42 protein-coding genes, 2 tRNA genes and 1 pseudogene are annotated in these 49041 nt (G+C 59.5%); 26 read left to right on the top strand and 19 right to left on the bottom strand.

The window, feature by feature from the left end:
- The coding region (locus AC1EJ1_RS10020) for a hypothetical protein (RefSeq protein ID WP_480295792.1) at nucleotides 1–409 on the bottom strand (409 nt) is incomplete at its 3' end.
- A gap of 2 nt (nucleotides 410–411) precedes the next feature.
- Between AC1EJ1_RS10020 and AC1EJ1_RS10015 the strand changes: the two genes are divergently transcribed.
- Nucleotides 412–1911, top strand: coding sequence for a proline-rich domain-containing protein (locus AC1EJ1_RS10015; protein WP_285014669.1), 1500 nt, complete (start codon nucleotides 412–414; stop codon nucleotides 1909–1911).
- 158 nt (nucleotides 1912–2069) lie between these two features.
- On the opposite strand, the gene rpmB is transcribed toward AC1EJ1_RS10015, so the two are convergent.
- Nucleotides 2070–2264, bottom strand: coding sequence for a 50S ribosomal protein L28 (gene rpmB, locus AC1EJ1_RS10010; protein ID WP_058236488.1), 195 nt, complete (start codon nucleotides 2262–2264; stop codon nucleotides 2070–2072).
- A 216-nt stretch (nucleotides 2265–2480) separates the two neighbouring features.
- Between rpmB and AC1EJ1_RS10005 the strand changes: the two genes are divergently transcribed.
- Nucleotides 2481–4058 carry a hypothetical protein gene (locus AC1EJ1_RS10005; RefSeq protein WP_285014672.1) on the top strand — a complete coding sequence of 526 codons (1578 nt, stop codon included), beginning with the start codon at nucleotides 2481–2483 and terminating at the stop codon, nucleotides 4056–4058.
- Nucleotides 4055–6226, top strand: coding sequence for an ATP-dependent DNA helicase RecG (locus AC1EJ1_RS10000; RefSeq protein ID WP_480295790.1), 2172 nt, complete (start codon nucleotides 4055–4057; stop codon nucleotides 6224–6226). The genes AC1EJ1_RS10005 and AC1EJ1_RS10000 overlap by 4 nt, the downstream gene beginning before the upstream one ends.
- Here the strand turns inward: AC1EJ1_RS10000 and AC1EJ1_RS09995 are convergent.
- Both AC1EJ1_RS09995 and AC1EJ1_RS09990 read right to left on the bottom strand, forming a co-directional pair.
- Nucleotides 6223–6546 carry a branched-chain amino acid transporter permease gene (locus AC1EJ1_RS09995; protein WP_480295788.1) on the bottom strand — a complete coding sequence of 108 codons (324 nt, stop codon included), beginning with the start codon at nucleotides 6544–6546 and terminating at the stop codon, nucleotides 6223–6225. The two genes, AC1EJ1_RS10000 and AC1EJ1_RS09995, sit on opposite strands and share 4 nt — an antisense overlap.
- Nucleotides 6543–6686 carry a hypothetical protein gene (locus AC1EJ1_RS09990; RefSeq protein ID WP_480295787.1) on the bottom strand — a complete coding sequence of 48 codons (144 nt, stop codon included), beginning with the start codon at nucleotides 6684–6686 and terminating at the stop codon, nucleotides 6543–6545. The genes AC1EJ1_RS09995 and AC1EJ1_RS09990 overlap by 4 nt, the downstream gene beginning before the upstream one ends.
- A 71-nt stretch (nucleotides 6687–6757) precedes the next feature.
- On the opposite strand from AC1EJ1_RS09990, the gene rsmD reads away from it, so the two are divergent.
- From rsmD to AC1EJ1_RS09960, 6 genes are all read left to right on the top strand, one after another.
- Nucleotides 6758–7327, top strand: coding sequence for a 16S rRNA (guanine(966)-N(2))-methyltransferase RsmD (gene rsmD, locus AC1EJ1_RS09985; RefSeq protein ID WP_058236493.1), 570 nt, complete (start codon nucleotides 6758–6760; stop codon nucleotides 7325–7327).
- Entirely contained in the window at nucleotides 7324–7839 is a 516-nt protein-coding gene (gene coaD, locus AC1EJ1_RS09980) for a pantetheine-phosphate adenylyltransferase (RefSeq protein ID WP_480295785.1), read from the top strand. The genes rsmD and coaD overlap by 4 nt, the downstream gene beginning before the upstream one ends.
- 20 nt (nucleotides 7840–7859) lie before the next feature.
- Complete coding sequence (locus AC1EJ1_RS09975) at nucleotides 7860–8570, top strand: hypothetical protein (protein WP_480295784.1); 711 nt, start codon at nucleotides 7860–7862, stop codon at nucleotides 8568–8570.
- Nucleotides 8563–9129 (top strand): YceD family protein, encoded by a 567-nt coding sequence (locus AC1EJ1_RS09970; protein ID WP_058236496.1) that lies wholly within the window; start codon nucleotides 8563–8565, stop codon nucleotides 9127–9129. Before AC1EJ1_RS09975 ends, AC1EJ1_RS09970 begins: the two co-directional genes overlap by 8 nt.
- Nucleotides 9122–9862 carry a ribonuclease III gene (rnc, locus tag AC1EJ1_RS09965; RefSeq protein ID WP_480295782.1) on the top strand — a complete coding sequence of 247 codons (741 nt, stop codon included), beginning with the start codon at nucleotides 9122–9124 and terminating at the stop codon, nucleotides 9860–9862. The genes AC1EJ1_RS09970 and rnc overlap by 8 nt, the downstream gene beginning before the upstream one ends.
- Before the next feature lie 73 nt (nucleotides 9863–9935).
- A complete protein-coding gene (locus AC1EJ1_RS09960) occupies nucleotides 9936–10550 on the top strand; it encodes a response regulator (RefSeq protein ID WP_058236871.1) in 615 nt (204 codons plus the stop codon).
- Nucleotide 10551: 1 nt separating this feature from the next.
- On the opposite strand, the gene AC1EJ1_RS09955 is transcribed toward AC1EJ1_RS09960, so the two are convergent.
- The 5 genes from AC1EJ1_RS09955 to AC1EJ1_RS09935 form a co-directional block, all read right to left on the bottom strand.
- Complete coding sequence (locus AC1EJ1_RS09955; protein WP_480295781.1) at nucleotides 10552–12264, bottom strand: sensor histidine kinase; 1713 nt, start codon at nucleotides 12262–12264, stop codon at nucleotides 10552–10554.
- The gene (cydC, locus tag AC1EJ1_RS09950) at nucleotides 12261–14021 is read right to left on the bottom strand and encodes a thiol reductant ABC exporter subunit CydC (protein ID WP_480295780.1); all 1761 of its coding nucleotides are present in this window, start codon (nucleotides 14019–14021) and stop codon (nucleotides 12261–12263) included. The genes AC1EJ1_RS09955 and cydC overlap by 4 nt, the downstream gene beginning before the upstream one ends.
- Entirely contained in the window at nucleotides 14018–15778 is a 1761-nt protein-coding gene (cydD, locus tag AC1EJ1_RS09945) for a thiol reductant ABC exporter subunit CydD (protein ID WP_285014686.1), read from the bottom strand. The genes cydC and cydD overlap by 4 nt, the downstream gene beginning before the upstream one ends.
- Before the next feature lie 114 nt (nucleotides 15779–15892).
- Entirely contained in the window at nucleotides 15893–17023 is a 1131-nt protein-coding gene (gene cydB, locus AC1EJ1_RS09940; protein WP_285014732.1) for a cytochrome d ubiquinol oxidase subunit II, read from the bottom strand.
- An 11-nt stretch (nucleotides 17024–17034) separates the two neighbouring features.
- Nucleotides 17035–18594 (bottom strand): cytochrome ubiquinol oxidase subunit I, encoded by a 1560-nt coding sequence (locus AC1EJ1_RS09935; protein WP_285014688.1) that lies wholly within the window; start codon nucleotides 18592–18594, stop codon nucleotides 17035–17037.
- A 486-nt stretch (nucleotides 18595–19080) separates the two neighbouring features.
- Between AC1EJ1_RS09935 and AC1EJ1_RS09930 the strand changes: the two genes are divergently transcribed.
- The 10 genes from AC1EJ1_RS09930 to AC1EJ1_RS09885 all read left to right on the top strand — a co-directional run bounded on the left by AC1EJ1_RS09930 (nucleotide 19081) and on the right by AC1EJ1_RS09885 (nucleotide 28470).
- Nucleotides 19081–21576 carry an Rne/Rng family ribonuclease gene (locus AC1EJ1_RS09930; RefSeq protein ID WP_480295779.1) on the top strand — a complete coding sequence of 832 codons (2496 nt, stop codon included), beginning with the start codon at nucleotides 19081–19083 and terminating at the stop codon, nucleotides 21574–21576.
- Nucleotides 21577–21746: 170 nt separating this feature from the next.
- Nucleotides 21747–22067 carry a 50S ribosomal protein L21 gene (rplU, locus tag AC1EJ1_RS09925; RefSeq protein ID WP_285014734.1) on the top strand — a complete coding sequence of 107 codons (321 nt, stop codon included), beginning with the start codon at nucleotides 21747–21749 and terminating at the stop codon, nucleotides 22065–22067.
- 58 nt (nucleotides 22068–22125) lie between these two features.
- Entirely contained in the window at nucleotides 22126–22386 is a 261-nt protein-coding gene (gene rpmA / locus AC1EJ1_RS09920) for a 50S ribosomal protein L27 (RefSeq protein WP_058236503.1), read from the top strand.
- A gap of 96 nt (nucleotides 22387–22482) precedes the next feature.
- Nucleotides 22483–24021, top strand: a complete 1539-nt coding sequence (gene obgE / locus AC1EJ1_RS09915; protein WP_480295778.1) for a GTPase ObgE — start codon at nucleotides 22483–22485, stop codon at nucleotides 24019–24021.
- On the top strand, nucleotides 24018–25145 hold the full coding sequence (proB, locus tag AC1EJ1_RS09910; RefSeq protein WP_480295777.1) for a glutamate 5-kinase: 1128 nt from the start codon (nucleotides 24018–24020) through the stop codon (nucleotides 25143–25145). Before obgE ends, proB begins: the two co-directional genes overlap by 4 nt.
- Nucleotides 25146–25149: 4 nt before the next feature.
- Complete coding sequence (locus tag AC1EJ1_RS09905) at nucleotides 25150–26430, top strand: glutamate-5-semialdehyde dehydrogenase (RefSeq protein WP_092648481.1); 1281 nt, start codon at nucleotides 25150–25152, stop codon at nucleotides 26428–26430.
- An 83-nt stretch (nucleotides 26431–26513) separates the two neighbouring features.
- Nucleotides 26514–27146 carry a nicotinate-nucleotide adenylyltransferase gene (gene nadD / locus AC1EJ1_RS09900; protein ID WP_227469192.1) on the top strand — a complete coding sequence of 211 codons (633 nt, stop codon included), beginning with the start codon at nucleotides 26514–26516 and terminating at the stop codon, nucleotides 27144–27146.
- A 51-nt stretch (nucleotides 27147–27197) separates the two neighbouring features.
- Complete coding sequence (gene rsfS, locus AC1EJ1_RS09895; protein WP_285014698.1) at nucleotides 27198–27584, top strand: ribosome silencing factor; 387 nt, start codon at nucleotides 27198–27200, stop codon at nucleotides 27582–27584.
- Nucleotides 27585–27610: 26 nt separating this feature from the next.
- Complete coding sequence (locus AC1EJ1_RS09890; protein WP_285014700.1) at nucleotides 27611–28315, top strand: histidine phosphatase family protein; 705 nt, start codon at nucleotides 27611–27613, stop codon at nucleotides 28313–28315.
- A gap of 79 nt (nucleotides 28316–28394) precedes the next feature.
- Nucleotides 28395–28470 (top strand) — tRNA-Ala (locus tag AC1EJ1_RS09885).
- Nucleotides 28471–28628: 158 nt separating this feature from the next.
- Here AC1EJ1_RS09885 and AC1EJ1_RS09880 read toward each other — a convergent pair.
- The gene (locus AC1EJ1_RS09880) at nucleotides 28629–30092 is read right to left on the bottom strand and encodes a recombinase family protein (protein ID WP_285014701.1); all 1464 of its coding nucleotides are present in this window, start codon (nucleotides 30090–30092) and stop codon (nucleotides 28629–28631) included.
- A gap of 37 nt (nucleotides 30093–30129) precedes the next feature.
- Here AC1EJ1_RS09880 and AC1EJ1_RS09875 point away from each other — a divergent pair, with 37 nt between their 5' ends.
- The 3 genes from AC1EJ1_RS09875 to AC1EJ1_RS09865 all read left to right on the top strand — a co-directional run bounded on the left by AC1EJ1_RS09875 (nucleotide 30130) and on the right by AC1EJ1_RS09865 (nucleotide 35864).
- Nucleotides 30130–30708, top strand: coding sequence for a DUF6363 domain-containing protein (locus AC1EJ1_RS09875; RefSeq protein WP_285014702.1), 579 nt, complete (start codon nucleotides 30130–30132; stop codon nucleotides 30706–30708).
- 135 nt (nucleotides 30709–30843) lie between these two features.
- Nucleotides 30844–33516 (top strand): YhgE/Pip family protein, encoded by a 2673-nt coding sequence (locus AC1EJ1_RS09870; RefSeq protein ID WP_480295776.1) that lies wholly within the window; start codon nucleotides 30844–30846, stop codon nucleotides 33514–33516.
- Nucleotides 33513–35864, top strand: coding sequence for a YhgE/Pip family protein (locus tag AC1EJ1_RS09865; protein WP_480295775.1), 2352 nt, complete (start codon nucleotides 33513–33515; stop codon nucleotides 35862–35864). The genes AC1EJ1_RS09870 and AC1EJ1_RS09865 overlap by 4 nt, the downstream gene beginning before the upstream one ends.
- A gap of 210 nt (nucleotides 35865–36074) precedes the next feature.
- Here AC1EJ1_RS09865 and AC1EJ1_RS09860 read toward each other — a convergent pair whose 3' ends face one another.
- Both AC1EJ1_RS09860 and AC1EJ1_RS09855 read right to left on the bottom strand, forming a co-directional pair.
- On the bottom strand, nucleotides 36075–37112 hold the full coding sequence (locus AC1EJ1_RS09860; protein WP_480295774.1) for a YhgE/Pip family protein: 1038 nt from the start codon (nucleotides 37110–37112) through the stop codon (nucleotides 36075–36077).
- Between the two features lie 17 nt (nucleotides 37113–37129).
- Nucleotides 37130–37492 carry a hypothetical protein gene (locus AC1EJ1_RS09855; protein WP_480295773.1) on the bottom strand — a complete coding sequence of 121 codons (363 nt, stop codon included), beginning with the start codon at nucleotides 37490–37492 and terminating at the stop codon, nucleotides 37130–37132.
- 103 nt (nucleotides 37493–37595) lie between these two features.
- Between AC1EJ1_RS09855 and AC1EJ1_RS09850 the strand changes: the two genes are divergently transcribed.
- On the top strand, nucleotides 37596–38192 hold the full coding sequence (locus tag AC1EJ1_RS09850) for a transposase-like zinc-binding domain-containing protein (RefSeq protein WP_480295772.1): 597 nt from the start codon (nucleotides 37596–37598) through the stop codon (nucleotides 38190–38192).
- Here the strand turns inward: AC1EJ1_RS09850 and AC1EJ1_RS09845 are convergent.
- Nucleotides 38161–39321: pseudogene (locus tag AC1EJ1_RS09845) on the bottom strand (IS3 family transposase). The gene AC1EJ1_RS09850 and the pseudogene AC1EJ1_RS09845 sit on opposite strands and share 32 nt — an antisense overlap.
- A 116-nt stretch (nucleotides 39322–39437) precedes the next feature.
- Here AC1EJ1_RS09845 and AC1EJ1_RS09840 point away from each other — a divergent pair.
- Both AC1EJ1_RS09840 and AC1EJ1_RS09835 read left to right on the top strand, forming a co-directional pair.
- Nucleotides 39438–40037, top strand: a complete 600-nt coding sequence (locus tag AC1EJ1_RS09840; RefSeq protein ID WP_480295771.1) for a hypothetical protein — start codon at nucleotides 39438–39440, stop codon at nucleotides 40035–40037.
- A complete protein-coding gene (locus AC1EJ1_RS09835; protein WP_480295770.1) occupies nucleotides 40037–40543 on the top strand; it encodes a hypothetical protein in 507 nt (168 codons plus the stop codon). The genes AC1EJ1_RS09840 and AC1EJ1_RS09835 overlap by 1 nt, the downstream gene beginning before the upstream one ends.
- A 45-nt stretch (nucleotides 40544–40588) precedes the next feature.
- On the opposite strand, the gene AC1EJ1_RS09830 is transcribed toward AC1EJ1_RS09835, so the two are convergent.
- The 6 genes from AC1EJ1_RS09830 to AC1EJ1_RS09805 form a co-directional block, all read right to left on the bottom strand.
- A complete protein-coding gene (locus AC1EJ1_RS09830; protein ID WP_058236515.1) occupies nucleotides 40589–41269 on the bottom strand; it encodes a response regulator in 681 nt (226 codons plus the stop codon).
- Nucleotides 41266–43830 (bottom strand): DUF4118 domain-containing protein, encoded by a 2565-nt coding sequence (locus AC1EJ1_RS09825; RefSeq protein ID WP_480295769.1) that lies wholly within the window; start codon nucleotides 43828–43830, stop codon nucleotides 41266–41268. The genes AC1EJ1_RS09830 and AC1EJ1_RS09825 overlap by 4 nt, the downstream gene beginning before the upstream one ends.
- Nucleotide 43831: 1 nt before the next feature.
- Complete coding sequence (locus tag AC1EJ1_RS09820) at nucleotides 43832–44419, bottom strand: potassium-transporting ATPase subunit C (protein WP_285016373.1); 588 nt, start codon at nucleotides 44417–44419, stop codon at nucleotides 43832–43834.
- 92 nt (nucleotides 44420–44511) lie between these two features.
- Nucleotides 44512–46599, bottom strand: coding sequence for a potassium-transporting ATPase subunit KdpB (gene kdpB, locus AC1EJ1_RS09815; protein ID WP_480295768.1), 2088 nt, complete (start codon nucleotides 46597–46599; stop codon nucleotides 44512–44514).
- Complete coding sequence (gene kdpA / locus AC1EJ1_RS09810; RefSeq protein WP_480295767.1) at nucleotides 46599–48233, bottom strand: potassium-transporting ATPase subunit KdpA; 1635 nt, start codon at nucleotides 48231–48233, stop codon at nucleotides 46599–46601. Before kdpA ends, kdpB begins: the two co-directional genes overlap by 1 nt.
- A 2-nt stretch (nucleotides 48234–48235) precedes the next feature.
- The gene (locus AC1EJ1_RS09805; RefSeq protein WP_082628504.1) at nucleotides 48236–48361 is read right to left on the bottom strand and encodes a potassium-transporting ATPase subunit F; all 126 of its coding nucleotides are present in this window, start codon (nucleotides 48359–48361) and stop codon (nucleotides 48236–48238) included.
- A 345-nt stretch (nucleotides 48362–48706) separates the two neighbouring features.
- On the opposite strand from AC1EJ1_RS09805, the gene AC1EJ1_RS09800 reads away from it, so the two are divergent.
- Nucleotides 48707–48783: transfer RNA gene (locus AC1EJ1_RS09800), tRNA-Lys, on the top strand.
- Nucleotides 48784–49041: the final 258 nt, after the last annotated feature.

Here is a 49041-nt window from a genome sequence, read left to right as displayed (position 1 = left end):
CAGGGCCAGCAATATGCTCAACAGCCCATGCAACAGCCGCAGTACCAGCAACCGGTTCCGCCGCAGCAACCGCAGTACCAGCAGCCTTATGCTCAGCCCGCTCCTCAGCAACAGAGCCAGCCCTACGCTCAGCAGCCATACGTTCAGCCTCAGGGCCAGCAATATGCTCAACAGCCCATGCAACAGCCGCAGTACCAGCAACCGGTTCCGCCGCAGCAACCGCAGTATCAGCAGCCTTATGCTCAGCCCGCTCCTCAGCAACAGAGCCAGCCATACGCTCAGCAGCCTGCACCGCAGTCGGGCCAGCCCTATGCTCCACAGCCCATGCAACAGCCGCAGTACCAGCAGCCGGGCCAGCCATACGCGCAGCAGCCTGCGCAACCAGCAAAACCAGTGCTCCCGCCAGCATTTATGGGCGAGCTCAAGGCAGGATTTGCCAATGGGCGCGGCCTTGCTGCCCTCGGCGCCGTGCTGGGGGTGCTCGTCGTCGTCTCATTCATCTTTGGCCTGTTCCTCATGCCTCTGGGATCGGCGATGGGCGGCGCGGCCGGCTCAGATGACTCCATACTGTCGGGCCCCTCGCCCCTCGTATTCGCCGGTGTTGTGCTGGGAGGCTACATCTTTGCAGGTGCTCAGGCTATGGGCTTCACAATAGCCGGAGGAACACTCTCAGTGCTGTTCATCCTCGCCTGGGCTGTCATCTGCACGCTGATCTGGGTCGTGCTCAAACGATTCTTCAAAGTCCAGCGCGATGACACTAACCTTGTTGCCCACCTGGTCCGCACGGTACTGGAAGCTCTGGCTATTGGCCTCGTTACCTCGATCCTGTTCGGTTTTTGGAGGCTGCGGCTTGTCGCACCGCTCGACGGCGGTGACCTGTCCTTTGACAACCTCGGCAGCCTGTCAATGGGACCCGGTTTCTTCCACATCTTCCTGAACGTGACATTCTTCGTTGGGATCACGCTTTTCTTTACTCGTAAATTTCTTCCTGCCAGCTGGAAAGACAATAAGTTTGTTGCTGAGCTGCTTACTGGTGCTCGCGAATTCGTTCAGGCACATGCGGTGCTCTTCGCCATCTTCGCTCCCTTCGCTCTGATTCTCGGGATCGTGTTTTTTGCCAAGACAGATGGCGTGTCCGTCACGCTGGTTCTGCCGCTGTTGGCCAACATCATCATCTGGATTACAGGCATGTGCTTCTTCGGTGGATTCTCGGTGGGTGGCTCAATGATGGACATGTTCGGTTCGGGTGGATCCTACGGTGGCAGTGGCACTGCCATGATCTGGAATTTCCACCCCATCGCCGCGGTCATCGGTTTCATCCTCGCCATCGTCGCCATCATCGCAATGGCGATCCACATCGGGGCTCGACGCACGCGCACCGGCTCGATTCAGTGGGCCAGGATCTGGCAGATGCCAGTCATCGGCCTTCTGGCGTGGCTCATTGTTGGCCTGTGGCTTTCCAACGTTACGATGCATATGTTCGGTGAGAGTGCTTCTCTCGGCATGTCATGGTGGACGCCGTTCACGGTCGCCATCCTTGGACTCTTCCTCGCCTCACTGCTGGCCGAGATTCTTCCCGAAGCATTGGTCGACACTCCACTGCTGCCGTTGCTCGCTGGAAAGAAGACGGCGCAAGCCTGGCGTCAGCAGCCTGCTCCGGTTCAAGCTGCTCCTCAGCAGCAGTACGGGTACGGAAATGGGATGCAACAGGGCATGAACGCTCCTCAAGGCCCCCAAAACTCGGCGCAGTACAACCAGTACCCGCAAGGGGCGGCCGCACCTTACCAGCAGGAATTCGGTTCGCAGTACCCGAATCAGGGGTACCAGCCTCCGGCTCAGGACCCGTCAGGATCAGCCGATAACCAGGCAGAACCGCCGTATCCGCCGCAAGACTCCTCACCTCAGCAGTGAAAGTGAGTCGCTGAATCGATCACTGAAATGAAGATGGTCTCCGAACTGACTTCGGTCAGATCGGAGACCATCTCCACTTTTCAGATGCGCCCGGTTCCTGCCGCAGGCGCAAAAAATTCGCCGCCTACACTGTAGACGGCGAATCAGAAAGCAGCGTATCAGCGGGTGTGACGCGCCACTCGTTCAGACTTCAGGCACTTCGTGCACACATTCAGTCGCTTGGGTGTGCCGTCAACCAAGGTACGAACGCGCTGGATATTCGGGTTCCAGCGGCGATTCGTGCGCTTGTGGGAGTGCGAGACACTCTTACCGAAGCCCGGTCCCTTGCCGCAAACGTCGCATACGGAAGCCACGATGATCTCCTCTAAGTAGTCAGTTATCGTCCCAAATGAGACAGTCGATGTGGTGCGAATCCACCACGAGCAACCACAAAATGGTAGCTGATGACAGGCCTATTCTCCAACTCTTTGAACCACATTGCCTGTGTCAGTTCCACCACATCTGCGCGCGGGCGACCAAAAGTGAGACGATAGGATCACCCGTGACTACTCATAGCGAAAGGCCTATCCGTGACCGGTGAACTCTCAGCACACACGCTGGCACTCACGCTGACAACAGCCGCCACGGAACTGGCCAAATTGCGTCCCTTCCTGGATGACCTCGATGGATGGAACTCCCACGACTGCGACACGGGCACCAACGCGCTTCTGACAGTGGAATCCATGAGCCGCCTCGCCCCAACTGACCCGGACATGCCTCTGGCTGATTACCTCGACACGTTGGTCAGCGAGGGGATCCGCACAGGGCACGGACACGTCGGATTGCTCATTACCGCTCTATGGAGTGCCTGGGCACACGCCCTGCGACAAGAATCCGGCGCAGATCTCAATCCGATCATCGTGCGACGGATGCTCACATCCGCCCCCTGGGATGCGCCCGACGCCCACGTGAATGTCGCACCTGCCCTTGCTGCAATGTTTGATGAGGCAACCAGCGAACTCGAGGTTCTGGGAGCAACGGTTCCTGATCAGAGCGACCTCGTCTCCCTGTATTCCAGCCAATTGCAGTATGGGTTGATCAACGCCACTGATGACTATATCGACGCAGGTGCAGCAGCCCTGATCGTCATCGCCGCATCACTGGACTGCACCATGCGTAACGATCCAGCCATCCTGGACTCACTGGCACGTATGATGAGCGACCTGGCTCATTCACATTCGCGCCTGGTTTCGACCGCTGTCCGCCCGCGCGACGCCTTCAATGTGGACATGATTGTGGCAGGCAGTACTGACGATGCCACGAATGCAGGCGACTATCTTGATGCACTGGAAGCTCGGTGGGCGGCAGTGGGAGCCACCGATTTGTTTGCCTATGGCACCTGGCGTTTCCGCATCGACACATCGGCGCCATTGGCAGTTCGACCACCCCACGGCACCGTCACCCGGTTTATGGTCCGTGACGGCCGACCCGACGAACTCATCGGCGTGGACACGCTCAGTGACGGTGTGACGCATCGCGGCGCTCAGCTCCTCGAACGCCGCACCCACCAGCGCATCGAACGCGCCACAGTTATAGCGATGACTCATGCACCCGGCCTTGTCGAAGACCTCGCACAGGCAGGAGCACTGACACTGCTCGACCCGAGTGACCAGGACATTGAGGCCATCACTTGCGCCCTCGCGCATTCGTCAACAGGAGTGTCGCTCATTGCCGCCTGCGACAGTGCCAGCCGCGCACGTGCCGAACGTATTCGTGATGTATCGCCCCACACAGTCATTGTCGCCCCGTGCGAGGACGACCTGACAGCGCTGGAATGCACCCGAGCGTGCGCCAGCGCCTTCGTCCCACAGCCAGGCGGACCCACCGTCGCACCTGTCATGCAGACCATGCTGACTCAGTCAGCAGCGCGCGCAGCTGCAGCCAGCTTCGCCCTGGCCATTACCTATGATGCGGATGAGCAACTTCCTCTTGCCGTGCGGGAAGTCAAGGCGCGCGCCCCCAGACGCGTGCGTCTGTTGATCGGAGCTGCCGACGGTCCGAACCTGACGGCAACGGTTCGTCAGATGCTGGCACCTGACATCAATGAGCTCGAAGTAATTGACGGCGGGCAGGCAGGCCCCAGCATTATTCAGGGACTGACCGTATGAACGGGTTTTCCACCTCCCTCGACGTCCCCCTTGCGCTGCGTCTGCCCGCCTCGACGGCGCGAAAACTTGCCGCACACGATCTGATCTCGGTGGCTGACCTGCTCACGTACGGGCCACGCAGGCTCGACCAGTGGGGCTCGCTCACACCGATCAGTTCGCTGCACGAAGGGGACACGGTGACGATCCTCGCTGAAGTGCTCAGTGCCCAGATGATGCCCAACCGCACGCGCAAAGGGGTACGCTTCGTGGTTGAACTGACCGATGGGTCCGAGACGATCACCGCCACGTTCTTCGCTTCCACGCGCTATCGCCTCGCGCCCCACGAACGACTGCTCGAACCTGGTGCGCGCATGCTGTTTGCCGGCAAGGTCGGTTCCTACAAGGGGAAGGTTCAGCTGACAAATCCGCAGTTTGAAGGCGCGCAGGACGCCACGATTCCGGAGATCGTTGAACGCAGCCAGCGACTCATCCCCATTTACCCGGCCACTGCCTCGCTCAATTCGTGGACCATTGAGCGCGCTGTGTCTTTTCTGCTTCAGTCCATGCACGAGGGCGACCTGGCTGACCCCGTCCCGGAAACGATTCGCCGTGAAGCTGGTCTGCCTGATCTGGTCACCACGTTGCGCGCACTGCACGAGCCGGACAGCCGCGAGGACTGGAAAACTGCCCGCGCGCACATGGCGTGGCGTGAAGCATTCACACTGCAGGCTGGGCTGGCCTGCGTCAGACGCGGTAGTGACATGGAAAGGGCGCCGGTGTGTCCGCGAGGCGATGACGGTGCCGTCCAGGCTTTACGCGACTCCCTGCCTTTCGACTTGACGGGCTCCCAGGAAGCAGCGGTGGAGGCCATTTCACGTGACCTCATGCGCGAACGCCCCATGCAGCGCCTCCTGCAAGGCGACGTGGGATCCGGTAAGACGGTGGTATCGGCACTGGCCATGTGCCAGGCTATGGATTCAGGATTCCAGGCGGCGATGCTGGTACCCACCGAGGTCCTCGCTGAGCAGCACTACCAGTCCCTGCATGCCCTGATCGCGCGGATGACCACCCACGCGCCACGCATCGAACTGCTCACAGCTTCCACTCCGCGCGCCGAGCGCCGCACTCTGGAACGCGACCTTGCTGACGGCCAGCCCATGATCGTGGTCGGTACACACACGTTGCTGCAAGATAGCGTCACATTCGCGCACCTGGGCCTGGTTGTCGTCGACGAGCAGCATCGTTTCGGTGTTGCCCAGCGTGACCACCTGCGCGGCGCGGCCACCGCTGCCACGCTGACGATCCCGCACCAACTGGTCATGACCGCCACGCCCATTCCGCGAACTGTCGCGATGACCGTGTTCGGTGACCTGGACCAGACGTGCATCAATGAGCTTCCACCGGGGCGTCGCCCCGTCAGCACATTCTTAGTCGATGTGGCCAACGCGGCGTGGATGCAGCGTCTATGGGAACGCGCCCGCGAAGAGATCGACCAGGGCGGCCGCATTTTCGTCGTCTGTCCACGTATTGACGAGGGAGACGACGTCGAAGACACGGATGCAGCTGACCACCGTCCACCGCTCGCATCCGTCCACGCGGTGGCGGCCGCACTGCGCACCCAGACAGCGTTACGGGGTATCGGGATCGAGGAACTGCACGGACGAATCGGCAGTGCTGACAAGACCCGCATCATGGATGACTTCATTGCGGGTCGCGCCCCTGTCCTCGTGTCCACCACAGTGATCGAAGTGGGAGTGGATGTGCCCGAAGCGACCATGATGGTCATCATTGACGCCCAGCAATTTGGCCTCTCACAGCTGCACCAGTTGCGCGGCCGTGTCGGACGCTCGGATTCAGACAGCGTGTGCATGGCGGTACACCGCCACGACCTGTCGGCACCAGCCCGCGAACGGCTCGAGGCCTTCGCGCGCACGACAGACGGATTCGAGCTGGCGCGCGTGGATCTGACGCTACGTCGAGAAGGCGACGTGGTCGGCGCCCAACAGTCAGGGCGCACCTCGGGACTGCGTTTCCTGTCGGTCTCACGAGATGGCGACATTATCGAGCAGGCGCGTGACGCTGCGCGACGCACCATCAGCGCAGACCCCACACTGGCCGATCACAGCGAACTTGAACGAGTCATCAGAGCGCGACTGTCCTCACAGGTCGCGTGGATGGAGCGTTCCTAGCCGACCACTGCTGACAGTGCGATACACACGACTGTTCCGCTGAGAATCGAAATCATGAGGTTGTGTTTCCACAGGTGCAGTCCGACCGTCACGACGAGGGCGACCAGTGTCGGCACTGTTGCCTGCAGGTCGCTCCACGCAACATCCATCATCGTGTAGACGCTCAAGATGGCCATGATGCCCACAGCCATGCGCCTGCCCAGCCACTTGATGAGGCGAGATTCGCGGATCGGGGCGAGCAACGCGAACGGCACGGCGCGCAGCAACACGGTGACAAGACCGGCTACCGCAAGGATCGCAATCAGATACATCGTATTCATCGCCTCTCCTTCGCGGCGAACATGACAACCAGAACCAGCACGTAGGCCGACATGGCGATGACCAGCATTGATCCGGGCACAACAATCGCGGCCGCCACGCCCAGGCGCCCCGCATATGCCACGTCGTGTCCGATGCTCACCGAAATTATGGTGGCACGAGGGCCAGTGGCCGCGATGTATGTCCACGCTGCGAACCAGTAGAGTAGGTCCCATGACACGGATTGTGGCCGGAGAGGCAAAAGGGCGCGTACTGAAGGTGCCTGCACGCGGAACGCGGCCCACATCGGAACGCGTGCGCGAAGCACTGTTCTCACGCCTGGATGCCATGAATATGTGCGATGGGGTAGCGGTACTGGACCTGTACGCAGGGTCGGGAGCGCTGGCCTTCGAGGCCCTCTCACGCGGAGCAGCCCGGGCTGACATGGTGGACAGTTCACGTCAGGCTGCCCGCGCCATGAGTACGAACGCAGCGATGATGGGCTACGAAGATCGCACGCGCATCCACACCCTCGACGCGCTGGCGTTTGTGCAGTCAGGCCGCGTGAGCAGCCCGGTTGACCTGGTGTTCGTGGACCCTCCCTATGATTTGGCACAAAATGCGCTCGCGGCCGTGCTGGCCGGACTCGCGGCGCACCTGTCGCCAGACGCCCTCGTCATTGTGGAGCGATCAACCCGCTCACAGGCGCCAGACCTGCCGGATGGCCTGGTGTGCGAAGATCACCGTCACTGGGGTGAGACTGCCGCGTGGTTCATTGGCCGTGCCGATAGGGTGGAGTCATGACGCAACGCCAGCCACTCATCGCAGTGATCCCGGGATCCTTCGACCCCATCACCTGCGGCCATGTCGACATCATCGAACGCGCTGCACGCTTCGCGGACCGCATCATCGTGGCGGTGGGGATCAACTTGGCGAAAACCACGATGTTCGATTCTGCGGCGCGTATCCGCATGGCGCAGGCAGCGTGTGCCGATCTGAACCCCGCCATCGCCGGCCGCATCAGTGTGGAGAAAATGGACGGCACGGCGATTGATTTTTGCCGCTCCCACCAGGCACGCGTGATCGTCAAGGGAATCCGAAACGCTGCCGACATGCAGTGGGAAGAGGTCCAGGCGTGGGTGAACCGCACTCACGGTGAGGTGGAAACATTGTTCCTCCCTACCGCGCCGGAGCTGGCACTCGTTTCCTCCAGCATCGTGCGCGAACTGTTGGCGTGGCAAATGGACGCTTCTCGGTATGTTCCACCGGCAATTGTGCCGATGTTGACGGACAATAAGACTCATAGACACTCATGAGGCAACAGGCGGAGGACACAATGGCTTACGACGAGAACGTCCCTTCTGACGAGCCGAGTGACAGCTCGGAAGTGTATGGCCCATCGACGGTGATCGCGGCGCTCGAACAGATCGAAGCACTGGTTGAAGAGGCTCGTTCGGTTCCACTTTCAGCATCCGTGATGGTCAATCGCGCTGAGATCCTTGATCTGATTGAACAGGCCCGAGCCGCGCTGCCTGAAGACCTGGTTGCAGCAGACGCCCTCGTCGCTGACGCCGACGCCGTGCTGGGCCGGGCTGACTCGGCCGCTGAAATGACGCTGACGGAGGCCCGCACGCAGGCACGAACCCTCACTGATGAGGCGCGTGAGCAGGCCGAGCACATGATCGCTGAGGCGCAGGACAAGGCACAACGCACCGTGGCCCACGCGCAGGAACAGGCTGAACATGTTGCCAATCAGGCCCGCTCCGACGCTGAAAACACGCTCAGTGATGCGAACGCTCAGGCTGAACGCCTCATCGCGAGTGACCGAATCTCCCACATGGCGGAAGATCGTGCACGCCAACTGGTCGGTGAAGCGAAGAACGATGCGCGCAAACTGCGCGAAGGTGCCGACCGCTACGTTGTGAAGTCCCTGGGCGAGCTGTCCGACGTGCTGTCGGATCTGCATCGACGTGCGCAGGCCGGTCAGCGCACCATTCTGGAGCGCGCCAGCCAGGAAAAGACGGATATCTCCCTTGACGATGAGTAAACGCGAACCGGTAGCGGCATCCTCACTGACCGTGTCACTGCGCGACGTGCCGCGCCGCGTTGGAACGACCCGCAGTTATGAGCTGCAGTGGCACGTGCCCGCAGGTATCGGCACCCCGATGATGGCGATTCGTGAAGGCGCGCTCGTCCCCGTCACCGTGGACATCACGTCCATTGACGAGGGAGTCCTGGTGCGCGCACGCTGCCAGTGTGACCTGGAGGGTCAATGCGTGCGCTGCCTGGATGACATTGTGCAGGAAGCGGACGTGGACGAAAGCGTCGTCTATTACGATCAGCAGCCGGAAGGTGACGAGGACGCCCTTGTCATCAGTGCGCACGACATGCTGGATCTGGAACCGATGCTGCGTGACGCAATCGTGCCGCTGATTGATCCGCAACCACTGTGCGGTCCGGACTGTCAGGGGCTGTGCCCGCATTGCGGTGAGCGTCTGGATGATCTGCCTGAGGATCATCACCATGAGGTTATTGACCCTCGGATGGCTTCCCTTGCGCAGCTGCTGGATGATCTGAACGTACAGGACGGGCAGGATCGTGGCTAAGCATTCGAAACTTCCTGAACCTGTCAATGTGGATACGGCTGAGCTGGAACGCAACTGGGGGATTGAGGTTGACCCCTCGCTGCTGCACCGCGCGCTGATTCACCGATCTTTCGCCTATGAGGCCGGCGGGATTGCGCATAATGAACGCCTGGAATTTCTGGGCGATTCTGTCCTGTCCATCGTGGTGGCAGCCCGCCTGTTCGAGGATCACCCTGACCACAGCGAAGCAGACCTGTCGCGCATGCGTGCGGCCACCGTATCGCAGGAGCCTCTGGCATACGTCGCGCGGCGCATCCACCTGGGTGATTTCCTGTACCTGGGCAGGGGCGAAGATATTCACGGTGGACGTGACAAGGACTCTATCCTCTCCGACGCGCTCGAAGCGCTGATCGGGGCAACGTTTCTGACACACGGGTTTGAGAAGACTCGTCAGATCGTGCTCCACCAGCTTGCTGACCTGCTGGATCGCGCTGTTGTGCGCGGACAGATGCAGGACTGGAAGACAACGCTGAGCGAATATGCGCGCGACCACGGTCACGAGCAGCCCGTCTACCAGGTCACCAGCACCGGCCCGGATCATGAGCGCAGCTTCACCGCCACCGTTGCTTTCGGTGAGGTGGGCTATGAGAAGTCGGCGCTGGCAACAGCGGAAGGCACGTCGAAGAAGCACGCTGAAAATGCGGCGGCTCGAGCTGCGATCGCGCGGCTTGACCCGGATTACCCCATGGAATGATCGCGCCGCCAGGCACACTATGATGGGACATGTGATGAGTAACGAAAATCCTGAACGTCCAGATGTTCGCGTCATGATCGTCGATGATCATGAGATTGTGCGTCGAGGAATTGCTGAAATCGTCGACCGGGCCGATGGCCTGGAAGTGGTTGCAGAAGCGGGCACCGTGGCCGACGCTTTGCGCCGCGCCGATCTGGTTCGCCCGGATGTTATCCTGGTGGACTTGCAGCTGCCAGATGGCACCGGCATCGACATTATGGACCGTCTGGGCACTGACCATCCTGAAATCCGCCCGATCGTGCTGACCTCGTTCGATGATGACGAGGCACTGGCTGAGTCCCTTGAAAAAGGGGCACGCGCCTACGTGTTGAAGACAGTGCGTGGAGCTGAAATCACTGACGTGATCCGCGCCGTTTCAGAAGGGCGTGTCCTGCTCGATGAGCGCACTGTGACGCGTCGCCGCGCTGATCACGATGACCCTACAGCTGACCTGACACCTTCTGAGCGCAATGTGCTCGAGCTGATCGGCGATGGCCTGTCGAACCGTGAGATCGGAGAGAAGCTCGGTGTGGCCGAAAAGACGGTGAAGAACCACATTACGTCGTTGCTGTCGAAGATGGGTCTGCAGCGTCGCACGCAGGTGGCAGCCTGGGTGGCGGGCCAGCGAGCGGCGGCCTGGCGTAACTGACCTATTCCGGGTCGATTTCCGCGCGCCAGATAATTTCTGCACCTGCGCCGTCGATACCTGCGCCGAACACGAAACTGCCGGCGTGACGTCGGGCGCGCTCACGCATATTGGACAGGCCGGAATTGCGTGTGCGGTGCGGGTCGATTCCGCGTCCGTCGTCAGCCACACGCACGCACACTTCTCCAGCAGTGTCATCGGATGGGGACGTCACTTCCAAAATGACGCGCCCCGCCGTTGCGTGCGCATGCCGCGCAATATTGGACAGTCCTTCACGCACGACAGCCACCACATCATCACCCACATCATCGGACAGCATGTTTTCGATGGCGCTCACCATCGCGTCTTCTGCTTCTTCGTCCTCGTTAATCGCCGTTCCGTCCAGTGAAATGACGAGGGAGGGCGCGAATCCGAGGAAGGAGCGTGACAGGGAAGATTCCTGACGGACGCGCTCGACCAGACCGACATTCTGGTCGGGCTCGCGCAGGCCGTGGACGATGGCACGGATCTGGCGCACGGCTTCATCCACCGAGGCCAGTGCTTGATCCAGAATCGACGACACCTCGTCGGTCGATGCCTCTTCTTCCCTGACTTTTGAGCGGGCCGCGTCCAGGCTCATCCCCGCCGCGAACAGCTGCTGGATCGCGAAATCGTGCAGGTCCCGGCTGATACGTGAGCGTTCATCGAGCAGGGTTTCCACGTCTTGAATGTGGCGCGCCGATGCCAGCTCCAATGCCAGGGTGGCCTGGGATGCGAGGGATTCAGCCAGCGGCAGGTCTGACTGGGCGAATTCCTGGCGTCCGGGTTTGCGCAGCAGGATCAAGACACCAGACGTTTCGCCACGAGCCTTCAGGGGCGCGTACAGCGCGGGGCCGAATTTCGTGAATTCCGGGACGCGCATGATCTGTGCGTGCTCCATTGAATCAACCATCATGCCGGTGCCTTCCCTCAGCACGGACATGGTGCGGCCTTCTTTCGGGAAGGTCAGTCCCAGCAATCGATCCGCGTCGTAGCCGTCGGTGATCTCCGCCGCATACGTGTCGCCCACGGAGGGCAGCACAATGATTGCGGTATCCGCGTGGGACACGTCGCGCACGGTGTGCGCAATGAGTTCGAGGGCTTCTTCCTCGTCGGTTCCTTCCAGCATTGCTGTTGTCAGGCGTTGTGAGGCTGAGATCCAGCGTTCGCGGTTACGTGAGTGTGCGAATCGTTCAGCGTTTTCGATTGCCAGTCCGGCTGCGCGTGCCAGCGCGCTCACCGTTGCGACGTCCTCGTCGGTAAAACCGCCGACGCGCCCTGTCAGGAACAGGCGCCCGAACACCTGTTCGTGCACGTTGAGGGAGATTCCCAGGAAGTTGTCAATCGGTGAGGAGGACCCAGCGTCGGCTGGTTGGGCGGGAAGTTCGAAATCGACGTTCGGGTTGAGCAGGTCAGGTATGACCAACGGCTCATGGGGCGGGATATGCGCCGTGAGCGTTTCGATCAGGGGCTGCGTGTGAAGTTCCTGGGCTCTGGCTCCGTGACCGACCAGCCGCGCGGTGCGTCCCCACGTGTCCAGCACGGCCACGCCGCCCCACCTGGCGCCAGTGAGCAGGCACGACTGATCGACGAAAGTTGTCAGAATCGGATCCAGTTCCAGTGAAGCCGTCAGGTCCAGTACAGCCTGCAGGATCGACGAGTCCGCATAGGTGTCATTCGTGTGTGTTGGTGGTGTCACTGTTCCTCCTGCTGCAGTGCCCACCGATAGTTTCCAGCGTGAGCGATGAGCTGGTCGTGAGTGCCCGATTCCACGACATGTGCGATGCCGTCCTCATCCTGTTCCAGAACGATTACCTGGTCAGCCTTGGCAAGGCCCGACAGGCGGTGCGTGACGACCACGATGCCGCGTCCCTGGTCAGTCGGGCTGAGCAGTGTATCCATCAAGGCGTCAGCGGTTGTCGCGTCCAGATGCTCGGCAGGCTCGTCCAGCAGAACAAGCGGGGCAGGAGCAGCCAGCGCGCGGGCCAGCAGCAGTCGGCGGCGCTCACCACCGGAAACTGTGGTGCCTCCAGAGCCGATCAGCGTGTCCAACCCTGCCGGCAAGGCATCACACCACTGTCCCAATCCAGCCGTCTCCAGCAGCTGCCGGGCTTCTTCACGGGTCACGTCCGACCTGGCAACACGGATGTTCTCATAGACGGTCGTGGCAAAAATGTGTGCATCTTCGGCGGTCATCGTGATGCGGCGGGTCACGTCGTCGCGATCAGCCTGCCACGCGTCCACGCCGTCAATCGTGACACGCCCTTCCTTGGGCGGAAGCATACCGGCGAGCGTAAACAGGAGCGTCGATTTACCGATGCCGGACGGTCCCACAATGGCGATATGGGACCCCACGGTGATGTCCAGCGAGATTCCACGCGCAATGGTCGGTCCGTCAGGCCACCCAATCGCAAGGTTTTCCGCAACCACTCGAGGAGTGGCGCCGGTGTGCGCAATGGGATGAGTTTGAGGCGCGTCCCCCTCGCCCAGCAGATCCACAATGCGCGTTGCAGCGTCGGCAGAACGCAGAAGTTGAACGGCTGCGCCTGGAAGTTCCGCGGTGCCTTCAAATGCGGCCAGTGGTGTGAGTACGATCACCGCCAGTGCCACCGCGGCAAGCGCGCCCGAGCGTGTCTGCGGGATGCCGACCAGCAGTGCTCCCACGACGGCAGCACCCATGGCCAGTCGATCCAGCGCAGCAGCCCAACCGGCCGGCCACGCTGCCTGTCGTGTGGATGCGACGAGGGAATCCTCAATGCGTTCGATCCGTTCGCGCACATGAGCCAGGCGGCCCTGGATCTGCAGTTCACTGGCACCATCCATGACGGTGACAACAGATTCAGACAGCTGCGTGCGCGCGTGACGCGACGACATCTCGGCTTCTCTGGCTGCATACATGTTCAATGCGGGCGCGATAACGCCGGAGACCAGCAGGCACAGGAGCAGGATCAGCCCGGCGGCAGGGCTGAGCAGGCTGATTCCAATGACGGTCCCGACTCCCACGATGGTGGTGACAATCGAGGGGAGCAGTGACTTGACGACCAGGTTGCCTACTTCATCTACGTCCGAACCGGTGCGTGCCAGCAGGTCGCCGCGCTGAAGCTTGGCAACGGTGTCGACGCGGGTAGTGGACAGGATGCGGTAGACGTTCTGCCGTAGCGCATCCATTCCCGTTAAGGCGACTTGATGGCTGGCCAGGCGCTGCAGATACCGCATCAGCGCGCGAGAAATGCCGAACAGGCGCACCGCGACGGCCGCGACCGTCAAGTACAGGACCGGCGGGTGTTGGGAGGCGCGCGCGATCAGCCAGGCAGAGGTGGCGGACAGGGCGATTGCAGCGCCCAAACCGAGTACTCCTAACAGAACCGACAGAATAAAGTTCTTCTTATCGACATCCAGAAGGTCGATGACGCGGCGCACAGCGCGCCGTTCTTTTTGCGTCAGAAACAGGATCATTTCACCGCCTCCGATTCGTCGAGGAATCCGGGCAGCGTCACGCTCAGGTCTTCCAGTTGCTCAATCTGCGTGAGGATGGGGTACTCCTCGGCATCCTGAGCAGTTGCTGCCTGCGCCGAGACGGTAATGACATGGTCTGCTGCCGCAACGACGGCCTGGCGGTGCGCAATGACGATGACCGTTCGCCCCTGCGCTTTCATCTGCTCTAGGGTGCGTACCACGACGTGTTCACTGACTGCATCCAGGTGCGCCGTCGGCTCATCAAGGATGACGATAGGGGCCGGATCGAGCAGCGCATTCGTGAGGGCAAGGCGTTGACGCTGACCCACTGACAGGCCGACACCGCGGTATCCGATCTGCGTGTCCCATCCGTCGGGTAGTTTGTCGAGCACCGCGTCGAACCCGGTTGCCTTGCTGGCGGCATCACGCTGCTGATCAGTGACATCGTGCGATATGACGTCTCGGATGGTGCCGGGAACGAACGTGGGGGATTGTGGAACCCACGTGACCTGGGTCCACCATGAGTGTGGATCGATGTCGGCCAGGTCTACAGGTTCATCTGTGCCGGTATCCGGCTGTGCGATGAGGATCCGCCCTCGGGTAGGTGGTTCCAGTGCCAGAAGAGCCATAACCGTCGTTGTTTTTCCGACTCCGGATGGGCCGACGAGGGTGTTGATCGTGCCCGATTGGATCGTGGCGTTCAGACTATGAGGTGCCCACACTTGCCGGGCGGCAACAGACAGGTCCTCGATGATGATGTCGCGCGAACTCATGTCGGGTGACTGGTGTGCGCCGTGTTCGGTTACGGGCGTTTCCAGAATGTCGAAGGCGGCTTCCGCGGCGGCAATTCCGTTTGCTGATGCGTGGAACTGTGCGCCGACTTGGCGCAGCGGCTCGAATACTTCAGGGGCCAGCATGATGACGGTCAGGCCGACGGTGAGCGATACGGTTCCGCCCACCAGTCGCATGCCTACCTCAACCGCAACCAGCGCCACGGACAGAGTAGTGAGAAATTCGAGGACGCCTCCAGACAGGAAGGCGACCGACAGCGTCGCCATCGTGGTGCGCGTATTTTCCGCCCCCAGGCGCTTCATATGCGCCATCGGGCCTTTTTCGCGCCCCAGGCCTCGGAGCGTGGGCAGGCCCGCCATCAGGTCAAGCAATTGTGAGCCGAGCCGTTCCATGGAGGCAAGTTTGCGCCGTGATGATTCCTGCGTGAATCGACCGATGAGGATCATGAAAACCGGAATCAGCGGGATGACGATCGCTGCAATCAGGGCTGACCAGAAATCAAGCAGGAGCATCGTCAGCAGCGCGAGGGGGGTGACCGTCATTGCGAGGATGAGCTGAGGGAGGTATTTGATGAAGTAGGGCTCCAGATCCGCCAGACCGCGTGTGGCCAGGGTGGCTACGTCCGCTCCGTGACGAGCACGCCAACGTGGTCCAAGTTTTTCAACATGGTCGAGGACTGCGCCGCGCATCTCTCGCACTGCTTTTTCTGCGGCGCGCTGACTCAGCGTTTCACGCAGGCCGATCGTCGCCGCCCGCACAGCCAGCACACCGATCAACAGGCCAATCGTCGGCATGACGTCACGCAAATCCGCTGTTCCCTCGATGACGGGGGAGGCGGCCCGGGAGATCAGGAGGGCCTGCACGATGACGAGAGCTGCTGTGAGCAGACCCAGAAATGCGGTGAAGACGATGTGGACCCGTGCTGAACGTGCGTATTTCAGTAGTCGCGGATCAAGAGGTTTCACACGTTCTATTGTGCCAGTTGTGGGTACGAAGTCCCAAAAGGGCGCGCAATAGGGAAGGTCCCCGGCTCCGTTGGAGCCGGGGACCGTGACCCTTGTCAGCGTTCGAGCGCGAAACTATCCAGCCAGGAAGTTTTCGCCCAGGCGAATCTTCTGAGGCAGCAGTCCCGCATTTTCGTGAACGTCCTTTGTCGAGATACGACGACGGAACGTGTGGTAGCTCCATGCCGTGTAGGCCAGGACAACGGGAACCAGGCAAACCGCGACGATTGTCATCACCGTCAGTGTGCCGGTCGTCGATGATGCCTGCTCGATTGTCAGGGAGTATTCCGGTGCAATCGAGGACTTCATGACGTTCGGTGCCATGATCGTGAAGATCCACGCCACAGCGGCGGCAATGGCGACGGTGGAACAAATGAATGCCCAGCCTTCGCGACGCAGTTGCTTTTGTGAGAAGGCTGCGGCCGCTATCAACGCCAGGGCGGCGATGACCAGCGGAATCCACGCGAACACGGATGTTGCCGATGTTGCGTAGGCGAACTGACCCCACAGGACCCACACAGCTGCCAGAGCCGTCGCGGCAATGGAGGCGGGTCCTGAGATTGCGTTGGCACGCTCACGCAGGATGCCGTCTGTCTTGAGGGACAGGAACTGTGCTGCGTGCGAGAAGCAGATTGCTGCCACTGCGATGCCGCCCAGCAGGTTGAACGGCATGAGCAGTGAGAAGAAGCCGCCGGTCAGCTGGTGCGATGCGTTCGCCAGAACTTCAGGCGTGACCTGCTCGGGGGGCACAACTTCGCCGGCGCGGGTGACGACCTCGATCTTCATGCCGTGCACCAGGTTGGCGAATGCGCAGCCCATGAGGATCGGAACACCGTAGCCGGCGACAACGTGGAAGCGATCCCACATTGCACGCCACTTTTCGGTTGCGATCTTCGAGCGCCACTCAAGAGCGGCGATACGCAGGATCAGCAGGACGAGCACAACGAACAGTGCGAGGTACATGCCGGAGAACATTGTGGCGTACCACTCGGGGAATGCGGCGAACATGGCGCCACCAGCGGTGAGCAGCCACACTTCGTTGCCATCCCAGTGGGGTCCGATGGTCTTCAGTGCTGTGGTGCGTTCCTTGTCGTTCTTGGAGACGAACGGAAGGAGCATTGCAACACCGAGGTCGAATCCCTCGAGAACCAGGTAGCCGATCCATAGAACGGCGATGAGGATGAACCAGAGAATACTTAGCATCAGTGTCTACCTCCTCAGTATCCGAACGACAGTGCGCCGACTGCTTCGTTGTCAGCATCGTCATCGTGAGCTGTCTTTTCAGAAGCCGATGAGATGCCTTCAAGTGCGTAGCGCTTGAGCAGAAGGAACCACACCACGCCGAGAACCCCGTACAGCAGCGTGAAGATCACCATGGTGAGGAACACCTGGATCGGGGGGATCGTTGTGGAAACGGCAACTGATGTCATTTGCATGACGTTGCCGACCGGATCGGCGTTGGCCAGGCCTGGTAGGTTCGGATGCACGATCCACGGCTGGCGGCCCATTTCAGTGAAGATCCAGCCCAGGGATGCCGCAATGAACGGCGTCGGGATGGTCCACAGGGCGAACTTGCCCAGTGCGGCGCTGGTGGAGATTTGATCCTTGCGCGTTGCCAACAGGCCCCATACGGCCATGATTGCGGCGAAGACACCGAAGCCAATCATCAGCCTGAAGGTCCAGAAGGTCACCATTTGAGGCGGGCGGAAATCGTACTGTGAGGCGTCACCGTATTGTGCAACGAAGTGCTCGTTGGCATTGAGGGTTTCCACGAGGCGAGCCTGGATGTCGGCCACACCTTCAACCTCAGCGCTGAAGGAGTTGTGCGACATGAAGGATGTGACACCGGGAACCTGGATAAATTTGGTGGGCTGTGATTCGCCGTTGAGAGGGCAGGAACCGAACTGTGCCACAGTGAAAGCGGCAGATTCTGTGTCAACACAGACGCCTTCGGCAACTGCCATCTTCATGGGCTGCAGCTTGACCATTTCCTGGCCCTGGAAGTGACCGGTCACGACGGTGCCCAGACCGCCGACGATGACGACGACCAGACCAAAGCGTGCAATCGGACGCCAGATATCGCGAGCCTGCTTTTCGCCTTCAGCACCGCCTTCGCGGGCTGCGCGTGTCATCCACCATAGGCCAAGTCCTGCAACGAGGGTGCCGGCAATCAGCCAGGAGGAGGTGAGGACGTGGGTGAATTCCCACAGGAGGACCGGGTTGGTCACAACCTTGAGGAAGCCGCCTGCACCATCGAGTTCAGCGCGGCCCACTTCAGGGTTGAACACTGCGCCGGTGGGGTGCTGCATCCACGAGTTCGCACCCAGAATCCACAGTGCTGAAATCGTGGTGCCTGCTGCGACGAGCCAGATGCTGGCCAGGTGCATGCCCTTGGACAGTCGACCCCAACCGAAGATCCATAGGCCCAGGAAGGTGGACTCCATGAAGAATGCGAGGAGTGCTTCAACTGCCAGAGGTGCACCGAAGATGTCGCCCACGTAGCGGGAATATTCCGACCAGTTCATTCCGAATTGGAATTCCTGGACGATACCTGTCGCGACACCGAGCGCGAAGTTGATTAGGAAGAGTTTGCCAAAGAAACGTGTGGCTTTGAGCCATGTTTCGTTTCCGGACCTGTGCCACTTCGTCTGCATGATTGCGACGAGGAGCGACAGCCCGATTGTGAGGGGGACCTGAAGGAAGTGGTACACCGTGGTGATACCGAACTGCCATCGTCCCAGCGTCAGCGTGTCAAACGCTGCCGGAAGCAGGGTCATGATGCTCGCCTTTCCGGTGACGGAATCGTTGTTGTCGATAGAAATACGGATATACGGCGCCACGCGATTGACATGACGTCATGTCAAGAAGATAACTCATTGACCAGGTGGTTAATGGCAGAATCGCCGAAATTGCGCTGATTCGCTGTTTCATCTTCACTTTCAAGGAGCGGTGAAACTTCCAGGTGGCAACGGAATAGGAAACAAGAGTGTTGCCTATTTCGTGTGACGTGGAGTCGGCACTCACATGTGCCGCGTCGCTCAGGCATTGAACCGGCTGATGTGCCACCCGCCTCAGCGCTTCTTATTCCGTTGGCACTTCGCCTGTGTCACAATAGGGGTAACCAAGGCCGTTGCGAGAGCACCCTCGTAACGGGCGTACTGCGTCGACCGCGACTGCTTAAGTCGGTTGCTCCGCTGTGTACGCTATCGTGCTTTGCGCGAGCCTGAACGCTTCCGCCCACGTGGGCGACGACGGGTGGATCCATGGTGCGTGTGGATCCCCTCCAAAATTGGAGAAAAGTGACAACGACCGAACACGAGGGATCGGCAGCACACGTGCCTGCCGCCTCCCTGCTATTTCAAGCGCCGACTTTTACCGAGCCGGCTCCCGCACCATCCCGCTCGGACGATTCGACATCATCGCAGGACTCGTCCGAGGAATCACCCCGACGCTCACGCTCGCGTCAAAAGAATAAGGGCAAGGACAAGGACTCCTCGCAGTCCCAGGACGACGGCAAAGGTAAGAACAGGAAAGGCAAGTCCTCCTCTTCCAAGTCATCGTCTGGAAAGTCTGGCGCGCAGGGCAGCTCCGACGACAATGCCGACAATTCGGGTGAGAGTAACTCCGGTAAGAAGGACCGCAAGCAGGACTCCGGGAAATCACAGCGCTCAAGGAAGTCTTCCCGCAAGTCGGCAGAGCCAGATTCGACGTCAGATTCCGCAGATTCTCAGGATTCGTCCGCGCAGGACGGTGATTCTGCTCCCTCCGAGTCAGAATCGTCCGAGGGATCTTCACGCCGTCGTCGCCGGCGGCGTTCACGCTCGCAGTCCGGTGATTCCTCTGACAGCAACGATCAGGTCACCGCGCTGAAGGGATCAACTCGCCTGGAGGCGAAGAAACAGCGTCGCCGTGAGGGACGCCGCGATGGCCGCCGACGTCACACGATCACCGAATCGGAGTTCCTGGCGCGGCGCGAGTCAGTCACCCGCAAGATGATCATTCGCCAGCATAACGGCCTTGATCAGATCGCAGTGATCGAAGATGACCTGCTGGTCGAGCATTACGTGGCTCGACGCACCCACCAGACAATGGTCGGCAACATCTACCTGGGTCGCGTCCAGAACGTGTTGCCGTCGATGGAAGCTGCGTTCATCGATATTGGCCGAGGCCGAAATGCCGTACTGTATGCCGGTGAGGTCAACTGGGATGCCGTGGGCCTGGAAGGTCGCCCTCGTCGAATTGAATCGGCACTCAAGTCCGGTGACGCGGTGCTGGTGCAGGTCACCAAAGACCCGATCGGCCACAAGGGTGCCCGCCTGACCAGCCAGATCACGCTGGCCGGACGCTACCTCGTCTTCATTCCGCACGGCTCCATGATGGGTATTTCCCGCAAGCTGCCAGAATCTGAACGAGGACGCCTGAAGAAAGTCCTCAAGAAGGTCATGCCGGCCGGGGCCGGTGTTATTGTTCGCACCGCGGCCGAAGGTGCGTCCGAAGAACAGCTCGTTGCCGATGTTGAGCGCCTGTCGAAGCAGTGGGACGACATCACCAAGCGTGAGAAGAACACGAAGTCGGCCCCGACGCTGGTGCGCGGCGAGCCCGAACTGGCTGTCCGCGTCGTGCGTGACATCTTCAACGAAGATTTCGCTCAGCTGATTATTCAGGGCAAGGACACGTATCAAACAGTCAGCACATACGTCGAAGAGCTGTCGCCTGAACTGTCTGACCGCGTCGAACAGTGGGTCGGCACGAATGACGTCTTCGCTGAGTTCCGCGTCGATGAACAGCTGGCCAAGGGCATGGACCGCAAGGTGTGGCTGCCCAGCGGCGGCACACTGATTATTGACCGCACCGAGGCGATGACGGTGATCGACGTCAACACCGGCAAGTACATTGGAGCCGGTGGCACGCTGGAAGAAACCGTCACGCGCAACAACCTGGAGGCCGCTGAAGAGATCGTGCGTCAGCTGCGTCTGCGTGACATCGGCGGCATCATCATCATCGACTTTGTCGATATGGTGCTTGAATCCAACCGTGACCTCGTCCTGCGCCGCCTGGTTGAGTGCCTGGGACGTGACCGCACTCGCCACCAGGTCACTGAGATCACCTCGCTGGGTCTGGTGCAGATGACGCGAAAGCGCGTGGGGGAGGGCCTTGTTGAAGCATTCTCCACACCGTGTGAGGCCTGCGAAGGCAAGGGCTTCATCGTGCACACTCACCCCGTGGAAACGCCTGGCGCGGATCCTGCCTCGCACAGCAACAACAAGCAGAAGGGCCGCTCCAGGCGAGAGACGAAGAATAACGAGGATGGCCCCGGCTCCAAGCGTGCGCGTGAAGCGCTGAATGCCATCGCGGCGGCAGCGAGCCACGCACACGAAAAAGATCAGGACGATAGCCAGGACAGCCAGGACAGCCAGGGCGGTCAGGATGGTCAGGGCGGTCCAAACGGTCAGCCTGCGGCGTCCACCGAAACCGGACAGACCAAGGCTGCCAGTGAACAGGACAAGCCCGCTCAGCCGAGGAGACGTCGCTGCGCCTCGACCGGAAAGACGGTCGAGCCGGAACCGGTGACTCCCACCCCGGAACCGACACCGGAGCCTACTTTGGAGCCCGAACCGGCCGATGAACAGCCCGAACGTCATCACGCGGTGACTTCGCTGGACGATATTCAGCTGCCTGATGCCACGAAGCGCTCCACCCCTACGCGACGTCGCCGCCGGGTGGCATCGCGTGGCGTCATTGAGCCTTCAGCGTCATAACCGTGTGGAATTGCACAGCCGTGAGTGCTGGATTTCGGCTCTGACGGCTTGCCCACGGGTCCTGTTTTCGGGTAAATTTGATCCTCGGCGCACCAAGGCGCCAGCGAGTGATTGCCAGACGATACGCCTCAGTATCACAGGCAATTGATTCGTTCCGTACGAGTAAAGAGATGAGCTTCAACGTGGTCTACGCGATCGTCAAGGCCGGCGGCCGACAAGAAAAAGTGTCCGTCGGAGACGTCGTAGTCGTCGATAAGCTGGCCGATGAAATCGGATCCAGCATTGAACTCCAGCCACTGATGCTGGTCGACGGCGACGCCGTCACCACTGATAAAGATGGACTATCAAAGGTCTCCGTTAAGGCTGAGGTCATCGACGCTACCAAAGGCCCGAAGATCTCCATCGTCAAATTCAAGAACAAGACTGGCTACCGTAAGCGTCAAGGTCACCGGCAGAAGCAGTCGGTCATCAAGATCACCGAGATCGCCTGAACGATCCCACTGATCTGATTGAGTTTCTAGTCGTTCGAAGAGAGAAAGCACCACTAACATGGCACATAAAAAGGGCCTCGGTTCTTCCCGCAACGGTCGCGATTCGAACGCTCAGCGCCTGGGCGTGAAGCGTTTCGGTGGCGAATTCGTCAATGCTGGCGAGATCATTGTCCGTCAGCGCGGCACACACTTCCATCCCGGACGTAACACCGGCATTGGCAAAGATGACACCATCTTCGCCCTCAAGCCCGGTTCGGTTTCCTTCGGAAAGCGTCGCGACCGCCGCGTCGTCGACGTCGTGGAGTCCGTGTCTGCCTGATTCATTCAGCGTCAAGGGCGTTCGGCCGTGAGCCGGACGCCCTTTTCCTGTTGCGTATCATTGTTTGTGTCAGTCAGTTACACCTAAAGGACCACCATGGCGGATTTTGTTGACCACGTTCTGATTCATTGTGCCGGAGGCAACGGAGGCAACGGCGTCGCGTCAGTCAAACGCGAAAAATTCAAGCCGCTTGGAGGTCCCGACGGGGGAGACGGAGGCAACGGCGGCTCGGTGATTCTGCAGGTCGACCCGCAAACCACCACGCTGCTGGCCTACCACCGCAGCCCACACCAGTGCGCCGAAAACGGCACACCCGGCATGGGAGACTTCCGGCAGGGGAAAAACGGAGCCGACATCATCCTGCCTGTCCCAGACGGCACGACCGTTAAGAGCGCGGACGGCGAACTGCTGGCTGACCTGACAGGCGAAGGCTCTCAGTTCATCGCTGCCGAGGGAGGCCGCGGCGGCCTGGGCAATGCCGCACTGGCATCGAAAGCCCGTAAAGCGCCCGGATTCGCCTTGCTGGGAGAGCCCGGCGAGGCGCGCGACATCATCCTTGAACTCAAATCCGTTGCCGATGTCGCCCTGGTGGGCTACCCGTCGGCCGGTAAATCCTCGATCATTGCCGCCATGTCGGCGGCACGTCCGAAGATCGCTGACTACCCGTTCACCACGCTGATCCCGAACCTGGGGGTGGTTGAAGCCGGCGGTATGCGTTTCACAATGGCGGACGTTCCAGGCCTGATCCCCGGCGCTTCGCAGGGCAAGGGCCTGGGCCTGGAGTTTCTGCGCCACATTGAACGCTGCGCAGTGATTGTCCACGTCCTCGACACAGCCGCATTCGAATACGACCGCGACCCGGTCAGCGACCTCAAGACGATCGAAAATGAACTGGCGCAATACCAGAGCGACCTGGGGACGCCTCACGGGTACGTGCCGCTGATGGAACGCCCGCGCGTCATCGTGCTCAACAAGGTTGACATTCCCGATGGGCGGGATCTGGCCGAATTTGCCCGTCCTGACCTTGATGAGTTTGGCTGGCCGGTGCTGGAAGTGTCTGCCGTGACCCACCGCGGTCTGCGCGAACTTGCTTTCGCACTGGCACCCCTGGTTGAAGAACAGCGCCGGGCAGCTCGGGACGCAGCCGACGAGGCACCCCGACCGGTCATTCGTCCACGCCCTGTGGATGAGGTAAACCAGGTGAGTGTTGAGCCGTGTCAGTTTGAAGGACGCACCGTTTACCAGGTGCGCGGCGACAAGCCAGAACGCTGGGTCAAGCAAACCGACTTCACCAACGATGAAGCGATCGGCTACCTGGCCGACCGCCTTGCCACCATCGGTGTGGAAGATCAGCTCGCACAGGCCGGTGCCAACGCCGGTGACACGGTTGTGATCGGCCCGCTCGAAGGTGGTGTGATCTTCGACTGGGAGCCCTCCTTGACGACTGGGCCAGAACTGCTTGGATCGCGCGGCACGGACAACCGTGTCGATGCGTTGAAGCGGCGCACGAACCGGGAACGCCGTGAGGAGTATCGCGCCGCGATGGACGCGAAAGCTGCGGCCCGTGACGAGCTGTGGACCGAACGCGAATCGGGTGTGTGGACGGATCCGAGCACCGAGGACGATCGGGCGTGAACGGAGTTACGCGTGCGCGACGCGTCGTCGTGAAGATCGGTTCCTCATCGTTGACGCGCCCCGATGGGGGGCTTGACCTGAACCGGATTGACCAGGTTGCGGGTATGGCCGCGCAGTGGTGCCGGGACAACCATGAAATCCTCATCGTTTCCTCCGGTGCCGTGGCCGCAGGGCGCACGCCGCTGGGGATTACCGGGCGTCTCCATGACTTAGCCACTGTCCAGGCGTGCGCGGCAATGGGGCAGGGTCTCCTGGTTGCACAGTGGTCGGCCGCTTTTCAGTCCCACCATCGTCACGTCGCACAGATCCTGCTCACGACCGACGATGTCATGCACCGTGAGCACTACACGAATGCGCGCGACGCGATGGAGCGCCTCCTGTCCCTGGGAGTTGTCCCGATCATCAACGAGAATGACACCGTCGCCACACGCGAGGTGCGTTTCGGTGACAATGACCGGCTGGCCTCCTACGTGGCCCAGATCGTGGCCGCTGATGCGCTGGTCCTCCTGACGGATGTGGATGGCCTGTACACAGCGCCGCCCTCGGACCCTGCTGCCGAACTGGTAGAGACCGTGACGCGCACGGATGATTTGCGGGCGGTGCTGGTGGGCGGTTCGGGATCGTCGGTGGGCACGGGCGGCATGGTCACCAAAGTGCAGGCCGCAACGATGGCTGCTGCATCCGGTATCGGTGTGTTGCTGACAAACGCGGATAAGCTCGATCAGGTGTTCGCCGGGCGTAAGGTCGGCACATGGTTCGAGCCGACGACGTCACGCCCCGCCTCGAGGCGCCTGTGGATTGCGCACGCCGCCCCCTCGTGTGGAGAACTCGTCATTGACGAGGGTGCCGTCCGCGCACTGACTGATCGCAAGAAGTCGCTGCTGGCTGCAGGTATCACAGCGGTGATGGGCAATTTCCGCAGCGGCGACGTTGTCGATGTGGCGGGACCGACCGGGCTGATTGCGCGCGGCATCGCAGCCTACGATGCTGACACAATTGCGCAGATGAGTGGCGAGAATGCGGATGACCTGCGTCGTCAGGGGTGGGATAACCCTCGCCCAGTGATTCACCGCGACGATTTGGCGATCCTGTCGCTTGCATCAGCGGCAAGTATGTCACGATAAGAGTATGACTGAACGTTTAGCTGACATTTCGCAGGTACTGGAAGCAGCCAGGAGCGCCTCGCGCATCTTGTCCACCGTGACGACGCAGCAGAAGAATCGCGCCCTGGGAGCGGTGGCTGCAGCAATCGAGGATCGCAGTGATGAGATCCTCCAGGCTAACGCTGAGGACGTCGCCAGAGCTCAGGCCGAAGGCATGGATGAGGGGTTGGTCGACCGTCTTGCATTGAATGCGCAGCGTCTGGCCGGCATTGCGGACGCGGTGCGCGAGGTGGCATCACTGGCTGACCCGGTGGGAACGATTGTGCGCGGCGCAATGACGGAGACAGGGTTGCGGATCCGCCAGGTACGAGTCCCGATGGGCGTGGTCGGCATGATCTATGAAGCTCGCCCAAATGTCACGATCGACGCCGCCAGCCTGGCGCTCAAATCGGGCAACGCGATTGTGCTGCGCGGTGGCAGCGCGGCTGAGGCGTCGAACAAGGTCATTATCGAGGTCATGCGTGATGCGTTGACGTCGGTGGATCTGCCGCCAGATACGGTCCAGAGCGTTGACCAGTGGGGCAGAGCCGGTGCACGCGCCTTGATGCATGCGCGCGGAGGAATTGATGTACTGATCCCGCGTGGTGGTGCCGGACTGATTCGCACCGTGGTGGAAGAGGCACGCGTCCCCGTCATTGAGACGGGCACGGGCAATTGCCATGTCTACGTCCATGAAGATGCCGATCTGGCTCAGGCGGAGAAAATCATCCTCAACTCGAAGGCTCAGCGCGTGGGTGTGTGCAATGCGGCCGAAACATTGCTGGTGCACCGCGCGGTCGCTGAAAAGTTCCTGGCCAGTGCCTTGTTGCGCCTGACGACTGCGGGCGTGCGCATCCACGGCGATGCACAGACGCTGCAGTACGCATCCGACCCGTCGATTGACTCGGCGATGCTGGAGGAAGCAACAGAGGAGGACTGGGCGCGCGAGTACTTGTCGATGGATCTGGCCGTGCGCGTGGTGGATGATCTGGATCAGGCGATCGAGCACATCAGAACGTATTCGACCGGACATACTGAGGCCATCTGCACGCGTTCGCTGGCTGCGGCGAACCGTTTTAGCCGCGAGGTGGATGCTGCGGCGATCGCCGTGAACGCGTCGACTCGTTTCACTGATGGCGGCCAGCTGGGACTGGGCGCTGAGATCGGGATCTCCACGCAGAAACTTCACGCCCGCGGCCCGATGGGCCTGGAGGAGCTGACCAGCACGATGTGGATTATCGAGGGTGATGGGCATATCCGTTCATGACATGTGACCGGAATGCGTCTGCGCAACCGAGGCTTGGGCTAGTGTGAACTCACCGGTCTGGGATTTACTTAAAGGGGATCTTTGTGACACAGCGACGACGCGTAGGTATCATGGGCGGAACATTCGACCCAATTCACCACGGCCACCTCGTGGCAGCTTCTGAAGTGATGAGCGAATTCGACCTCGATGAGGTGATCTTCGTGCCGACCGCCGTTCAGCCCTTCAAGAAGGGGCGGCGCGTCACTCCGGCTGAGCATCGCTATCTGATGACGGTGATCGCTACAGCTTCGAACCCGCGTTTCGGAGTGTCCCGCGTGGACATTGATCGTGGAAAGATCACGTACACAATCGATACCCTCACTGATCTGAAGAACCAGGATCCGGATGCGGATTATTACTTCATCACCGGTGCGGACGCCCTCGAACGTATTGCTGAGTGGCGGGATTCCGACAAGCTCTTTGAGATGGCTCAGTTCGTCGGCGTGACGCGACCTGGACATGAGCTGAAGAAGCCGTTGACGCCGCATTCGAATATTCGCCTGCTTGAGGTGCCCGCTATGGCGATCTCGTCGACTGACTGCCGTAATCGCGTGAACCAGGGCAAGCCTGTGTGGTACCTGGTGCCTGACGGCGTGGTGCAGTACATCGCGAAGTATGGGCTGTATCGGGATACATCTGCGCCACAAACTGGGATTGATGACCCATACGAGCAGTAGTCGTGGCACACTGGAGGTGTCAGGGGAGTTCACCAACAGTAGGGAGTGTTTGTGACAGTCAGCAGTCACACAAGCCAACTTATCGCCGTTGCGGCTCAGGCCGCGTCTGACAAGCTTGCCTCCGACATGAAAATGATTGACGTGCGCGCACGTATGCCGCTGTCCGAAGCCTTTATGATCTGTTCGGCTTCATCTGCGCGCCAGGTCAGTGCCATTGCAGAGAACATCATGGATGAGCTGGCAGCTCAGCTGGATCTTCGCCCTGAACGCATTGAGGGGCGTACCGAGGGGCGCTGGGTTCTGATTGACTACGCGGATGTTGTGATCCACGTCCTGACCGATGAGGACCGCGAGTATTACGCATTGGAGTCCTTGTGGGCTGACCAGCCGATTACTGAGCTTGACGCGGACCGGGACCTGGAAGCGCTCGGCGCGTAAGGGCGTCGGCTTCAAGGAACTGTGCCATGTCACCTGCCCGTATCGTGTGTATGCGTCACGGACAGACCGACCACAATGTGGCTCGGCGTTTCCAGGGCATGTCCGATGTGCCGTTGAATGAGTATGGTCGCGAGCAGGCCAGGCGTGCAGCCGGTGTGCTTGCTCAGCGCGTGACCAGTGCGCCTGCCGGTGTGGGAATTTCGGCTGCCGCCACCTATTCCGTCGCACGTGTGGTGGTGGCCAGCTCACCGTTGAGGCGGGCGGCTGAAACTGCCCAGATCGTCGCGGCGGCGCTGCGTCAGCGTGGGACGACGGTTGACGGTGTTCATGCTGATAAGCGCTTCATCGAGCGCTCGTATGGACGTTTTGAGGGTGCGACGATTGAGCAGATCCGTTCTTTAATGCCGGTGTTTTTCGACCAGTGGTCCGCTACCGGTGAGTCTGCGGGTGCGGGTATCGAGCCGTCCGGCGAGGTGGGGGAGCGTTTTGCTGCAGGCGTTGCCGACGTGTCGCAGGGCATGGACGAGGGGGACGTGCTGATTGTCGTGGCGCACGGGTCGGCGATCTCCCGAGGCTTGACAACGCTGCTCGGTCTGGATGCGGGTTCTTTCCGCGGTTTGCGGGGCTTGGATAATTGCCACTGGTCGGAGCTTGTTCCCGATCGCAAGCACGGTGGCTGGCAGCTGGCTGCGTACAATGTGGGGTGGAGCGAGCAGGCAATCGGGGCGTGATCACCTGCACATCGTGTGAATTGTGCGATGGCGTCCTGATTCGCTATAGTGAACAGGTCGCCTGTGGTGACACCCATTTGGGGCTATGGCGCAGTTGGTAGCGCGCTTCCATGGCATGGAAGAGGTCAGGGGTTCGAATCCCCTTAGCTCCACCACGAGCACACTGAATTGATACAATTGCGCAAAATTAGGGTTTTGCGCAAAGGTGCGCGCAAAATTTGAAAACGCGCGCAAAATCTAAAAGTCCTGCTCGCAGGCATAAAAATAGGGCTGACTACCTGAGTGGTGGTCAGCCCTTTTGTTTTGCGTGGCTCTAATAGCTGTCTGCTGGGATTTTTATTTTGGTGCCGTCAGCAAAGATTACGCTCGCCTTGCCCGATGGTGTGATCTGGATGTGCTGGCAAAGAGCACGCAGGGTTGTTCGATCAAAGTCTTGGCTGAGGGTGGCGTTTTGGATGGTTTTCTTAAACCTGGTGAGTTTGGCTTTGATGCCGTGGCGGCGCTCAATTTCTACCTGAGTTGTTTCGTAGGCGGTAATGGCTTCACGTTGGCGGGCTTTGAGCTGGGTGAAGCGCTCTTGGTAGTCGTCTTGATTTTGGGAGTGATGAGCGTTGCGGGTGATGGCTTGGTTGATGAGCCTGGTAGTTACCTCGATTTCACTTGCTTGCTGTAAGGCTTGTTCTTCTAAATCGGTGGTGTCTGATGTGGTGGTAATCAGGTAGTCCCAGTCGATGAGTTGCTGGCTTTTGATGAGCTTGGCGAGTGTTGTTTGGAAGATTGTCTGCAACTGACTATCGCGTAGTACGGGCATTTTCTTTGGGTGAGGAACTGCGAATTTCTGGTTGCATTGCCAGACGATAGTCCGATATTTATCAGTGGAATGCCAGGTCTTACTGCCGTAGGCTGCGCCGCAGTGAGCGCAGTAGACCATACCGGTGAAGGCACGCTCGCGCCGGCCTTGGTTCGTGTTTTTTGCTAGCTCGTAGCGCACGAGTTCCCAGGTTTCAGGATCGATGATGGCTGGGTGAGATCCGGTCACGTAATATTGTGGGACTTCACCTTCGTTGGTTTTGCGCTGCTTGGTGAGGAAATCTACGGTGAAACGCTTTTGCAAGAGTGCATCGCCTTTGTATTTCTCGTTGGTGAGGATGGAGTGGATGGTGGTGTGGCTCCATTTTGCCCGCCGCATCGGTGTGGGAATCCCATCCGCTTCCAATGATGTCGCTATTTGGGGGATGCTCATGCCTTCGAGGTATTGGCGGTAGATGCGGCGCACGATTTGGGCTTGCTCAGGGTTGATTACGGGCTTGCCGTCTGGGCCGCGATTGTATCCGAGGAAGTTACCGTAGGGCATATAAACTTTACCGTCTTGGAAACGCTTCCTGTGACCCCACGTGACGTTCTCGGAGATAGATCTGGATTCTTCTTGGGCAAGGCTCGACATGATGGTGATGAGTAGTTCGCCTTTGGAGTCGAGTGTCCAGATGTTTTCTTTCTCGAAAAACACCTCCACACCCTTATCCTTCAATTTCCTCACGGTTGTCAAAGAATCGACGGTATTACGGGCGAAACGGCTCACGGACTTGGTGACGATCAGGTCGATGCGACCAGCTAAGGCGTCGTCGATCATGCGGTTGAATCCCTCGCGGTGTTTCGTGGAAGTGCCAGAGATTCCTTCATCGGTGTAGATGTCGACGTATTGCCAGCCGTCGTGATTTTTGATGTAGTGCTCGTAATAATCCACCTGCGCGCTAAAAGGTAGGGGGATTTTCGACACTTACCACATTTACTACGACATGACCGAGCCTGGGGGGATGCTCGAGCTGGACTATGCGCGTTTCGTAGCAAATCCAGCCGAATGGCGGATAGGTGTATATAACGCGCAGCGCGGAGAAGAAATATATTTTTCACAGATTCAGGTGGATTCGGAGCAAAAACTAACCCACGTATGCAAGGCTTCGGGATCCATGCCTATAGCTACACCAGTCACTTATATTGCAGGTGAGGCGTGCATGGACGGAGCAATAGGACGCTCTGGCGGAATTCCTTTGGACGTGGCGCAGGCAGATGGTTACGAAAAGTTCCTGGTTCTATTGACCCGACCGCGGGAATACGTGAAAGAAAATCGTCTACCTGATTTGGCGTACCGCTGCTTGCTAGCGCGGTACCCGCAGGCAGCTCAGAGTCTTATTGAACGCCCTATAAATTACAACCGAACCCGAGCCGAACTAGACCGTTTGGAGTCCGAGGGAAAGGCTTATGTGTTTTATCCGCAGCATATGGGGGTGGCGAATTTTGAAGATAATCCCGAGAAACTGGAAGAAAGCTTCGCCGCCGGATACGAACAGATGCGAGGGGAACTCCCAAAGGTCAAAGAGTTCTTAGGGATGTAATTAGAGCGGGTCTGCCTGACTTAAATCCCGCGATGAACGCGTAAAACTTTCGCAAACTAGGATTCCTCTGCGTGGGATTTTGAATGGGATGTAGAGCGAAATTGCAGAATCTGAACACAAGGCTATTATGGCAGGGTGAAAGATAGCTGCCGGGTGTTTGCTCGTGACGTAAAGCGGATTTTCGCGGTTCCGCGATCCCTGATTATGGTCATCGGTATCTTGGTCACCCCAGCCCTGTACACTTGGCTGAATATTTTGGCCTTTTGGAACCCCTACAACGCGACGGAAAACCTACCCATAGCGGTAGTGAACAACGATGTGGGAACGGAATCCGCACTAACTGGTCAGCTAAATGTTGGCAACCTGGTAGTCGACAAATTGTCAGAGAATAAGCAGCTGGGCTGGCAGTTTACTGATCAAGCCACAGCCAATCACAAAATCAGAACCGGGGAAGTTTATGCGACTTTTGTCATCCCTAAGACCTTTAGTAAAGATTTAGTTGATATTTTCAGCGGCCAGCTCCATCAGCCGACCATTGAATACAACGTGAATGAAAAGAAAGGCGCCATTGCCCCCAAAATTACCGGTGCGGGAGCAAATGAACTCGATATTCAAATCACCTCAACTTTCCGGGGCAAGGTAGGCGAGGCCATTGCGCAAGCTTTGCGCGACGGTGCCCTAGAGATCGACGCAAATATTGCTGGTGCTGAGGGCAGTGCTTTAGATGCCTTGAGCGGTATTAACCGGGATCTGGTCGATGCGCAAGGCACCTTGGATTCCGCCAGTGCGTCTGTGACGGGTTCCTTACAGACTATGAAAAAAGTCCGGGCTACGCTGGCTGCAGCTGACCCGGCATTGGCTGATGTTTCCGCGGCTTTAAGTGATGCGCAAGGAATTTTAGGGACGGTCGTCTCTGATGCTTCCGAGTTTGCTGCTCAGGCGGGACAAGCCAGTATTAACGCCCAAAAAGCACTCAATGAATCCTCGGCGGCGGCGGATTCGGCGGTCTCCAATGCGACAAATAAACTTACCGAAATAGACTCGCAGCTGCAATCCGGAATTAAAAGAGCGAATACCTCGATAGAGAAAATGCGTGAGCAGATTGCGATTTTAGAAAGATTCCCGCAGACACAAGAGCTCGCTGCAGAGTTGAAATCTCGGCTGAACGAGATGCAGGATTTGCTCGACAAGGTCGGGAAAACCGGGGCGGATGCCACCAACGCTAGCAAGGATTTGCAGGCACTGATGAAATCCTTTAATCAGGCTCTGACGGACGCGCAACACGGCGCCACTGGTCTGCGGGAAGAGTCCACTCGAACCGCATCTCAGTTAAACTCCCAGGTGACGCAGCTGTCGGCGCAGCTGGGAGCCATCAACTCCGCGGTGAGTACCGCGCGGATTTCCCTTAAAGAAATTTCTACGCTTACCCGCGGAATCGATGACCAGATTGGGGACACCCAAAAGGTGCTTGATCAGGTGCAGGACGACCTGAACCTGCTGTCCAATACGGCTAGCGGGGCGCAAAACGATGTGGCGACTCTGGCTACCGCGCTTCGGACGGGAACTTTGAAAACAGTCATTGGGCTCGATCCGACCAATATCGGATGCTACTTAACCTCGCCAGTAAAATTCGACCAGAAGCCCCTCTTTCCCATCAACTCATATGGTTCGGGAATGGCGGCTATGTTCCTCAATCTGTCCTTGTGGATTGGTGCGCTCATCCTGGTCATAATTTTCCGGGTAGAAGTCGATAAAGAAGGCTTTGACTGGTTGAGTTTGCGCTCGGCTTATCTGGGGCGCTTCATGCTCTCCGGGGTGCTGTCCATAGGGCAGGGGTTAATTGTCAGCGTAGGCAGTTTGCTGCTGGGAGTGAAAGCCGCCAACGCTCCCGCTTTCATTGCTACCTCTATGCTGATCGGCCCGTGTTATTTGGCAATTATCTATGCTTTAGCAGCCGCGTTCAGTCACGTGGGACGAGCCCTGGCAATCTTGCTGGTGGTGTTGCAGATTCCCGGTGCCTCGGGCATTTATCCGATCGAGCTCATGCCCAGATTCTTCCGCCAGCTTTCCCCGATGCTCCCGTTTTCTTACGGCATCAACGCGATCCGAGAGACTATCGGCGGGTTCTATCACGGGCGGTTCTGGCATGTTATGGCGGTTCTATTGCTCATGAGCGTCACCATGTTCCTTCTAGGGTTTGTGGGGAGGCGTCGTTTCGGTTACTTCACCCAGCTGTTCTACGATGATTTGGCTCGCACTGAACTGGTCGTGAATGAAGACGTTCAGCTACAAAGTCGGGGTTACCGCTTGAGTAACATCATTGCGCTGCTGGCGAACCGAAAAGAATTTTCCACCCGTATCCGGCGACGTCAAGAAGAGTTCAATGCCCGCTATCCCGCTTTGATTAAGGGACTGAGTAGCGTGGGGATTTTGGTACTGGTTGTGCTCGGGATGATTTCCTGGCTCACCTCCGCCAGTAAACCCGTGCTCCTGGGATTAGTAGCGGTTTGGGGAGTGGCCATCATGGGGACTCTGGTTGGCGTAGTTGTACTAAAGAGCTCAATCGAACGAGCCGAGGGACTGTCGCATCTGACGGAAGATGAACTTTTCGAGAGTCTAGCCCGCCAGCGAGACGCGAATGCTATCAAAACCGCAAATCGGTCGGAGAACCTGAGCAGCGAACATTACCGCAGTCGCAGTAAACGTCGCCTCATTAGCGCGTCTGTGCGGGTAGACGCTGCGGATGATAGTTCTGAGCAGTCGGCTGGCGAATCCGATGCCTCCGCAACCAGCGAGGAGACGCGATGAACGAAGTACTTTTCATCATCCGAGACGATTTCTGTCAGATTCGCAGCAGCATTATGGTTCGGATTTCCCTGGTCCTGTTGATTGTCGTGCCCATGTTCTTCACCTGGTTCAACGTGTTGGCTACTTGGGATCCCTTCTCAAATTCGGGACAGCTGAAGATTGCTGTGGCTAACACCGACGACGGTTACACCAGCAAGATACTGAACGTCAAAGTAAATGTGGGAGACACGGTACTTAAGGAACTGGCAGTAAACGACCAGTTTGATTGGGTAATAACCAGTAAAGATCAGGCTTTGGAGGGTGCGCGCTCGGGGGAATATTACGCGACAATTGTGTTACCGGCGGATTTTTCAAAGTCCATGTTTACCTTCTATGCCGGCGGAGCAGCCCCGGCAAATATCACGCTGTACACCAATGAAAAGAAGAACCCGCTCTCAGCCAATCTCACCACGCAAGGCGCCCAGGGAGTCACCGCGCAGATCAACACGGTGTTTTCGCAAACCTTGGCAGAAGCCACCGTGGCTATCGCTGAGGACGTGTCCTCTTATCTAGAGCATGCTGATACTCAGGCAGCTCTGGATCGGCTGAGCAACCACCTCCAAACCCTCTCTGCAGAACTGAATTCCGGGGCGAACACCGTTAGTTCTCTGTCTACCTTGATAGGTTCGGCGGTGCCACTCGCCACCGGAGCAAAACAGCTGGCTGCAGGGGTGCAGGATTCCTTTGAGGAGGCTGTTGACTCCACATTTGATTCCGGGAAAAAAGGTGCCGGCGGAACAACCAATCCCCTCGCATCCGTATCCTCTGGGCTCGACGATGCTGTGAGACTGGCAGAAGGCAATATCTCCGATCTGCAAAAGCAGTTAGACGAGTTGCTGAATTCGGCCAATAGCACCAGCCAGAGCAGTGCGGACACAGTCGAACAGCTGAAAACTTTGTTGGATAAACAAATCGCTGGCTTCCAACAAACACGGGACGCACTCGAGCAGGCACTGGGACCGGACGGGGCGGATTTAGAAGGGAAGGATCCAGCCGTTGACCGATTGCTGTCCGAGCTGGACGCGGCGATAGCTCGCCAACAAACCTTGTCCGAGCGACTGGGCAGTATTGCATCTGACCTACGCAGGGGAGTAACCCTCGATTCTGACCTGAGAGAGAAAGCCCGCCAAGCCATAGCAGACGCGCAACAGGCTATTGCCACCGCTCGATCCAATTTTGAGAAAAACTTACAGCCAAGAATTGAGAGCCTGCGTAAGAACCTGGATTCTGCCGGGAAAAATGTGAAGATTTTCCGCTCCTATCTGCAGGCGGTGCAAACCGATCTGTCGGAAAGTGCGGGCGGGATGATAGCGAGTATGCGTCGGGCTCAAAATAGCCTGGACAATACCGCGACAAAGATGCGTGAGGGAGTCCGCCGCTTGGATCAGGCTCGGGAACAGATTTCGTCTGCCCAGTCGCAAGGGGACTTGAAAAAAATCGTCACCACGTTAGGAGCTGACCCCAAAGATTTTGCCCGATTAATTTCGTCCCCGATAGCGGTAAAACGCAATGCGGTGTTCCCAGTCGCCACCTTTGGGGTGGGGATGACTCCGCTTTTCACCGTTATCGCTCTATGGGTGGGGGCGCTCCTGGCGGGGGTTTTCCTGCGCACTGATGTTTCTGAGAATGTGGCTAAACGCTATCTGGCCAGCAGGGGAGTCCGGAAAGATCCTGATGCAGTCGCCGGTGCGGATGCGAATGCAGAGGAATTGTCCCGGTCGGAAGGGGCGGAAACGAAGGCAAGTGAAACCGCACCTACTCCCGATGCGAAAACAGCCGCGAAAGCCGCAGAAAAAAAGTCTATATTTACCGGGGCGCAAGAATATCTGGGGCGTTACTTTATGTTCTGGGTAATTGGGATGGCACAATCCACATTGCTGATGGTCGGGCTGATTGTGTTTGTGGAGATTGAACCAGCCCATCCCTTCCTGCTGATTTTGGCAGGCTGGGTTATTTCCACCGTCTTTACCGTTATCGTTTATACGCTGGTGGTGGCACTGGCTAATGCGGGTAAAGCCTTAGCAGTGTTGTTACTGGTGCTACAGATTTCTGCCGCTGGTGGAGCTTATCCGTTGGAACTATTGCCGCAATGGTTCCAAAACATCAGTCCCTGGCTGCCCGCCACCTATGCGATTAATTTGATGCGTTCAGCTATCGCCGGGATTTATGCAGGGGATTTTGCCTATAACCTGGTGATGATCCTGGTGTTTGTGATTCCGAACTTAGTGCTCGGTCTGGTATTACGGCATACGATTGCCGGGCGGATCCACGATATTGCCAAAGAGGTCGAAAAAACGAAAGTCATGTAGCCAGGCGCACACCGGGCACCTCCCACTCCGTCCAGCACGGGAATAAGTTTTTCCTCCTGCCCAAAATCCGAAAAAGACAGCGTCTTTTTCGGATTTAACGCCCGCCTAGCCGACTCGGATAAAACTTATTCCCGTGCATAATGGTGGGGTGGGCAAGTTTTACAGGAACCGATCTTTTGTCCCGCTTAATACCTACGCTCCCCGGCACAATCAGCTAGGCAGGTTATCTTTGGCTTGGCGGGTGCTTTGGTCAAAGTCCTCAACGTTATTGGCAGAGTTTGCCCCTAAGGGCGAAGACACCGAAGGAACCTTCTTAAAAGTCAGTGCCGGATCATAGGGCATGGGGCGCTGACCTTTGCGGCGTGCCGCTGAAATAAGAGTTGCCACCCAGGACAGTAGCGTCCAGATTGCCAATACCACTAGCGCCTTACCTAAGTGCAGTTCTCCGCCCGCAATCGCCGCGCGAATAGTGCGCGCCACATGGGTCATGGGGAGCAGCGGGCTGAGGAACTGGAAGAACCTAGGGGCGGTTTCTACCGGGAAGGTAGCTCCGGTAGAGGTGATTTGCAGGCAGAGCAAGATTACCGAAAGGGCGCGTCCTCGATATCCGAGGGCGGCTACGCAAGCCTGGTTCACTGCCACGTATCCGATAGAAGCCAGTACCGCTATCAAGATTAAGGCCCCGAAGTTTTGGGCATCTAGCTTTAGGAACAGTTGCAGCCCAGTTACTACAGTAACTGCTTGCAGAGCGCCAAAGAGCGCCCCGATAGCCATAGACCGGAAACCACATCTCCAGAAGCTCTCTTCGGGGTGACGCCGCAAAGCCAGGGCGGGGAAAATCAAGAAGATAGCAATCCCGCCGATCCACAAACATAGCGCCATGAAGAAGGGGGCGAATCCGGCACCGTTATCGTGAACCGGATTTTGGCGTACCGATTTCACGTCCGCGACCCCACTAGCGGCCTTCGAAACTTTTTTCGCCTGTCCCTTATCTACAGTGGGAACCTGCTCAGCGCCATCACGTAGTCCATCTTCTAGGCTGGAAGCACCGGTGGTTAACTTGTCGATTCCTCCCGCTAACTGTTTTCCACCCTCGGAGGCTTTGCCCGCACCCTGGGAAAGCGAATCAAGGCCGCCGCTGAGAGCATTAGCCCCCGTGCGTAACTGTCCGGAATTTTTATCTAGGGTAGAGGCTCCGGCAGAGAGTTTCTGAACCCCCCGTTGCGCCTGGTCTAATCCGTTCGCCAAGGCATAAGTGCCATCTCTTAGAGTCGGTTTTTGCTTTCCGGTCGAGCCTGTGGGGTAAGGGCGGTTTGCCGGCTAAGTTCCTTAACTCCTTGATCTGCTGCGTTCAGCTTCGCCTTCATTTCTTGTGGATCAGCCTGGGAAAGTTTGTCCGCGATCGTCAGCAGGCCTTGACCCTTGGTGATATTTTCGGACAGCTGCTGCAGGGCGATGCCCTGTTTGTTCGCTAGTTCAGTAAGCAACTGGCACTGGGGGAATGACGGAAGTGCCGCCGGGGGCACCTGGGCGCATTTGTCCGCTGCTTGTTTAAGTTCGTTCAACAATTGGTTGATTTTGGCGGTATCGATGTCGGCTTGCGAAAGTGGGGCTAAAAGATCCACCAAGTCATTTCCGGGTTAATACCTGAATTGTGTGTATAAATTCGTTATTTTTTTGGGGTTTGATCAAGGGTTATGACGGTTTGAATATGCTTTGAGAGCATATTGTGTGAAGAGTGCTTGTAATCGACCGGTTTGTGGTGTATGCGGACAAAGGCTTGTAAAGAACGGTAAGACTAGCTCTAGGCGAACTAGGTGGCGTTGCCTGGCCTGCGGGTCCTCGGCAGTTAAATCACGTCCTGATATGAGCGCTAGAGCCCAAGCAGACCTGTTTATAAAATGGCTGCTAGAAGGCTATTCGGTTAGCCAACTCGGGGTAGCTAAAACCTCTTTTGCCACTAAATGCGCCTGGTGTTGGCAAGTCGAGGTGCCCAAGCCATCGGTCACTGGCGAGGTCTACGATCAGGTGCTACTTGATGGAATCTATCTTGCCTACGGCTGGTGTCTAATCACCGCTACCAACGGGGAAAAGATTATCGCTTGGCAGTGGTGCCAACGGGAAAACTCTGCCGCCTACCAAGCATTAATGAACCGGCTACCAGCCCCGACGGTAGTGGTAACCGATGGCGGGGCAGGCATCATCAAAGCACTACGTTTGACCTGGCCTGAAAGTCACATCCAACGCTGTCTTTTGGGTCTGCTGAGGGTTTGGTTGACAGTTTTCCTTCTGATTTTTAGGCCGCAAGGGATGCGGCTGGTTCCATGATTGTTTCGTATTCGATTGGTGTCAATTTACCCAGTGCTCGTTGCCGTCTTTTCCTGTGATATGTCCGTTCAATCCAGTGAGTGATCGCGGCAGATAATTCACGGCGCCTGTTCCAAGAGCCACGATCAAGAACGTTCTTTTGTACAAGAGCGAAGAAAGATTCCATCGCAGCGTTATCCCCACACGCTCCAACTCTGCCCATAGATCCCCTCGCGCCGTAAGATTTCAGCGCGGCACGGAATATTCTAGAACGAAATTGCGAGCCACGATCAGAGTGAACGATTACGCCATGGGGATTGCCTCGTTTCCTCATCGCATCATCGAGCGCCGCCACCACGAGGCGTGATTTCATTCGCCCACCGGTCGCATAGCCCACGATTCTTCGCGAGCACAGGTCTTTGATCGCACACAGATACAGCTTGCCCTCTTTGGTCCAATGCTCCGTAATATCTGTAGCCCACGCAACGTTGAGCGCATCAGCGTGGAAGTGACGCTGTAACAGGTCATCATGTACTGGAGCACCCGACTTCTTCCCACGCAGCTTACGCCTAGCGATCACCGAGAACACCTGAGCATGAGAACACAAACGCCATACTCGACGCTCAGAAATCTCTATCCCTTGATCATGGAGCTCGTCTGCTATCAGGCGGTAACCAAATTCAGGATCGTCACTGTGAATCTGGCGAATCTTGTCTATAAGCTCTACTTCTTGGGCTTGCCTGTCCGAAACTGGCTTAGCAGCCCATTTATAAAATGCTTGGCGGGAAAACCCCAGTACCCGAGCCGCTACCGTCAAGGTCGCCTTACCCGCCTTGATCAGCTTTTCCACGGTCGGGAAGACCCTTTTGGGCGAATCACCTCTAGAGACAGGTACGCCGCCGCGGCACGTAGCACTTCGTTTTCCATCTCCAACTCGCGAATCCGTTTCAAAGCCTGGCTCATCTCTTTAGCCACTACCGGATCAGCACACGGTTGCATCCCCTGATGCCTGCAACCTCGCATCAGTAATCCATTTTTGCAACGAGGAACGCGAGATCCCCAAATCAGCACACACCTGACGGCGAGCAACCCCAGACTCCACCAACGCCACAGCATCAGCTTTGAACTGCTCTGAATACAACTTCGACATAATCAACATCCTTCCCTGCCCCGCCCCAGCAAAACAAACTAGACGTCAACCAAACCCTCAGCAGACCCCCTACGACTCCCTCTGCCTAATTCTACTTCGAGGAGATGATCTTCACCGTGGCTGACAGCTCGTTTGGTCTCAAGATCATTCTGGAGGGTGAAAGCGTGTTCAAGCGGGCCACAGACGATATTGAGGTGGCGGGCAGGGCCGGGACGCTGATCCGCCTCGGCGGCTGGCACTACACGTCGATCACGTTGCCACTCGCAATCAAAGGCGGCCTGGCGGCCTACCACAAGGTTGCACTGGCCCTGGGGTGGGCGGTAACCATTCACCTGTCCAACCAGCCCGGTGCGTTACACCAGGTCAAGCACCCCTCCATCAGCCCGCTGCGCACGGTCATGTTGTCGTGGGGATTCTTCGAGGCGCACCAGGTGTGCGAGCCGTTTAGCTACCTCGATTCCGGGCTGATCGCCCACACGCTCACCGCCTCTGGACAGGTCACCAACCCCGGACTGCTCGACGCGGTACCAATCATCACGATCAAAGGCACCGGGGCGATGACACTGACGGTCAACGCCGCCACCTACCGCGTCCAGTCACCGGCAGGGCAGATACCTTGGACTCGGCACAAAACCAACTTCAACAGCTCATTCAGGGGTACGTGCACCAGGTTCTGCGGTCTACTCGTGAGGTGCCTAAGGTCTATCCAAAGGTGATGCGGATCGAGGACCACAGCCTGCCGATCCGAGAAACGATCCACGATCAGGTTGAGGGCTGCGCCGATTTCGTGGTGCGCCGCACCTATGGTGGCTGGTTCAAGTCCCTAATGGAGTCTGAATCATTCGACTCTTACAGCGGAAAGTACGTGTTGGCGAAGCTCCTGAACACCTCCTCAAGCATTGTGTGGTGGCATCGCCTGCACCCACACGCAGGTGCATTCGTCTACTACAACCCGAAGGATCGCTACTTCCCGGTCTTCGTTGCCCTTGACACCGATGGTGTCCACTGGATTATCGAGGGTAAATCCGAGAGGGGACGAGAAGGCGCGGTTGTGCAAGCAAAGCGCAAGGCTGCGGAATCGCTCGTCCGTCGATTGGTCGCCGAGGATGCCTTCGAAGGCCAGCAATGGGGCTATCTCATCGCGTATGAAGATGACATTGCTGATTCCGATTCGTGGGAAGACCTCAAGACTCGGAGCCAGCCTGTGAGCAACGCTTTATAGCGCGATGTGTGCGCGCCTGGTCGCGAGCTACTCACCGCGTTGACGCTAGCTGCCAAGCACGAAGCGGTGGCCGAGGCCCGGCTCGGTGAGGAAGTAGCGCGGGGCGGAGGAATCCTCCTCGAGTTTCTGGCGGATCTGCGACATGTAGACGCGCACGTAGCCGGCCCCGTTCGTGTATTCGGGGCCCCACACGTTCTCGAGCAGTTCGTCCTTGCGTACGAGCTGATTGGGGTGGTTCACGAGGTAGCTCACGATGCCCCACTCGTGCGGGGTTAGGCGCACGGGCGTGCCGTTGACGGTCGCGGTTTTTGCGGCGAGGTCGATCGTGAGGCGACCGTCGGTGGTCGTCACGACGGGGGAGGGGGAGCCCGACGTTCGCCGCCTGAGGTTGGCGCGCAAACGCGCAAGGAGCTCCCCGAGCGCGAAGGGTTTGGTCACGTAGTCGTCGGCGCCGCGATCGAGCGCCTCAATCTTCGTGTAGGTTTCGTGGCGGGCGGTCACGACGATGATCGGGACGTCTGACCAGCCGCGGATCCCGTCGATGACGTCGAGGCCGCTCATGTGCGGCAGGCCGAGGTCGAGGAGGACGGCCTCGATCGGGTTGTCGGCGGCCATGACGAGCGCCTCCTCCCCGGTCGTTGCCGTGAGCACCTGGTATTTGCGGGCCGTGAGGTTAACGGTCATGGCCCTGGCCAGTGCCGGATCGTCCTCGACGATGAGAATCATGACGCGCTCCCAACGGTGGTGGTCTCGTGTGCGGGGGTGGGCACACTGTCGGTGGTGGCTGGGGTGATCGTGAGCGGCAGTGACAACACCATTGTGAGCCCACCTCCTGGAGTGTCGTCGGCGGTGAGTGTGCCGCCCACGCCTTCCGCGAGCCCGCGCGCAACCGCGGCGCCGAGGCCAAGCCCGTGGCTGTTCGTCGTGTCACCGAAGCGCGTGAAGGGCGTGAACAGGCGCGCCTTGCTCTCTTCGGTGAGGCCGGGTCCGTAATCGATCACGCGAATGAGGATACGCTCGCCATCCTGTGTCGCGTCGATCGTGACCCCCGAGTCGGTGTGTTTGGCGGCGTTGCTGATGAGGTTCTCGAGCACGCGCTCCATGAGCGCCGCATCCGTCGTGATTGCCGGCAGTTCGCGCGGGACGCGCTCGTCGAGCGAAGGCGGCACGAGGGAGGGGTCCATGTGGCGGAGGGTTTGGGCAACCAGTTCGGCGGGTCCGACGGTGACTGCCTTAACCTCGAGCTTATTCGTGTGGATGCGCGACATATCCAGGAGGTCCGCGACGATCCGATCCAGCCTGTCCGAGGACGATTCGATCGCGCGCAGAAGCTCCACCTGTGCGTCGCGGGGAAGATCAACGTCGTCGAGGAGGAGACCGGAGACGGCCGTTTTAATCGTCGCGAGCGGGGTGCGCAAGTCGTGCGAGACGGCCGTCAAAAGCGCCGTGCGCACGGAGTTCGCGGCCTCGAGCTGCCGGGCCTGCATGCGGGTCCGGTTGAGCTGCGCCTGGGTCATGAGGCTCACGAGCCGGCCCGAATAGGCTTCGAGGAGCTGCTGCTCACTCGACGTGAGCGGGCGGCCAACGAGGGCGAGAACGTGCTGGTCGTCGAGCGAAAAGGCTTCGTCGGCGAGCGTGACCGAATTGATCCGGATGCCCACTTCGTACTCGGGCACGAGCGTCGTGCCCTCGACGGTGGCGAGGGCGACGCCATCCTGGCCGAACGTTGCGGCGATCTGCTCGAGGATCTCCTGAATGCCGATCCCGTCGCGGATCACGGAGCGGGCAAGCTCCGTCATGAGCTGCGCGTGCCGGCGCGCCTCCTGGGACTCGCGCTGGCGGCGCACAGCGCCGTCGACGACCTGGGCGACGAGGACCGCGACGAGCACGAACACGATGAGCAGGAAGATGTTCTTCGGTTCCGTGATGGACAGCGTGTGCGTGGGTGCGGTGAAAAACCAGTTGAGCAATAGCGCGCCGCCGATGGCCGTCGCGAGAGCCGGCCACAGGCCACCCACGAGGGCGACGACGACGGACGCGAGCACGAAGCTCATAATCGCCGTGGGCAGGTGCGCCGTGGGATCGCCGAGCGCGAGGTTCGCGAGGGTGACGACGATCGTGAGAATGGTCGCGAGTACCCAGCCTGTCGCGAGCCGCGCGGGGGAGAGGCTCGTGGGCGGCGCGGGAGCCGACCAGTGCGTGGCGGGCGGGTCTACGGCGACGATGTGCACGTCGATGTCGCCGGCACCGTCGATAATCGTGGCGCTCGTGGACCGCATGAGCAGCCGCTGCGCGAAGCCCTGACGCGAAGCGCCCACAACGAGCTGACTCGCGTTCACGGTCGTGGCGAAATCGAGGAGCGTGCGCGGGACGTCATCGCCCGAAAGCACGTGCCACGAGCCGCCGAGAGATTCGGTGAGGGAACGCGCTTCGCTCATCTGCTCGGGCGACATGCGCGGCGGGCCATCCGCCGCGAGGACGTGAACGACGAGGAGCTCGCGGCCGGCGATCCGCCCGGCGATGCGGCGGCCACGGCGAATGAGGGCGGCAGTCTTCGGGCCGCCGCCCACGGCCACGAGGATCCTCTCGCGCGCCGCCCACGGCTCCTTGATGCCTTCCTCGCTGCGGTACTTCTCGAGACCATCGTCGACCTGATCGGCGAGCCACAAAAGCGCGAGCTCGCGAAGCGCCGTGAGGTTCCCCTTGCGGAAAAACTTGCTGAGCGCCGCATCCACGGTCGCGGGCCCGTACACCTGCCCCTGCCGCAGCCGCACGCGCAGCGCATCGGGGCTCAGGTCGATCAGCTCGACCTCCTCCGCTTCGCGCAGGACCGGATCGGGAATCGTCTCGTTTTGCACGTGGCCCGAAATGTTCGTGACCACGTCGTTGAGGGACTCGAGGTGCTGAATGTTCACGGTTGAGATGACGTTGATGCCCGCATCGAGCAAACGGTGAACATCCTGCCAGCGCTTCGCCGTCGTATCCTCGCCGTGCACGGTATGCGCGAGCTCGTCCACGAGAACGACGTCGGGCTTACGCTCGATAATCGCCGGAACATCAAGCTCGTCATACGTCGAGCCGCGATAACTCACCCGCCGAGGCGGAATCACCGGCAGCCCCTCAAGCCTCGCGGCGGTCCCCGAACGCCCGTGGGTTTCAACGACGCCCACGACGACGTCCTCCCCGCCCTTCAGGCGGTCGTGGGCCTCCTCGAGCATCGCGCAGGTCTTACCTACGCCGGGGGCAGCCCCCAGATACACCTTGAGTACACCGCGCACCGTGTTCATGTCAGTCCTTCGCCGCAAGCAGGTCGAGGTTCAGGTCATTGACGTTGACGACCTCTTCACCTGCAAAGCCGAGGGTTCGCCCCTGGGTGTGCTTCTTGACGAGCTGTTCAACAGCTGACCGCGAAAGCCCCGAGTTCTTCGCCACTCGTTCGATCTGGATGAGAGCATACTCCGGGCTGATGTGCGGGTCGAGACCGGAACTACTCGCGGTCACCGCATCCGCGGGGACAACGGCCTCATCAACGCCGTTCTCGCGGGCGATAAGGGCGCGCTGCTCAGCGATCTGCGCGGTGATCTCCTCACCGACAGGGCTCAAGTTCGAGCCGCCCGAAGCCAAACCGTCGTAGTCGCCCGCCGACATCCGGGGGTGGAACAGGGCGGGATCCTTCGACGTGTCCTGAGCGATCAGAGACGACCCGACGGTGCGGCCATCGAGGCTCATCATGGAACCGTCGGCATTGTGAGCGAACGCCCGGCCAGCGCCCCACACGGCCGCTGGATAAAACAGGCCAAGCACAACGAGAAGGGCAAGAAGAATGCGCGTGGAGCGCCACATGACGGAGACGATGCCCGAGAGTGTCGAGTTCATGAGTTTTCCAATCGAGAGAAAAACGACAGTGGTGGTGGGGCCGAGCCGGAGAGGTCACGAGAAGCGGTGCCCTCGCGGCTCGGCCCTCATGGTTAGAGCCCGGGAATGATGCTCACGACGAGGTCGATGAGCTTGATCCCGATGAACGGAACGATGAATCCGCCCAGGCCATAGATGAGCAGGTTGCGGCCGAGGAGCTGGTTTGCAGAACCCGGCCGATACTTCACGCCCTTGAGCGCGAGAGGAATGAGCACAACGATGATGAGCGCGTTGAAGATCACGGCCGAGAGGATCGCCGACTCGGGTGAACTCAGGCGCATGACGTTGAGCAGATCGAGGCCGGGGAACACGCTCACGAACATCGCGGGAACGATCGCGAAATACTTCGCGACGTCATTCGCGATCGAGAACGTCGTGAGAGCACCGCGCGTGATGAGAAGCTGCTTGCCGATCTCGACAATCTCGATGAGCTTGGTCGGATCCGAATCGAGATCGACCATGTTGCTCGCTTCCTTCGCGGCCTGCGTGCCCGTATTCATGGCCACGCCGACGTCGGCCTGCGCAAGCGCCGGAGCGTCATTCGTGCCGTCACCCGTCATCGCGACCATGTTGCCGCCGCGCTGCTCACTGCGGATCAGCGCGATCTTATCCTCGGGCTTTGCACCCGCGAGATAGTCGTCAACACCGGCCTCTTTCGCGATCGCACGCGCCGTCAGCTCGTTGTCGCCCGTAATCATGACGGTGCGAATGCCCATCTTGCGAAGGTGCGCGAAGCGCTCCGTCATGCCTTCCTTGATGACATCCTTGAGGTGCAGGCTGCCGAGCACGCGGCGGGCCCCGGCCTTCTCTTCGGCCACGACGAGGGCCGTGCCACCGTCGGAAGAAATCTCCCGCACAGTTTCGTTGACATCCTCCGTGACGGTTCCGCCCTTCGCGGTGACCCACTTGAGGATCTCGGAAGCCGCGCCCTTGACGATGCAGTGCTCGGGAGTGCGCTGCACGCCGCTCATGCGCGTTTCCGCGCTGAACGGGATGAACTCAGCGTTTCGATACTCGCTTTCGGGAATCGGACCAACGCCCATGGTCGTCGTCGCGAACTCCACGATCGAACGACCCTCGGGGGTCTCGTCCGCGAGAGAGGACAATAGCGCGCCGTAGGCAATCTCGTCCTCGCTCACGCCCTGGGCGGGAATGAACGCGCTCGCCTGGCGATCACCCAACGTGATCGTGCCGGTCTTGTCCAACAGCAGAGTTGTCACGTCGCCAGCGGCCTCGACCGCACGGCCCGACGTCGCCATGATGTTGCGGCGCATGAGCCTATCCATGCCGGCGATACCGATCGCCGAAAGGAGCGCGCCGATCGTCGTGGGGATAAGACACACGAGCAGGGCGATGAGAACCTCGATCGGTTGCTTCGCGCCCGCGTAATCGGCCATGGGAACGAGCGTCGCGACGACGAACAAGAAGATGAGCGTGAGCACCGAAAGGAACGCCGAAAGAGCGATCTCGTTCGGGGTCTTCTGCCGCTGCGCGCCCTCGACGAGGTCGATCATGCGGTCCACGAACGTGTTGCCCGGCTTCGAGGTTATGCGTACCTCGATCTCGTCCGAAAGGACGCGCGTGCCGCCCGTGACCGCCGAACGGTCGCCGCCGCTTTCGCGGATCACGGGAGCGGATTCGCCCGTAATCGCAGACTCATCGACCGTCGCGGCACCCTTGACGACGTCGCCATCGCCCGGGATCGTCTCGCCCGCACACACCACGACGATGTCACCGGGGCGAAGATCCGCGGCGGGCACCTCCTCGATGCTTCCATCCTCGAGGCGCACGCGGCCCACGGCCGCTGTCTTCGCGGAACGGAGCGCATCGGCCTGCGCCTTACCTCTCCCCTCAGCCACAGCCTCGGCGAGGTTCGCGAACACGACCGTGAGGAACAGCCAGATCGCGAGCGAGAATACGAACACGCTCGGCTTGAAAAAGCCCACGATGATCGTGATGAGCGCGCCCATCTCGACGATAAACATGACAGGCGTGCGCACCATGTGCGCGGGGTTCAACTTGCGCAGCGCCTGCGGGAGCGCCTTGGCAAGAGCGCGCGGCGTGAAGACTGATCCGGAATTCGCGGTCTTCTCCTCGTGAGGCTGCGAAGAAACGCGGTCGGTCACCTGTACCTGAGTCATTACATGAGTCCTTCAGCAAGTGGTCCAAGAGCGAGCGTCGGGAGGAAGGACAGGCCGGTCACGATGAGCGCGATGCCGGCCATGACGCCTGCAAAGAGAGGTGTGTGAGTGCGCAGGGTGCCGCGGTTGGTCGCGACAACCTCCTTGGAGGCGAGCTTGCCCGCGAGCGCCACCACGAACAGCATCGGCAGGAAGCGGCCAAGCAGCATGACGAGGCCCAGCGCCACGTTGAAGAACGGCGTGTTCGCATTGAGGCCTGCGAAGGCGGAACCATTGTTGTTGGACGCCGACGTGAACGCGTAAAGCACCTCGCTGAAGCCGTGGGGGCCGCCGTTGGCGAGCGACGCAGCCGTCGACGGCAGGGCGATGGCGACTGCCGATCCCACGAGCACGAGCACGGGCACGACGAGGATGTACAGGCTCATAAGCTTGACCTCGGTCGGGCCGATGCGTTTACCCATGTAGACCGGCGTGCGGCCCACCATGAGCCCGCTGATGAACACGCTCATGATCGCGATGACGAGCATCCCGTACAGGCCGGAACCGACGCCGCCCGGCGCGATTTCACCGAGAAGCATGTTGAAGATCAACACGCCGCCGGAAATCGGCTCGTAGGAGGAGTGCATCGAGTCCACGGCGCCCGTTGAGGTGAGCGTCGTCGCGGTCGCAAACAGGCTCGAACCGACGATCCCGAAGCGCGCCTCCTTGCCCTCCATCGCGGCGAGATGATCGCCCGCGAAGTGAAGCTGGAGGGCGGTCGTGGCGGCGAGCGAACCGATCGCGAGAACAGCCATCGCGCCGAGAACAGCCCAGCCCTGACGCTTGTCGCCCACCATGATTCCGTAGGTGCGGGGGAGGGCGAACGGGATAAGCAGGATCAGGAAGATCTCGATGAGATTTGTGAGGCCGTTCGGATTCTCGAACGGGTGCGCGGAGTTCGCGTTGAAGAAACCGCCACCGTTCGTGCCGAGCTCCTTGATCGCTTCCTGGCTCGCGACGGGCCCGCCGGGAATGATCTGTGTTCCACCGGTGAGGGTGTGCACGTGCTGGGCGGCGTTGAAGTTCTGGATGGCGCCGCCGGCGATCAGAAGGATCGCGCCGATGAACGCGATCGGCAAAAGGATGCGGAAGTTACAGCGCACGAGGTCAACCCAGAAGTTACCGAGCTTATCCGTGCCGTGGCGGGCAATACCGCGGATGATCACGATAGCCACGCAGATTCCGACGGCGGCCGAAATGAAGTTCTGGAACGACATGCCCAGCATCTGCGTGAGATGGGACATCGTCGTTTCACCGCCGTACGACTGCCAGTTCGTGTTGGTCACGAACGAGGTTGCCGTGTTCCACGCCTGCGTCTCTTCGACGGGGCCGAGGCCGTGCGCCATGGGCAGCCACTGCTGAACGCGCTGCAGGATGTAGAGGCCGAGCACACTGAGGAGGGAGACGGCGAGAATGTTGCGAAGGTAAATTCGCCACGAGTGCTCGCGGTCTGTTCGGATCCCCGCGAAGCGGTACACGAGCCGCTCCGGCCACAGGTGGCGCTCAGAGGTAAAGGTGTGCGCCATATACGCGCCGAGCGGTCGATGCACCGCGACGAGTGCCGCGATGAGAACGAGGATTTGAACGAACGCCATGACTACCCGAACCTTTCCGGTCGAATGAGTGCATAGGTCACGTACACGATTGCGGCTGCGCAGATGAGCAGCCAGGCGATATCGAGGATGGTCACAGCAGGCTCACCGCCGATGCGAGGCCCAGGCATCCTCCGAAGAATACGGTCGTCAATACGACAAACACAATGTCGAGCACGGTATGGCTCCTGAATGGTGCTGCCGGAAACCCTCCGGCGTGGCGGATCCGCAACCGGGGTACCCGGTGTGCGAAGTCGCTCGGTTGAGCGGCACTGCTATTGAACGTCGAGGTCGCCCGGGCCCGAATGAAAACTGACGCGTTCTTGACGCGGCGCCGATTTTTCCTGACACATTCTTGACACCGCCTGGTCAGAGCTCACATTTTTTCTGTTTCTTGCCGCGCGCGTGCGTGAGGTGCGCCCCGTGAACTTGGAGGCGGGGCGTGGGGCCGCTATGCTGCTGTAGTTCGAGTAACAGGGGCCTTTAGCTCAGTTGGCAGAGCATCGGACTTTTAATCCGCGGGTCGCGGGTTCGAGTCCCACTAGCTCCACCACTGGACGCTCATTGTGATTCACAATGAGCGCTTTTTGGGGTTAATGCCCGAAATGTGTGTATGGGGTGGGCGTGTCGCGGGGTGTTTAGTGTCCTGCCCAGCCTTTTCTGATGTGTAGTGATCCGTCTTGGTAGTTGGTGTCGTAGTCGGTGGCGGTGTCGTAGCGGGCTGGTGTGCCGGAGTTGTCGGCACGCGTGGTGAGGGGTTTGCGGGCTGGTGGCTGGTAGTGGCTGGTGAGGTAGCAGTCCCGCTTGTGGT

This window comes from Pauljensenia sp. C0170B4 (assembly GCF_056590235.1).
This window is presented reverse-complemented; position numbering and strand designations above follow the sequence as displayed.

Excerpts from the sequence above, each read along its gene's own strand:
- AC1EJ1_RS09930 (WP_480295779.1), top strand. The coding sequence starts at position 19,081 with ATGGTGCGTGTGGATCCCCTCCAAAATTGGAGAAAAGTGACAACGACC.
- AC1EJ1_RS09890 (WP_285014700.1), top strand. The coding sequence starts at position 27,611 with ATGTCACCTGCCCGTATCGTGTGTATGCGTCACGGACAGACCGACCAC.
- AC1EJ1_RS10000 (WP_480295790.1), top strand. The coding sequence starts at position 4,055 with ATGAACGGGTTTTCCACCTCCCTCGACGTCCCCCTTGCGCTGCGTCTG.
- kdpA (WP_480295767.1), bottom strand. The coding sequence starts at position 48,233 with ATGGCGTTCGTTCAAATCCTCGTTCTCATCGCGGCACTCGTCGCGGTG.
- rsmD (WP_058236493.1), top strand. The coding sequence starts at position 6,758 with ATGACACGGATTGTGGCCGGAGAGGCAAAAGGGCGCGTACTGAAGGTG.
- coaD (WP_480295785.1), top strand. The coding sequence starts at position 7,324 with ATGACGCAACGCCAGCCACTCATCGCAGTGATCCCGGGATCCTTCGAC.
- AC1EJ1_RS09975 (WP_480295784.1), top strand. The coding sequence starts at position 7,860 with ATGGCTTACGACGAGAACGTCCCTTCTGACGAGCCGAGTGACAGCTCG.
- AC1EJ1_RS09960 (WP_058236871.1), top strand. The coding sequence starts at position 9,936 with ATGATCGTCGATGATCATGAGATTGTGCGTCGAGGAATTGCTGAAATC.
- AC1EJ1_RS09820 (WP_285016373.1), bottom strand. The coding sequence starts at position 44,419 with ATGAACTCGACACTCTCGGGCATCGTCTCCGTCATGTGGCGCTCCACG.
- obgE (WP_480295778.1), top strand. The coding sequence starts at position 22,483 with ATGGCGGATTTTGTTGACCACGTTCTGATTCATTGTGCCGGAGGCAAC.
- rpmA (WP_058236503.1), top strand. The coding sequence starts at position 22,126 with ATGGCACATAAAAAGGGCCTCGGTTCTTCCCGCAACGGTCGCGATTCG.
- AC1EJ1_RS09830 (WP_058236515.1), bottom strand. The coding sequence starts at position 41,269 with ATGATTCTCATCGTCGAGGACGATCCGGCACTGGCCAGGGCCATGACC.
- AC1EJ1_RS09995 (WP_480295788.1), bottom strand. The coding sequence starts at position 6,546 with ATGAATACGATGTATCTGATTGCGATCCTTGCGGTAGCCGGTCTTGTC.
- AC1EJ1_RS09865 (WP_480295775.1), top strand. The coding sequence starts at position 33,513 with ATGAACGAAGTACTTTTCATCATCCGAGACGATTTCTGTCAGATTCGC.
- kdpB (WP_480295768.1), bottom strand. The coding sequence starts at position 46,599 with ATGACTCAGGTACAGGTGACCGACCGCGTTTCTTCGCAGCCTCACGAG.
- rplU (WP_285014734.1), top strand. The coding sequence starts at position 21,747 with ATGAGCTTCAACGTGGTCTACGCGATCGTCAAGGCCGGCGGCCGACAA.
- AC1EJ1_RS10015 (WP_285014669.1), top strand. The coding sequence starts at position 412 with ATGGGCGAGCTCAAGGCAGGATTTGCCAATGGGCGCGGCCTTGCTGCC.
- AC1EJ1_RS09905 (WP_092648481.1), top strand. The coding sequence starts at position 25,150 with ATGACTGAACGTTTAGCTGACATTTCGCAGGTACTGGAAGCAGCCAGG.
- cydC (WP_480295780.1), bottom strand. The coding sequence starts at position 14,021 with ATGATCCTGTTTCTGACGCAAAAAGAACGGCGCGCTGTGCGCCGCGTC.
- AC1EJ1_RS09805 (WP_082628504.1), bottom strand. The coding sequence starts at position 48,361 with ATGCCTGGGCCTCGCATCGGCGGTGAGCCTGCTGTGACCATCCTCGAT.
- AC1EJ1_RS09825 (WP_480295769.1), bottom strand. The coding sequence starts at position 43,830 with ATGAACACGGTGCGCGGTGTACTCAAGGTGTATCTGGGGGCTGCCCCC.
- AC1EJ1_RS09970 (WP_058236496.1), top strand. The coding sequence starts at position 8,563 with ATGAGTAAACGCGAACCGGTAGCGGCATCCTCACTGACCGTGTCACTG.
- AC1EJ1_RS09875 (WP_285014702.1), top strand. The coding sequence starts at position 30,130 with ATGCTCGAGCTGGACTATGCGCGTTTCGTAGCAAATCCAGCCGAATGG.
- AC1EJ1_RS09835 (WP_480295770.1), top strand. The coding sequence starts at position 40,037 with ATGCGGATCGAGGACCACAGCCTGCCGATCCGAGAAACGATCCACGAT.
- AC1EJ1_RS09935 (WP_285014688.1), bottom strand. The coding sequence starts at position 18,594 with ATGACCCTGCTTCCGGCAGCGTTTGACACGCTGACGCTGGGACGATGG.